This is a genomic window from Streptomyces sp. NPDC058662 (assembly GCF_042716255.1).
In the GTDB taxonomy this organism is placed as follows: domain Bacteria; phylum Actinomycetota; class Actinomycetes; order Streptomycetales; family Streptomycetaceae; genus Streptomyces.
Map to the genome: position 1 here is coordinate 54,884 of NZ_JBHXRU010000005.1, position 56,077 is coordinate 110,960.

Sequence of the window (56,077 nt, forward strand, 5' to 3'; positions counted from 1 at the left end):
CGCCGAACCCCGCCAACGACCAGACCCCGCTCGGCGCCGACTGCGCCATCGCCCTCAACGCGTCCGGCGCCGGGGCCCGGAAGGTGACGCTGCCGCGGCTGTACAGCGGACGCATCTACTTCTCCGTCGGCGCGAAGCTCACCTTCCTGATGAACCGCGGCGGCGGCCTGGCCCTGCCCTCGGTGAGCAACCCCGCCGACCCCAACGCGAACGTCCACCACGACTTCTGCGAATTCACCTTCAACGCCGACCAGCTGTACGCCAACATCACGTTCGTCGACATGGTCTCGCTGCCGATCGCCTTCCAGTTGGAGACCGGACAGGGCACCCAGACGGTGCGCGGACTGCCCGCCGACGGGCTGTCCCGGGTCGCCGCCGCGCTGCGGGCCCAGTCCGCCGCCGACGGCAGCGACTGGAGCAGGCTGATCGTCAACAGAGGCGGCGCCGACCTGCGCGTGGTCAGCCCCAACCTGGCCATCCGCGGGGACAACGCACTGTTCCGCGGCTACTTCGACAGCTACGTCGACGAGGTGTGGAACAAGTACCGCTCCACCGACCTGCGCATCGACACCCAGTTCACCTGGGGCACCGTCACCGGCCGGGTGAACGGCGACACGCTCACCTTCCCGGGAGTGGGCAGCTTCGCCAAGCCGTCGACCCTCTCCATCTTCTCCTGCAGCGACGCCCCCTTCACCACGGGCAACGACCTGATGGGCAACCTCAGCGCACGGCTCGCCGCCGCCTTCAACCGCACCACCCTGCTGGACAACCCCCACCAGCCGACCGACGAGAACCCGGCCTCCTTCTACACCCGTCCGCGGACCAACCACTACGCCCGCATCCTGCACAACACCACCCCGGACCACCTCGGGTACGCCTTCCCCTACGACGACGTCCACCCGGCCGGGGTGGACTTCGAGGGCAAGGTCCAGTCCGGCAGCCCCGGCCGCTGGACCATCACCGTCGGCGGAACCGCCGGCGGAGGCGCTACGCCGACACCGACTCCCACCGCCACAGCCGGCGGGGTCAGCGCCTTCGCCACCATCCAGGCCGAGGCGTTCAGCTCCCAGTCCGGAACCCAGGTCGAGGCCTGCTCCGACGCCGGCGGCGGTTCAGACGTCGGCCGGCTGTCCAACGGCGACTGGCTCACATACTCCTCCGTCGCCTTCGGCACCGCCGGCGCCACCCGCTTCAACGCCCGCGTCGCGTCCGGCGCCGCCGCGGGCGTCAGCGGCCTGGTCCAGGTCCGTCTCGGCAGCCCCACCGCGACCCCCATCGGCAGCTTCGCCGTCGGCAGTACCGGGGGCTGGCAGACCTGGCGCACCGTCCCCGCCGACATCAGCCGCACCACCGGCACCCATGACGTCTACCTGACGTTCACCAGCGGTCAGCCCGCCGACTTCGTCAACCTCAACTGGTTCACGTTCGCCTAGTGCCGTGCGGGACCCGCCCCGGGCCCTGTCGGCGAAGCGGCCGAGCCGGCCGGACTTCGACGACAGGGCCCCAGCGCTGGGACAGGGACCGCCGTGCCACGACCAGGACCTCGCGCAGGACGCAGACCTTCTCGGCGCTCAGGTCGGCGGTCCGCGGCGGCCCGCCCCTGAGGGCTGCCGGAACCGATCGGGAGGGGCGGTCACCCGTGTTTCTCGTCACGGCAGGCACGCGGCCGGATCCTTCGCGGGGAAGCACAGACCGCCGCGGGCCCGGCCGAGGCCGGGTGACGGTGGGCTTGGCGCGCGGGGCCGACGGGACCCGGTAACGTCTTTGTCATGTTCTTCCAGACGCCGATTCCCGAGTGAGAGCGTGACGGGCCCCTGCTGACGTGCTCTGACGTCGCCGGGCCCGTCCCCCGCCGATGAGTCCGCAGACCATTCCACATCACCACCGGGAGAACCCGTGACCGACAGCAAGAACATCAACAACCCCGTGGGCCAGGGCGGCGGCAAGCGCAAGAAGCTGTCCCGCGCCGAACGCCAGAACAACGGTCCGCACCGCAACCTCGACCGCAAGGGCGCCGCCGACCAGAAGGCGGAGCTGGTCCGCAAGATGCGCGAGAAGACGGACGCGTCCAAGACCGCCGAGAACCCGCCCACCGACACCCCCGAGAACTGACCGCCCGCCCCCGCGACGGGTTCCTGCGGCTGAGCACCCCGACGGCTTCTCCAGCTCGGGCACCCACTACGTGAACACCGTGCCGAAGGCCTGACCTCCGCCCCCGTGCTGCCCGGCGGGCATGTCAGCGGCGGCGCCATTCCTCGGCCAGGAGGCGGTAGGAGCGGACCCGGTCGGCGTGGTCGTGCGTGATCGTGGTGATCAGCAGCTCGTCGGCACGGGTGGCCTCCTGGAGCCGTTCGAGGTGGTCGGCGACGGTCCGCGGCGAGCCGACGAACTGGGTCTCCACCCGGTCGGCCACCAGCGTCCGGTCCGCGTCCGTCCAGGCGCCGGTCAGCGCCCGCGCCTGGGCCGGGGAGGGGAAGGGGATGGCGCCTTCGGCCGTGCGGATGCCGTGTACCCAGGGTGCGTATCCGGCGGCGAGTTCGCGGGCTGCGGCGTCGTCCTCGGCCACGACGACGTCGGCGGACACGGTGACGTACGGGCGGTCCAGTTCGGCGGAGGGTTTGAACGCGGTCCGGTAGCCCTCGGCCGCCTCCAGCACGCTCGCCGGGCTGATGTGGTAGCTCGCGGCGAACCGCAGGCCGTTGCGGCCGGCCGTCTCGGCGCTCTCGCCGCCGCTGCTGCCCAGGATCCACACCTGTACGTCGGCCCCCTCGCCGGGCACGGCGTGCGCCTCGGCGCCCTCCGCGGACCGGTACTCGCCGCGCAGCAGCGCGAGGACGTCGCCGACCTGCTCGCCGTAGTCCGGCGGCCGGGCACCGGGCAGGTTCAGCAGCTTCTGCTGGAGCGTGAACCGGGGATGGTCCGACAGGTGGGCGAAGGAGAAGCGCTCCGGGATGCGCAGCCCGTTCGGGGTGTATCCGACGAAGGGCTCCGCTCGCACGGCCGTCTGCTGAGGCCGGCCGGCCGAGCGGCCCAGGCCCAGGTCGAGGCGGCCCGGGTGCAGGGCGTCGATCAGGCCGAACTCCTCGACCGTCGACAGGGCCGTGCGGTGGCCGAGCTGTACGGCCCCGGAGCCGATCCGGATGGTGGAGGTGGCGGAGGCGGTCAGGGCCAGCACCACGGCCGGGGAGGTCCCGGCGACACCGGGGTTGAGGTGGTGCTCGGCGAACCAGTAACGGGAGTAGCCGAGGCGTTCCGTCTGCCGTGCCAGGTCGATGCTGTTGTGCAGGGCGTCGGCTGCGGTGGAGCCGGAAGGGATCGGGATGAGGTCGAGGACTCCGAGGGGGATGCCGGACATGGCCATGTCTCCTTGAGATCGGTGAAGGGGGTGACGGCAAGATCCGAAAGAGACGGCCTAGTGCCGTGGCCGGAAAGGTCTGCCGGCCGGCCGGGCAGTCGGGACGTCGAGTCCGAGGTGGTCGCGCAGGGTGGTGCCGGTGTACTCGTCGCGAAAGACGCCGCGTTCCTGGAGGAGGGGGACGACGGTGTCGGCGAAGCCCTCCAGTCCGTCCGGGGTGAGGTGCGGGACCAGGATGAAGCCGTCGGCGGCGTCCGCCTGCACCAGGCTGTTGACGGACTCGGCGATGGTGGCGGGAGAGCCGACGAAGGTCTGCCGGGCGGTGCTGGCGATCACCAGCTCGCGGATGGAGAGGTTCTCGGCCTCGGCGAGCTCGCGCCACTGGCGGGCGGTGGCCTGCGGGTCACGGAACTGCCGTACGCTCGCGCGGCCGAGCGCGATGGTGTTCTCGCCGGGGTCGGGGTCGACGTCCGGGAGCGGTCCGTCCGGGTCGTAAGCGGACAGGTCACGGTTCCAGACGTGTTCCAGGTACTTGATCGCGCCGGCCCCGCTGACCTGCAACCGGCGTACCTCGTGGGCGAGTTCGCGGGCCTCGGCGTCCGTGTCGGCCAGGACGAAAGTGGCGGCCGGCAGGATCAGCAGCTCCTCGGGGCGACGACCGTAACGGGGCAGGCGTCCCTTGACGTCGGCGTAGAACTGCCGGCCCTCATCCAGGGCCGCGTACCGGCTGAAGATGGCGTCGGCGCGGGCGGCCGCGAACTCGCGGCCCTCGTCGGAGTCCCCGGCCTGGAAGATGACCGGGCGGCCCTGGGGACTGCGGGGCACGTTGAAGCGGCCCTCGATGTCGAAGTGGCGGCCCTGGTGGGAATAGGCTCCGGCGCGCGCGTCGCGAAGGAAGGTTCCGGAGACGGGATCGGCGGCGACTTCGCTGCCGTCCCAGGAGTCGAACAGCTCCGTGGCGGTGGCCAGGAACTCCCGGGCGCGGGTGTAGCGCTCCTCGCGGGGCAGGAAGCCGCCGCGGCGGAAGTTCTCGCCGGTGAAGGCGTCCCAGGAGGTGACCACGTTCCAGGCGGCGCGTCCGGCGGAGAGGTGGTCGAGGGTGGCGAACTGGCGGGCCACTTCGTAGGGCTCGTTGAAGGTGGAGTTGATCGTGCCGGTCAGGCCGAGATGTTCGGTGACGGCGGCCAGCGCGGCGAGCACGGTGAAGGTGTCCGGCCTCCCGACCACGTCCAAGTCGTATATGTGTCCGCCTTGTTCGCGCAGGCGGAGTCCTTCGGCGAGGAAGAGGAAGTCGAACTTGGCACGTTCGGCCGTCTGAGCGAAGCGGACGAAGGAGTCGAACTCGATGTGGCTGCCGGCCGCGGGGTCGCTCCACACCGTGGTGTTGTTGACCCCGGGGAAGTGGGCGGCGAGATGGATCTGCTTGAGCGGCTTCGTGCTCATGGTGTCCTTTCGGGTCCGGCTCCGGGTCCGGGTCCGAGGTCAGGCGGGGAGGGCGGCGTAGCGGTTCGCGGGGCGTTCCAGGCCCAGCAGCCCGCGCAGCGAGGTGGCCTCGTACGTCCTTCGGAACACGCCGCGCCGCTGGAGCTCGGGCACCAGACGGCGGGTGATGGCGGGCAGGTCGTGGGCGATGACGCCCGGACGCAGCCGGAAGCCGGTCAGGCCCGCTTCCCACCACTCCTGGACCAGGTCCGCGAGTGCGGCGGGGGTCCCGCTGAACGCCGCGGCGTCGGTGGGGGCCGGGGCGCCGGCGAGCTCGTCCAGCCAGTCGCGGCGGGCGGCGGCCGCCGCGCCGTCCTCGTCCAGGAACACGGTGAGGTCTGCGAAGACGTGCCGCGGGCCGGATGGCGAGCGCGGCGCGGCGGTCGCGGCCCGCGCTTCGTCCAGGTCGCGCGGGGTGACGTACACGAGGTCGACGAGGCCGGCCCGGGGGGCCACCGTACCGGCCGAGGCGGTGACCAGGGGCTGGCCCTGGGGCGGACGCGGGGTGATCGACGGCCCCCGGACGTTGAAGTGCGGTCCCTTGAAGTCGATGTAGTGCAGCTTGTCCCGGTCGACGAAGCGGCCGGTGGCCGTGTCGCGGATCTCCGCGTCGTCCTCCCAGCTGTCCCAGAGCCGCCGCACCACCTCCACGTGGTCGGCGGCTTCCTCGGCCGGCTCGCCCACCGGCGCCGGGAACTCCCGCCGCCCGAAGTTCCGGGCCTCGTGGAGAAGTGCGGAGGTCTGCACGCGCAGGCCCGCCCGTCCGCGGCTGACGTAGTCGAGCGTCGCTATCGCCTTCGAGATGTGGAAGGGCTCGGTGTGGGTGGCCGTCACGCTCGGCACCAGGCCGATGTACCGGGTCAGCGGCGCGATTCGAGCGGCTGTCAGCACCGCGTCCAGCCGCCCGCGCACCTGGTCCGTGCGCACGTCGGGCTCCGCCGGCGCGGACGACTGGAGGGCGAGACCGTCCTCAAGCGTGACGAAGTCCAGCAGTCCGGCCTCCGCCTCGGCGACGGCATCGGCCCAGTACCGGGCCGTGAACAGTTCCGCGGGCCGGGCGCCCGGCTCCCGCCAGGCCGCCGGGTGCCAGCCGGCGCCGTCGAGCGCGACGGCGAGGTGCAGTTCGGACACGTCGAACAACGCCTTTCTGATCACCGTGGTGAAGGAGGGAAGGAGGGGGAGGGGGAGCCGCGGTAACAGGGGCCGGAGATCCTCCGGGACCGTCTCGGAGAAACGCTACGTCGCACGCAGCGGAGGAACAATGACGGCAGTATTAAAGGCATTTGGCAGTCTTGCGTCGGCGGCTCACGAGGTGGTCAGCGGCAGGCCGGGCGGATCGACCTCGGAGGTTTTCACGGCCTCCTCGGACAGGTTCCACGCCGCCAGCAGCTGCGCGTACTGCCCGTTCCGGATCAGGTGGTTGATGGCCGCCGCGACAGGATCGGCCAGCTCGCTGCCCTTCTTGGCGGTCGCCGCGATCAGCCCCTGCAGGGTCTCCCCGGCACCGGAGACCTGGCCCGCGTTCCGGGTCGGTGTACTGCTGCTGGCGGTCTGGGTGATGTGGTAGGCGCTGGACGGGTTCGGCACGAAGGTGATGTCGATCTTCTTGCCGCTGAGCGCCAGGTAGCTGCTGTTGCTGTCCGGGAAGTACTTGACGTCGATGTCCTTGCCCTCGGACCGCAGCCTCGCCTGCCACTCCAGGAGGATCTTCTCCTGGTTGGTGCCCCGGGCCACCGCGACCGCTCTCCCCGCGAGGTTGCGGTAGTCGCCGCCGAAGTTCCAGGGGCTGTCCTTCACCACCTCGAAGGCCAGGTTGTCCTGCCGGTACGAGGCGAACTCGTACTTCTTCTTCCGCTCCTCGGTGACGGTGACGTTGGTGAAGGCCACGTCGACCTTGCCGCTGTCGATGCCGACGAACAGGTTCTCCCAGGTGGAGTTCTTCACCACCGGCTTCAGCCCGAGCGTGGCGGCCACCAGCCGTCCGAGGTCCGGCTCCGCGCCGGTCAGGGTCTTCTGGTCGGTGCCGACGTACGCCAGCGGCGGGAACCCGGTGGGCAGTGCGCCCACCCCGATGACCAGTTCCCCCCGTTCGCGGACGGCTTCGGGCAGCCTCGCCCGGAGGGACTCCTCCACGGGGACGGTGAGCTCGGTCTGCTGCGCGGCGCCGTTGGACAGGGCGCCGACGGTGACCGTGGCGGGGCCCGCCGCACCGCCGGCTCCGGCGGCTTGGGCGGCTCCGCTCCCGCCGCCGCAGGCGGTGAGCGCGGCGACGAGAGTCGTGGCGGTGGCGGCGGTGGCGAGCGCTCTGCGGAATGAATTCATTCGGTGCATGGAATGGCGTTCCTTCGATCAGCGGGGGGGCACGGGGGTAGGGGGCGGGGGTACGGGGTGCGCCGGGGGTACGGGGTGCGCCGTCAGATCACTTTGCTCAGGTACTCCCGGGTCCGGGGGTGGATCGGGGCGTCCAGGACCTGCTCGGGCGGGCCCTGCTCGACGATCCGGCCGTCGTCCAGGAAGACGATCTCGTCGGCCACTTCGCGGGCGAAGCCGATCTCGTGCGTGACGATCAAAAGGGTGGTCCCGCCGCCGGCCAGGTCCTTGATGACGGCCAGCACCTCGCCGACCAGTTCCGGGTCGAGCGCGGAGGTCGGCTCGTCGAAGAGGATGACGCCGGGCCGCAGCGCGAGCGCGCGGGCGATGGCCACCCGCTGCTGCTGCCCGCCCGAGAGCTGCCGCGGGTACGCGTCGGCCCGGCTGCCGAGACCGACCCGTTCCAGCAGCTCGCTGGCGAGCGCCCGGGCCGCCGGCCGGGGCAGCCGTCCGGTCGCCACCGGCGCCGCGGCCACGTTGTCGAGCACGGTGAGGTGGGGGAAGAGGTTGAAGTTCTGGAAGACGAAGCCGATCCGGCGGCGCTGGGCGAGGATCGCGCGTTCACTCAGCTCCTTGAGCCGTGTGCCGTGCCTCCGTACGCCGATCAGGTCGCCGCCCACGCTGACCTGCCCGGCGTCGGGCTTCTCCAAGTGGTTGACGACCCGCAGCAGGGTCGACTTGCCGGAGCCGGAGCGGCCGATCACCACGGTGACCGTGCCCGGCCGGACCCTCAGGCTGACCCCGTCCAGGACGCGACGGTCGCCGTACCACTTGTGCACGTCGTGGACCTCGATGGCGGCGGGCGGACTCGTCGTAGTGATGGTGGTGGTCATCGCGCGGTCTCCTTCCGGAAGCGTGCCCGCAGCTCGCGCAGGCCCGACCGGGCCCGCTGCAGGGGGGTGGGCGGCATGCTCCGCAGGGCCCCGCGTGCGTAGTACCGCTCGACGTAGAACTGCACGACGGACACGCCGCTGGTCAGGACCACGTACCAGGCGGTGGCGACCAGCAGCAGCGGCACCACGTCCCCCGGATAGGTGGCGCCCAGGCTCTGCACCGAGCCGAACAGGTCGAGCAGTGACACGTAGAACACGAGCGAGGTGGCCTTGACGAGCCCGATGAGCTGGTTGACGTAGCTGGGCACGATGGAGCGCAGGGCCTGCGGGAACACGATCCGGGCGAACCGGTAGCGCTTGGGCAGTCCGAGCGCGGCAGCCGCCTCGTGCTGGCTCTGGTCCACGGAGAGCAGCCCTGCCCTGACCACCTCCGCGGTGTACGCCGCTTCGACCAGGCCCAGTCCCACGACCGCCACGACCATGTCCGGGGCATGCTCCGACTCGTCGAAGGTGAGGAGCGCCGGACCGAACGGCACGCCGAGGCTCAGCGAGGGGTACAGGGCGCTGAAGTTGTAGAGGAAGAGGAGGACGACGATGAGCGGGACGGAGCGCAGCAGCCAGATGTACGTCCAACTCAGCGATCGCAGCACCGGACTGGCCGACAGCCGGCCGAGGGCCAGCAGGATGCCGCCCAAGAGGCCCAGGACCGCGCTGCAGACGGCCACCTGGAGTGTGATGAGCAGCCCGTCCAGGATCGCCGGCCGGGTGGCCCAGTACGCGAACCGGTCCCATTGGTAGAAGGGGTTGGTCAGCAGCCCGTGCGCGGCCTGGGAGGCCAGCACCAGCACGACGACGGTGGCGACCCACCGCCCGGGCCGCCGCAGCGGCAGTGCCCGCTCTGCCGGAGCGGGCGGACCGGAGCGTCCGGAAGGGCCGGAGGGCGCGGTCAGGAGAACCGGTTCGGTCAAGGGCCCTCCCGTGGGCTCGGTCATGTTCGGAGTTCCTCACTGCCGCGGCGGTTGAGCGGCAGTCGGCCGAGGACCACGGTCTACGGGGTCCATGGCGCCGAGGCCGTGCCGGGGATGCTAGGCAGTACCGCGGCCGCCCGGACGGGAGGCGGCGGGACTGCCATGAGGTCGCCACGCAGCGGCAACAATGGCGGCTCCAGCGGTTGCGGCAAGCCGAGCACTCTGCCCAGCACTCAAGACAGACCTGTCCACGATGCGGCCGCGCCCTTGCTGAGGAGGTCGCCGTCCCCGAGTATTCCTATCAATCCGATAGGAAAGGTAGGGATGCATGCGGTGCGGCCAGTCCGTACGCGGACGCCACCAGGGTGCGCCCGTCTCGGCGCACCCCCTCTGATCGCGTCACCGCGTCACCATCGACCCGTCCCTTCCCGGCCACTGGCCGTGGGCGTCAACACCGCTCCGGAGCAGCCCAGATGATCTCCGTCCCCCCGCATGGCCCCGCCGACCACGCAGCCCAGGCCCCGGGCCACGGCGCCCCGGCCGGTGGATGACGCCCGTGCCGACACCATCCAGCCCCGCCGCCACTGAGTCCGCCGAAGAACAGCGCCACGCGGTCCTGCGTGCCGCTCACGACGTGGCGGACGACCTCGCCGCGGACGCCATCGCCCGCGACCAGGCGGGCCTGCCTCCGATGGACGAGAAGGCACGGCTGTGCGAGGCCGGCCTGCTTGCCGCTCTCACCCCGCCCGGTCCCGGCCGCGGGGTCGACTGGCTCACCGGATGCGCCGTCATCCGGGCTGTCGCGACAGCCGACAGCTCCGTCGGCGCCGTACTCGCCCGCCATTACGTCCACACCTGGAGCGGACGCTTCTACACGAGTCACCACCAGGCGGCCGCCCTTGAGGAGGAGTCACGGCGCAAGCAGTGGCTGTGGACGGGTGCGGTCCGCACTCCTGGACCAGACGAGGACACGCACGCAGCGGACCTCACCCTGTGGCCGCGCAACACCGGCTACCTCCTGAACGGCTGCCGGTCCGTGGACACCGCGGTGACCGTCGCCGACCAGATCGTGCTGGACGCCGTGTGCGCCGTGACCGGCGACATCCTGGTCGTACGAATCCCTCGCGGCGCGCGCGGCGTGACCGTGGAACCCGCCCACGGCCGGCTCGGCCAGCGTGTCGCCGGCGCGGGCAAGGTCGTCCTGGACGGTGTCACCGTCACACCCGGACAGCTGCTGGGACGCCGGCCGTACGACGAGGAGTCGGCCGCGCCCTTCACCGCGCTCGCCGAGACGGCGCTCCGGCTCGCCCTGTGCCATGTCGCCTCGGGCATCGTCGAAGGCGCCCTCAGCGAGGCGCGCGACCTCAGCAGAGGCGGCCATGCACACCGCCTGCCCCGCGCGGATCCGGACCTCCTGCTGACGTACGGGGAACTCGCCTCCGCCGCGCAGACGGCCACCGCCGTCGTCCACCGGGCAACGGCGGTGATGGCGCGGGCCCTCGACACGGGCTCCCAGCTCGATGCCGAGGAGCCCGCGAGCGTCGCCGCACTGGTCGCCACGGCCGAGAACGTGACGTCGAAGGCCGCCCTGGACATCACCGCGCGGGTGCTGGAACTGGCCGACGCCCCCGGCCTGGACCGCTTCTGGCGCAACGCACGCGAGCTGACCGCCCACCAGCCGGTCATGCGCCGTCTGCGCTCCATCGGCGAGCACTACCTCAACGGCTCCCACCGCGCCGTGGCGGCGGCCTTCCACTGACGCGAGGCGCCACACGGGACGGCTCCGGACCAATCGGCCGATCCGAGCCTCCGACCGCCGGCTCAAACACCTGCCCAGCCGCTGGTAGCCGGCCGCCGACAGCCGGTAGCAGGTAGCCGCCCGCGACGAACGCAGGCCGAAGCCGTACGGGATAATGGGCCCATGCGGATCTCAGCCAGGGCCGACTACGCGGTACGCGCCGCGCTGCAGCTCGCAGCGGCACAGGAGGGCGGGCCCCTGAAGGCCGAAGCCATTGCCGACGCCCAGGACATCCCGCACAAGTTCCTCGAAGGCATCCTGAACGACCTGCGCCGAGGCGGTATCGTCCTCAGCCAGCGCGGCGGCAACGGCGGCTACCGACTGGCCCGGCCCGCCCAGTCCATCAGTATCGCGGATGTCATCCGGGTCGTCGACGGACCGCTCGTCTCGGTACGCGGGGTCCGGCCCCCGGACCTCACCTACACCGGGCCCGCCCAGTCGCTCCTCCCCTTGTGGATCGCGCTCCGGTCCAACGTGCGGGAGATCCTGGAGGGCGTGACGCTCGCCGACGTCGCATCGTCCCACCTGCCCGCCGAGGTGTCCGCGCTGACCCGCGCTCCCGGCGCCTGGACCAATCCCTGATCCGCCAACCCGGCCCACCAGTGTTTTCGCACTGCCCAGGACAGGTCCGTCCGCGATGACCCGCATCGTGGCCACCTCGTCGTCCAGCATGTGGGCGCCACGGTGGCGGATCTCGCCGCCGCACGCATGAATTCGCAGGTCAGCGCGGCACAGAGAGAACTGTGGGTGGCGCAATACTGCGGCAACACCACCGGACCCACAGTGCCGGTACGTTCCCTTCCATGCCAGCCGAACCCGCCCCCGCCACCCGCCCGGTCGCCGCCGCGCGCCGCCGACGGCTGCGTGCGGACCAGGCCCGGCAGCTCGCCGACCTCCTGCGCCACCAGATCCTGGCGGGCGGCTTCCCCGACGGTGCGCTCCCTCTGGAGAACACCATCGCCGCCGAGTACCGGACCAGCCGCAACACCGTCCGGCAGGCACTGGACCTGCTGCGCGGCGAGCAGCTCATCGACCGGCAACCCGGGGTCGGCACCGTGGTGGTGTGCGAGAAGTACCCGCACGGCCTGGACCGCCTCCAGGGCCTGGCCGAAACGCTGCACGAGCACGGCCGGGTGACGAACGAGGTCCGCACCGTCGGACCTGTCACCGCCTCGGGCCCGGTTGCCCACCGGCTCGGCCTGCCCGAACACACCGAGGTGCTCTGTATCGAGCGGCTGCGCCGCCTCAACGGTCTGCCGCTGTCCCTGGACCTGTCCTACCTGCCCATGGACGTGGGCAGTGAACTTCTCGGCTGCGACCTGGAGAACACGGATGTGTTCCGGCTCCTGGAGTCACTGACCGGTGGCCCTCTGGGCCATGCCGAGATCACGGTCGAGGCCGTCAACGCCGACGCGCACTCCGCCGCGGTGCTTGAGGCCCCCCGCGGCGCCGCCGTACTGATGCTGGAGCGGTTGACCCGGCTGCCCGACGGCCGACCGGTGGACCTGGAGTTCATCCGGTTCCGCGGCGACCGCATCACGATGAGCGGCGTGCTGCACCGCTCCCTCTGAGCCCTGCCGGCACCTGAGCCCCCCGGGGGCCTTGAGCTCCGTCCGATCCCCCTCCTTGGAGACCGCCATGCCCCTTGTTCCGCAGCGCGCCGACGTGCCCGTGACCATCGACGAATCCAAGTGCATCGACGGGTGCACGCTCTGCGTCGACATGTGTCCGTTGGACTCGCTCGCGATTCGCGCCGACAACGGCAAGGCGTACATGCACGTCGACGAGTGCTGGTACTGCGGCCCGTGCGCGGCCCGCTGCCCCACCGGCGCGGTCACCGTCAACATGCCCTACCTGCTCCGGTGAAAGGCCGAACTCCCATGCACAGCAGAAGACTCCCGCCTCGCCCACTGCTCGCGCTCGCCCTGCTGCTCCCGCTGACCGCTGCCTGCGGCGTCTCGGCCGGCGCCGACAACGAGGGCACCGGCAAGACGGTCACGGTGACGGTCGGCTACCAGTCGAAGACGATCAACACCGTGACCGCCGGCACCCTGCTGCGCTCCCTCGGATACTTCGAGGAGGAGCTCAAGGCCCGCTCGAAGAAGGACGGTACGACCTACAAGGTCGAGTGGCAGGACTACGCGACGGGTGCCCCGATCACCGCCCAGATGACCGCCGGAAAGATCGACATCGGCTCGATGGGTGATTTTCCCCTGCTGATCAACGCGGCCCGCGGCAAGGAGCTCAAGCAGCCGACCCGGCTGGTCGCGGTCACCGGCTACAACCTGCGGGGCGGGCTGAACACCGTGGTCACCGCCCCCGGCTCGGCCGTCCGGTCGCTGGCCGACCTGCGCGGCAAGCGGGTGTCCACGAGCGTGGGCTCGGCCGCCGACGGCACCCTGGTACGGGCCCTCCAGCGAGCGGGCATCGACCCGGACAAGGACATCCAGAAGCTCAACCAGCAGCCCAGTGTCGGCGCTTCGGCCCTGGTCGCGGGCAGTGCGGACGCGCTCTCCCAGTTCGTCGCCTGGCCCGGCCAGCTGGCCTTCGAGGGGCGCGCCGCGGCCCTCTACGACGGGGCGGAACTGAATCTGCCCACCTTCCACGGGGTCACGGTCCGGGAGGAGTTCGCCAAGGAACGGGCCGGGGTCCTCGACGACTTCCTCAAGGCGCAGCGGCGGGCCACCGACCACCTGCGCGAGCAGCCGGTCGCGGCCGCCGAGTCGGTGGCCGAGGAGACCGGACTGCCCGCCGAGGTGGTCTACCTCTACAACGGTGCCAACGGCATCGCCACCTTCGACCCGCAGCTGCGTCCGGAGCTCATCACCGCGTTGAAGGAGGACGTTCCCGTACTCAAGTCGGCCGGACTGGTGGGCGACGTGGACGTGGACGCCTTCGTCGACCCGGCGCCTCTGGAGCGGGCCGTGCAGGCCCCGGCCTACCCGGAGGCGGGCGCGGCCAAGCCGGAGCTGTGGCTGAAGGGCCAGAGCACCACCCGCACCTTCGACAGCCCCAAGGAGCTGCTGCAGGCCGCCAGGGGAGCCGACGTCCGGGCCGCGTACGTGCCGGACGCGCTGACCGGCACCCTGTGGTTCGCCGACAAGGCGGTGTGGGTGGCGGACGGCACCGAACTGCGCGCCTTCGTCACCCCGGCCAGTGCCCAGCGGTACGTCGACGGTCATGCCGGGGCACGGATCATCCGCTACGCGGACGCCGTGGGTCTCGCGTCATGACCGCGGGCCGCCGACTGGTGCGCGCCGCCTCGCTGGGTGCGGCCCTCGGGCTGTGGCAGCTGCTCACCTCCCTGGACATCAATCTGTGGCTGCGGTTCGAGCAGTTCCCGACGGTGGGCGAGGTGGCCTCCGCCTTCGGCGACCGCCTCGGCACCGGTCCGTACTGGCAGGACCTCGGTCACAGCCTCCGGCGGATCGTGGTGGGGTTCCTGCTGGCCGCGGTGCTGGGGGTGGCGGCCGGCACGGCGGTCGCCCGGTCCCGGTGGGCCGCCGACCTGCTGGGTCCACTGCTGGAGGTGGTACGGCCGGTGCCGGCCATCGCCCTGGTCCCGGTCGCCATCCTGCTCCTGCCGACCAACGAGCAGGGCATCGTGTCCATCACCTTCGCCGCCGCCTTCTTCCCGGTGGTGGTGTCGACGCGGCACGCGGTCCGGGCGCTCACCCCGGTCTGGGAGGAGGCCGTACTGACCATGGGGGGCAGCCGTCCGCGGGTGCTGTTCTCGGTGGTGCTGCCGGGCGCGCTGCCGGGCATCTTCGGCGGCCTGTCGGTGGGCATCGGCGTCTCGTGGATCTGCGTGATCTCCGCGGAGATGATCTCCGGGGAGTACGGGGTGGGGTACCGCACCTGGCAGGACTACACGGTCGTCGACTACTCGGGCGTCTTCGTCGGCATGGCCACCATCGGGGTCCTGGGATGGCTCACCTCGACCGCGGTGGAACTCCTGGGCCGTCGCGCCACGGCCTGGCTCCCCCGCCCGGCCCGGCGGGGAGCCGCGGGGGCGAAACCTTCGGCGGTCTCGCGCGCCCGGGGTCGTACCTCCGCTCACAGGGGCACCGAACCCGCCGCCCCGCACTCCGAGCCCCGTACCGCCGTTCCCCGGAAGGAGCCGGTCCCATGAGCACCGCGACCCTGCCCACCGCGCCCCCGACGCCCGGGGCCGCGCTCGCCCTCCAGGACGTACGACTCGGCCACGCGCACGACGCCGCTCTGCCGGGCACCGTCACACTGGACATCGCACCGGGCGAACTGCTGGCCGTGGTCGGCCCGTCCGGTTGCGGGAAGTCCACCCTGCTCCGCACCCTCGCCGGGCTGCTCCCTCCACTGGCCGGGCAGGTCATCCAGGACGGCGAAAGGATCGCCCGGCCCGCCGCCGACCGGGCGCTGGTCTTCCAGGAGGACGCCCTCCTGCCCTGGCGCACCGTCCGCGCCAACGTGGAACTTCCCCTGGCGATCCGCCGGGTCTCCCGAGCCGAGCGGCGGCGGGCCGCGGCCGAGTGGCTGGACCGAGTCGGTCTGGCCGAGCACGCCCACAAGCTGCCGCACCGACTGTCCGGCGGCCAGCGCCAACGCGTCCAGCTGGCCCGGGCCCTGGCCGGACGGCCCCGCACGGTCCTGATGGACGAACCGTTCGGCGCGCTCGACGCGCACACCCGCGCCGAGATGCAGGACCTGCTGGTGGACATCCTGCACGGCACGGGCGCGACCGTCGTCTTCGTCACCCACGACGTGGACGAGGCCCTCCACCTCGGGGACCGGGTCGCCCTGCTCGGCCGCGGCGAAGTGCTGGACGTCCCGCACCCGCGCAAGCGCGAAGCGCAGCACGCCCCCGGCACCGCCGCACTGCGCCGCCACATCCTCGAAACCCTCTGAAAGGCACTTCCCGTGGAGACCCCCGTCGACAGCCCCCTGCCCGTTCCCGCCCTCGCCGACGCGACGGAGCTGTCCTGCGACGTCCTTGTCATCGGCGGCGGGACCGCCGGCACCATGGCCGCGCTGACCGCGGCCGAGCGCGGCGCACAGGTGCTGCTGCTGGAGAAGGCGCACGTACGGCACTCCGGCGCGCTCGCCATGGGCATGGACGGGGTCAACAACGCGATCATCCCGGGCCGGGCCGAGCCCGACGACTACGTCGCCGAGATCACCCGCGCCAACGACGGCATCGTCGACCAGTCCACCGTCCGGCAGACCGCCACCCGCGGCTTCGCCATGGTCCAGCGCCTCGAATCGTACGGAGTGAAGTTCGAGAAGGACGCCCACGGCGAGTACGCGGTACGCCAGGTGCACCGCTCCGGCTCGTACGTGCTGCCGATGCCGGAGGGCAAGGACGTCAAGAAGGTCCTCTACCGGCAGCTGCGGCGACGCGAGATGCGCGAGCGGATCCGCATCGAGAACCGCCTCATGCCGGTCCGGGTGCTCACCCACCCCGACGACGGCCGGGCGATCGGCGCGGCCGCCTTCAACACCCGCACCGGGCAGTTCGTCACCGTGCGGGCCGGCGCGGTGATCCTGGCCACCGGGGCGTGCGGCCGGCTCGGCCTGCCCGCCTCCGGCTACCTGTACGGGACGTATGAGAACCCGACGAACGCGGGCGACGGCTACGCCATGGCGTACCACGCGGGGGCCGCGCTCACTGGCATCGAGTGCTTCCAGATCAATCCGTTGATCAAGGACTACAACGGGCCGGCGTGCGCGTACGTCGCGAATCCGTTCGGCGGCTACCAGGTGAACCGGCACGGCGAGCGGTTCGTGGAGTCGGACTACTGGTCGGGGCAGATGATGGCCGAGTTCGCGGCCGAACTGGCCTCCGACCGGGGCCCGGTGTACCTCAAGCTCAGCCACCTGCCCGAGGAGACCGTCACCGCCGTCGAATCGATCCTGCACACGACGGAGCGGCCCACCCGCGGCACGTTCCACGAGGGGCGGGGCCACGACTACCGCACCCACGACATCGAGATGCACATCTCGGAGATCGGGCTGTGCGGCGGGCACTCCGCCTCCGGTGTGCGGGTGGACGCGCACGCCCGCACCACCGTGCCCCGGCTGTACGCGGCCGGCGACCTGGCCTGCGTACCGCACAACTACATGATCGGCGCCTTCGTCTTCGGCGACCTGGCCGGTGAGGACGCGGCGCAGTACCGGACCTACGGGGGTGAGCTGCCGCAGGACCAGGTGGCCGCCGCCCACGAGCTCGTCTACCGGCCGCTGCGCCATCCCGACGGGCCGCCGCAGCCGCAAGTGGAGTACAAACTGCGGCGGTTCGTCAACGACTACGTGGCACCGCCGAAGACGGGTGCGAAGCTGTCACTGGCGGTGGAGGCGTTCACCCGTATGTCGCGGGAGATCGCCGGGATGGGGGCACGGACGGCCCACGAGCTGATGCGGTGCGCGGAGGTCGGCTTCATCCGGGACTGCGCGGAGATGGCCGCCCGGGCCTCCCTGGCCCGCACCGAGTCCCGTTGGGGCCTGTACCACGAGCGGATGGACCACCCCGAGCGCGACGACTCGGGCTGGCTGCACCACCTCGATCTGCGCAAGTCCCCGTCCGGGGCGATGGAGTTCACCGCGCGGCCCGTCGAACCGTACGCGGTGCCGGTGCCGGAGTTCACGCCGGTACCGGGCCCGGAGCGCCGGCTGGGCGAGGTGGCGCTGGTGCCGGTGGCCACGGCCGGCCCTCGGGACACCGCACCCGCCGCCCGCCCCGACGCGCGTCCCGGCGCGCCGGGGGCCGCCCGCCCTGGCGCGCAGGCGGCCCCGCAGGCGGCTGCGCAGGCGGCCCCGCCGGAGGCGCTCGCACCGGCCGGCACTCCGGATGCCTCCGCGCCCGACCCCGCACTGCTCCGACTGCTCTCCCTTGCCGAGGAGTCCCCCGACCTGGACGCCCTCCGCCCCTACCTGTCGGACGCCGATCCCGCGGTGCGGGCCGCGGCCGTCGCCGCTCTCGCCGAGACGCTGCCGGCCGGCGCCGGCCCCGCGCTCGCCGCGCGCCTGCGGGACACCGCACCCCGGGTCCGGGCCGCCGCCGCGGCCGCGCTGCGCGAGCTCGTCGAGGTACTGCCCGCCGAACCGGAGCTGGGAGACGGGCTGCGGGGGGCCCTGGGAGTCGACGACCCGGCGGTGCGCGCCGCCGCGCTCGACGTGCTGCGGACGCTGCGGCTCGGTGACGTCGAGGTGTACGCCGCCGCGCTCGCCGACGGCGACATCGACGTCCGCACCACCGCGGTACGCGGCCTGGTCTCCGTGGACGCGGTGCCGGAACTGACAGCGGCGGGCGCCGACCCCGCCCGCGAGGTCCGGGTCGCCGTGGCGCGCGGCCTCGGTGCCGTGCACGCCCCGGCCCCGGCACCCCTCGACGCGCTGATCGGCGACCCCGATCCACTGGTCCGGGCCGCCGCCCTGGGCGCGCTGGCCACCACCGGATGCCCGCCCGCGTACGCCGCGAGGGCCGCGGCGGCGCTCGCCGACTCCACGTGGCAGGTCCGGGCCGGCGCCGCCACCGCCCTCCGCTCGGCACCGTCCGCCGAGGCGGTACCCGCCCTCGCCGAGGCCTTGGCCGATCCGAACGCGGATGTCCGCAAGGCCGCCGTCCTCTCCCTCCTCTCCCACCCCTCCCCCGCGGCCCGCACCGCCCTCGCCACCGCCACCACCGACCCCGACGCCGACATCCGCGCCTACGCCTCCCGCGCGACCGCCTGACCGCCACGGGGACAGCGCGTGTGCGCACCCCAACGAGCGATGTTGCGCTCGGAGTTCGGAGCACTCCCTCCTCGATGCGTTCGGCGACGGCGCCGGGGCATCACACGCGAGCGATCAGCGCATACCGGATGTCATCGACCGGGCGCCCCCACAGGTCCGGGATGTCGCTGAGGTCTTCCACCCGCACCGATGCCACCAGCGGCTCGACCGCGGAGGCAAGGTCGGCGGGAAGCACCCCGCCGTTCCACGGCAGCGCTTCGGCACCCGTGACATACGGCTCTCCTTGCCCGGCTTCCCCCCAGCGCCCTTCGACAAGGAGCAGTGTGCCTCCCGGCCGAAGCCGGGACACCCACGCTCCCAGGGCGCTTTCAGGCGCCGGAAGGGTCCACAGGAGATGCCGAGCGAGCACCAGGTCGAACTGCTCGCCGCCCGTGGGAGGCGCAGCGGCGTCCCCCACGAGAAAACGCCCTGAGAGGCCAGCGGTCGACAGCTTTGTCTGAGCTTGCTCAACCATTCTCGCGGACAGGTCGACCCCGGTCACCCGGTGGCCGGCCGCAGCGAGCAGCGCCGAGAGCGAGCCCGTACCGCAGCCGATATCCAGGACGTCAGCCGGGCCGGGCGGCGCCCACCGCCGCAGCAGCTCATCCCACGCACGGCGGGTGTGTCCCGCCCGCAGACCATGATCCGGCTCGTCGTCGAACGAGCGAGCTGCGGCGTCCCAATAATCCGCGATCTCAGAAGCGTTGATCATGCCCGCATTCATCCTCTCAGTACTTACTGACAGCACCGCTTGCCGGCCAGTCCCCTCGACCGACCACGACGAAACAACTGGTGCAGTTCCTGCGCCGGCAGATCCGCGGGCCGGCACGCCGCTGAGGTTGCCGCGGCTCGCGTGGCTCACCGCTCAGTCGGGTGCCTCACCCGAGTCGGCGGGCTGGGAGGTGTGGGTCGCCGCGGACCGCTCGATGTCGTCCTTGGTCGCGGCCCAGCTGGCCAGCAGGTTCAAGGCGTCCTGCGAGGGTGAGTGGGGCTCGGCGGTGTACGTGAGGAGGAACTGGCTGGGGCCGTCGGGGAGCGCGAAGGTTTCGAAGGGCAGGTCGAGGTCGCCGACGACCGGGTGGTGGAGGAGCTTCACGCCCGTGGTGTGCATCCGGACGCCGAGATCGGCGCCACCCCGGCACAGACCGCACTGGCATGGCTGCTGACCCGCGGCGACGACATCGCCCCCATCCCCGGAACCGCCGGCTCTCACGCGTCGAGGAGAACACCGCCGCCGACGCCGTCGAACTCAGCGCCGCTCAGCTCGACCGCCTGAACAACCTCACCCCGGCCGCGGGCGAACGCCACGACGAGGCGAACATGGCCACCATCGACCACTGACCGCACGCAGCACCCCACCACGGCGCTCGCCTTTGCCCGGCTGCATGAACCCGTGCCGCGGTGCGCGTGCCGTGCGCTCCCTTCCGCACGGGGACTCATGAGGCCATCCTCCTGATATGGCGACCCTCCCGAAGGCTCCATGCCCCTCTTGCTCCGTCCCCCACGCCCTGCTCAGTACGAGCCGGATCGGATACGGGTCGGTCAAGGACCACAATGGCGAACGACGTGGCTGACGGAGAGGCGGTGCCGAACAGCGGTGCTGGACCCGCGCTTTGGGTAGCCGGTGCGGTGGTGGTCCTTGAGGGGCGAGTCCTGCTCGTCAAGCGACTGGTCGCGGAGGGCCAACTCTCCTGGCAGTTCCCGGCGGGCAAGGTCGAGCCGGGCGAGACTTTCGAGGAGGCCGCCGTCCGCGAGACGAAGGAAGAGGCCGGCCTGGACGTGGTCGCCCTCAGCCGCCTGGGCGAGCGGGTCCATCCGATTACCGGCCGGCCCGTGTCCTACACAGCCTGCGAGGTAGTCAGCGGGACCGCGCACGCCGCGGACCTCGATGAGATCGCCGAGATCGCATGGGTGACCCTGTCGGAGATCCCCCGGTACATCCCGTACGGGCTCTTCGATCCCGTACAGCGATACCTGGACGTCGCCCTTCGGGCCATGTGAATCGGCCGCGTCGAGCTCAGTGAGCCCAGTGTCAGTGGTCGATGGCCTGGTAGAGCGTGGTCCAGAAATCGTGGATGAGGCGGGCGGAGTCCGGGGTGGACATCCCGACCTGGGTGAGCAGGATTCCGGTGAGCTGGTTGTCCGGGTCGGCGTAGGCCGTGGTGCCCGTACCGCCGTCCCAGCCGAACTGGCCTATGGGCGTGTGGTCGCCACGCTGCGTGCGCACCGCCATCCCGAAGCCCCAGCCTCCCTGCTGTGCTTGACCGACCGTGAGGTGGGCGATGCCTCTGTACATGCCGGCCCGGGCAGCCTGCTGCTCGGGCGTGAGGCGGTTGGTGGTCATCAGCTCGACGGCGGGCCGGGACAGGATCCGTTCGCTGCCGTGCACGCCCTGGTTCAGCAGCATCTGGAAGTAGGCGTGGTAGTCGTCGACGGTGGAGACCAGCCCGCCGCCGGCGCCCTGGAACGCCGGAGGCCGGCTGCTCCTTCCGGTTTCTGCCTCGTCCCACACCAGGAAGTCCCCGGTCTGCGGATCGGGCCCGTACAGGGGCGGCAGCCGGTCGATCTTGCAGGCGGGCACATGGAAGGCGGTGTCCTTCATCCCCAGCGGATCGAGGATGCGGTCGCGCAGGAAGGTCTCCAACGGCTGCCCCGTGACCCTGGCTACGAGCACGCCGAGCACTTCGCTGCCGAGGTCGTACTGCCACCGCTCGCCGGGCTGGTGGGACAGCGGCAGCTCGCCGAGGCAGCGCATCCACTCGTCCGGGTCGGGCGCCGGCCCGGATGTCACGCTGTAGTCGAGACGCTCGAAGGTCGCGGCCCTGATCGAGGAGGCCGGCAGATCGAAATCCATTCCGAGCCCGAACGTGGAGGTCAGCAGGTCCCGGACGGTGATCGGCCGCCGGGCCGGCACGGTCTCCTCCAGCGGGCCGTCGGGCCGCTTCAGCACCCGGCGGTCGGCGAGTTCGGGCAGCCACGGGTCCACCGGCTCGTCGAGGCGCAGCTTGCACTCGTCGAGCAGGACCATCGCCGCAGCCGTCGTGACCGGCTTGGACGTGAACGCCATCCGGAAGATCGTGTCCCGGCGCATCGGCGCGCCACCCTCATGACGCATCGTCCCGATCGCTTCGACGTGCGTCTGGCCGCTGCGGCTGACCAGGGCGACCACCCGGGGAATCCTCTCGGACTCGACATGCCCTGCCAGCACCTCGCGCAGCCTGCGCAGCCCTGCTTCGGAGAAACCGCTGTTGCCTCCACTCATGATGAATCTCTCCTTGTCTACCGGCCTCCTTCGAGGTGGCCATGCGATGAGCGTGCACCCTGCCCCAAGGTCAAGGTCAACCTCCATCGCGGCCACGGGCTGACCGGCACCGTTGCCGCCCCGGGATGACGAGCGGTAACAGCTGCGCGCTAGCCTCGCCCCCGTGATCTCCCGCACCCCCTACCTCGAAGTGAGCACGAAGGTGAACTGCGGCCGCCGCTCGATCCCGCCCGAGGAGTTCCGTTCCGCCGCCGACGCGGTGCGCGAGACCGCAGCCGCCCACTGTGCCCACTACCTGACGGTGCGTTGAGCCGATGGCACAGGGGCTCACGATCGGTCAGGCGGCAGCGTTCGTCGGTGTCACGATCAAAACCGTGCGGCACTACCACCGGCTCGGCCTGATCGCCGAGCCGGAACGCGATGGTTCCGGCTACCGGCGTTACGGGTCGGCCGACCTCCTCCGGCTGGTCCAGGTCCGGACCCTGGCTGCGGCCGGCGTGCCGCTGGCTGAGATCGGCGACCTGCTCGACGCCGATCCTGAGCTGTTCGCCGCCGCACTGGACGACGTCCATCGTCGGCTCACCGAGCAGGTCGAGGACCTGATCGCGCGACGGGACACCCTGCACCGGCTCGCGCAGCGCGTCCTTGGACGGGGTGTCTCAGCGCACCGGGATGATGTCGGGGGCGCCGAGCCGCACGGCGTCGGCGGTCCGGTCGTCCGGCTGCTGTTGGGCCTCGCGTTCAGCGGCTACCCGCTTCAGGTAGTGGTCGACCTCGCGGCCCTGGTGCGCCTGGTCCCATCCCAGATGGGGCGCCATCAGTTCCGCGACGGTCCGCGCCGCGTCCACCCCGCGGTCCCAGGACTCGATGGAGATTCGGGTACGCCGGGCGAGCACGTCCTCCAGGTGGCGGGCTCCCTCATGGGTCACCGCGTAGACGGCCTCGACCCGGAGGTAATCGTCGGAGCTCGGCAGCGGCGCGCCGAGCGAGGGGTCGGCCGCGATCAGGCTGAGTGGTTCGTGCACCAGGGAGCCGTAGCGGTTCAGGAGGTGCTCGATGCGGGCGACGTGCAGCCCGGAGCGCTCGGCGAGTTGGTGCCGGGAGTTCCACAGCGCCGGGTAGCCGTCGGCGCCGAGCAGCGGAACGCGCTGCGTGACACAGTCGGGCACCTTCTCGTCCAGGCCTCGGACCGCCTCGTCGACGGCGTCCTTGGCCATGACCCGGTACGTCGTGTACTTGCCGCCGGCCACCACGACGAGCCCGGGGACCGGGTGTGCGACCAGGTGCTCTCGTGACAGTTTGCTGGTCTCCGCGGCCTCACCGGACAGGAGGGGGCGCAGACCGGCGTAGACGCCCTCGACGTCCTCGGGAACCAGGGGTGTGGCCAGAACGCTGTTGACGTGTTCCAGCAGGTAGGTGACGTCCTTGGAGCTGAGGGCGGGATGGGCCTTGTCGAGTGTCCAGTCGGTGTCGGTGGTCCCGATGATCCAGTGTCGCCCCCAGGGGATGACGAACAGCACGCTCTTCTCGGTGCGGAGGATCAGCCCGGTGCGGGAGTTGATCCGGTCACGCGGGACGAGCAGGTGTACGCCCTTGGAGGCGCGGACGTGGAACTGGCCGCGCGTGTCGGCCATGGTTTGGGTGTCGTCGGTCCACACGCCGGTCGCGTTGATGACCTGCTTCGCCCGCACCTCCGTTTCGTCGCCGGTCTCCAGATCGGTGACGACGGCCCCCACCACGCGCTCGCCCTGCCGCAGGAAGCGGCTGACGCGGGTGCGGTTGGCGGCCAGCGCTCCATAGGCGACCGCCGTGCGGGTGAGGAACATGGTGTGCCGGGCGTCGTCCACCTGGGCGTCCCAGTACTGGATGGCGCCGACCAGGGCGTCGGAGCGCAGCGCGGGCGCCTCGTGCAGGGCTCGGCGCTTGAGCAGGTGACGGTGGTGGGGCAGGCCGCTGGAGGTGCTGGAAGCCGCGGCCATGGTGTCGTACAGCAGCACGCCGGCGCCGACGTAGGGCCGCTCCCAGACCCGGTGTTGCAGGGGGTAGAGGAACGGCACCGGACGTACCAGATGGGGCGCCAGGTGCTGTAGCAGGAGTCCGCGTTCCCTCAGGGCTTCGGCGACGAGCCGGAAGTCCAGCATCTCCAGGTAGCGCAGGCCTCCGTGGATGAGCTTGCTGGAGCGGCTGGACGTCCCCGAGGCCCAGTCGCGGGCTTCGACGAGGCCGACGCTGAGGCCCCGGGTGGCGGCGTCGAGGGCCGCCCCGGAGCCGACGACGCCGCCACCGACGACGAGGACGTCGAGTTCGCCCTCTCCCAGCCGGACGAGGGCCTCCGCGCGTGCCTCTGGCGAGAGGGCCACCGGATTCGCCATGGTCTCCTCCTCGTGCTGCCGGTGCGGGTACGGGCCGCGCACGCGACGGGTGGCGGCCCGTTCGGTCACCCTCGGACCTCGGCCGGAAGCTATTCGACCTTGGCCCAGTCGAGCGTGCGCTCCACCGCCTTCTTCCAGCCCGCGTACCCTTCCGCGCGCCGGTCCTCGGACCATTGGGGCTCCCAGCGCTTGGACTCCTGCCAGTGGGTGCGCAGCTCGTCCGTGTCCCGCCAGAAGCCGGTGGCGAGGCCGGCTGCGTAGGCGGCGCCGAGCGCGGTCGTCTCGGCGACGACGGGCCGGCTGACCGGTACACCGAGGACATCGGCTTGGATCTGCATGCACAGGTCGTTGGCCGTCACGCCGCCGTCGACCTTGAGCACGTCGAGGTGGACGCCGGAGTCCTGCTCCATGGCCTCCACCACGTCGCGGCTCTGGTAACAGATGGCTTCCAGAGTGGCGCGCGCCAGGTGGCCGTTGTCGTTGTACCGGGCGAGGCCGACGATCGCGCCGCGGGCGTCGGAGCGCCAGTACGGGGCGAACAGGCCGGAGAAGGCGGGGACGAAGTAGATGCCGCCGTTGTCCTCGACGGTACGGGCCAGGCGTTCGCTCTCGCCGGCGTCACTGATGATCTTCAGCTGGTCACGCAGCCATTGCACCGCGGAGCCGGTGACGGCGATGGAGCCCTCCAGTGCGTAGATCGCCGGGCTGTCGCCGAACTGGTACGCCACGGTGGTGAGGAGGCCGTGCTGGGACCGGACCAGTTCGGTGCCGGTGTTGAGCACCAGGAAGTTGCCGGTGCCGTAGGTGTTCTTGGCTTCGCCCGGCGCGTAGCAGACCTGCCCGACGGTGGCTGCCTGCTGGTCACCGAGCACACCGGTGATGGGGATGGCGGCCCGCAGCGGCCGGGACATGCGGGTCCGTCCGAACGCCTCCGCGTGGGAGGACGGGCTGATGGTGGGCAGCATCGCCCGGGGAACGCCGAAGAAGCCCAGCAACTCGTCGTCCCAGTCGAGGGTCTCCAGGTCCATCAGCATGGTGCGGCTGGCATTGGTCACGTCGGTGGCGTGGATGCCGCCGTCGGGGCCGCCGGTGAGGTTCCACAGCACCCAGCAGTCGGTGTTGCCGAAGAGGGCGTGGCCCTGCTCGGCCGCCTCGCGGACTCCGTCGACGTTCTCCAGGATCCACTGGATCTTGCCGCCGGAGAAGTATGTGGCCGGCGGCAGCCCTGCCTTGCGGCGGATGACGTCGCCCTGGCCCGAGCGTTCCAGCGCTGCCGCGATGGAGTCGGTACGGGTGTCCTGCCAGACGATGGCGTTGTAGTACGGACGGCCGTTGCGCGGGTCCCAGACGACGGTCGTCTCCCGCTGGTTGGTGATGCCGACAGCCGCCAGGTCCTCCGGCGAGAGATTTCCGTGCCGGAGCGCGTTCTGGATCACCGAGTTGGTGCGCTCCCAGATCTCCACCGGGTCGTGTTCGACCCACCCCGAGCGGGGGAGGATCTGCGCGTGCTCAAGCTGGTGCCTTGCCACCTCGTTGCCTGCATGGTCGAAGATCATGAAACGGGTGCTGGTGGTCCCCTGGTCCACCGCGCCGACGAAGTCCGCCATGGGGTGCCGCCTCTCCTTGGACTGTCCCGGGGTCGCCGCCGGATCACGGCCACCCCGGGAGAGCCGGTCAGCTCTGGTCCGGGGCCGGGACCCGCCCGGGGGGCTCCGGCTCAGCGGTCGGCAGGAACCGGCCGATGAAGAACTTGTACAGGCCCGCTCCCAGCAGACCCCCGATCAGGGGACCGACGATCGGCACCCAGAAGTAGAAGTGCCCGTACTGATCTCGCCACGCTCCGCCGTACCCGGTGAGGAAACTGGCCAGCCGCGGACCGAAGTCGCGTGCCGGATTGATCGCGTAACCCGCGTTGGTGCCCCACGCCATACCGATTGCCACGACGATCAGGCCGACGATGAACGGCGCCAGGTTGGCGCCGGGAGGCGTGTTGAGCAAGTCCGTGACCGCAAGGATCAGCAGCAGCAGGATGGCGGTGCCGATGATCTGGTCGCGGAGTGCGCCCCATTCGGTGACCGGCAGGTTCGTGTTGCCGTTGGCGGGCAGCGTGGAGAAGACGCCCTGCGTCTTGATCGTGTGGGTGGGGTCTGCCTTCGCCAGCGCCTCGGTGTAGTTCCACCGGACGATGAGGGCCGCCACGAAGGCCCCGGCCGTCTGGGCCAGCGCGTAGGGAGCCACTCTGCTCCAGGGGAACCCCTTGAACACCGCCAGCGCGACGGTCACCGCGGGATTGAGGTGAGCACCGCTCAGCCTCGCCGCGACGTAGACGCCGAGAGTGACGCCGAGGCCCCAGGCCCAGGCGATGCTGTCGTGGTTTCCCAGGCCGCCCGCCGGGTCCGTGAGGGCCCCGCCGGCGACTACCTGAGCCACCACACCGCACCCGAAGAGGATGAGGATCATGGTGCCGGCGAATTCTGCTGAAAGCTCGCCGACCAGCCCCGATTTCTTGAGCCGCTCAGCCATGGGTGCCCGCTTCCCGCCGGCCCAGGGACCGGCCGTCGACTGCCCCGAGTCCTCCAAAAATCATAGTAAGACCGACCGGTCCAACGTGCGCGAGGCGGTTCGGGTGCCGGTGTGGTCGCGACGGCCGCGCACGGGTTCCGCCGTCGCGTGAGCACCCGTCGCGGATGTACGCGGCGTGACGGCACACTGTTCACATGGCGTGCGATCACGGACGCGCCCGCCCGTCACCGGCGCTGCCTCAGCTCCGTGAGGACACTGGTCGAGGCTCACCCGCCGGTTCCACCCGGGAGGTAGGCATGAGGATGCTGATCAACAGTCCGCAGACCGTGGTCGCCGACGCCCTGCGGGGCCTGGCGGCCGCCCATCCCGAGCTCGACGTCGACGTGGAGCGGCGGGTCGTCGTACGGCGGGACGCGCGCGACGGAGGGCGGGTCGGACTGGTGTCCGGCGGCGGCTCCGGGCACGAACCGCTGCACGCGGGCTTCGTCGGCCACGGGATGCTCTCTGCGGCCTGTCCCGGGGAGGTGTTCACCTCGCCGGTGCCCGACCAGATCCTGCGGGCGGCCGGGGCAGTGAACTCCGGGCAGGGCGTGCTGTTCGTCGTCAAGAACTACACCGGTGACGTCCTGAACTTCGAGATGGCCGCCGAACTCGCCCAGGAGGACAACATCCGGATCGAGAGCGTGCTGGTGAACGACGACGTCGCGGTCACCGACAGCCTCTACACGGCCGGACGGCGCGGCACCGGGGCCACCCTCTTCGTCGAGAAGATCGCCGGGGCCGCCGCCGAGGAAGGAGCGCCGCTGGAGCAGGTCGCGGCGACCGCCCACCGCGTCAACGCGTCCTCGCGGAGCTTCGGCGTGGCGCTGAGCGCCTGCACCACGCCCGCCAAGGGCAGCCCCACCTTCGACCTGCCCGACGGGGACCTGGAACTGGGGATCGGGATCCACGGCGAACCCGGCCGGGAGCGGCGCGCCATGATGTCCGCCCGGGAGATCGCGGACATCGCGGTGGACGCCGTACTGGAGGACCTGGCCGAGGCGGGGCCGGCCGACGGGCCGGTGCTGGCCCTGGTCAACGGGATGGGCGCCACACCACTGCTGGAGCTCTACGGATTCCACGCCGAGGTCGCACGGGTACTGGAGGCACGCGGCGTGTCGGTCGCCCGAACGCTCGTGGGGAACTACGTCACCTCACTCGACATGGCCGGCTGCTCGGTGACCCTGTGCCGGGCCGACGAAGAACTCCTGCGGCTGTGGGACGCACCCGTTCAGACCGCCGCGCTGCGCTGGGGCCGCTGACCGGAAATGCCCGGCGGCCGGGCGTCAGCAGCCGCCGGATGCGGCCGGGGCGCCAACGCACGAGGCTGGTTCGGGCCGACAACCCGGCCCCGCTCCGCAAACTGCAGCCCGCTGCGCCCGGCGCGAAGCCGATCGCCCCGAGCCCGTCTCCCACACCGACTCCGAGCGCTCCGACCGCCCAGCCGTCGTCTCCGGCTTCGTCAGCGGCGGCCGCGTCCCCGGACGCACAGAAGGCGAATGCGGCGGATTCGGAGGGCAGCACCGGCGCCATCGTGGCCGTGGTCGCAGCCGTCGCCGTCGTCGTACTCGGCGGCGCGGGTGCCTTCTTGTGGGCGCGCCGCGGCCGGCAGTCCTGAACCGAGCGGTCGGGCGGCCGGTGGACTACTCCGCCGGTCGCCTCGGCAACGGCGTGATGTGGACGCTCCCGCGCACGGTGACCTGGTCGATCTCGCTCGTACGCACCGTGATGTTCAAGGTCCACTCGCCGGGCATGGGCAGCTGCAGGTCGTAGACGGCCCAGAACCCCTTCTGATTCAGGAGTTTGGCGTCGATCGGCCCGATGCCCAGAGCCTCCTGGGTGAGGGTCAAGCGGAGTTCGGGAACGCTGGCGAGCCCGCCGTCCGCGCTGAACACCACCACCTCGACCGTGTTCTCCCCGACGCGTCCCGGTGCCAGGGTGACCTGCACATTGCCCTGGTGACCGGCCTTCCCCATGTCGAACGGCACTGTGGCCACCTTGGCCTGCGGCTCCTGCGCCGCCGCTGCCACCGCCGCCGCGGTCTCACCCTCGGCACGGCTGGGCTGGGTCCCGGTGAGCAAAGTCGTGATGACCAGGACCACGACGCCGAGCGCCGCCTCGACGGCGACCGTCCGGCGCAGTCGGCGCCGATGTACGTCGACTTCGGCTAACGGCAGCCGGGCGTCACCGGGCACCTCGCCCGCATTGCCCGCATCGGGCGCGCACGCCAGGTCGGTCGCCGCCGGGGCTGCCGGTGCGCCAACGATCGCCTTCTCCCGCTCGGGCTCAGGCACCGTGTGCCTCTCAACGGCCGGAGCTGCCTCGTCCAGGAGACGGGCGGTCCAGCGGCGCGAGAGTGACGCCACCCATAGGACGAGCACCACCACGGCGACCTTCACGACGAGGGTCCTTCCGTACGACGTGGTGGTCAGCGCACCCCAGGAGCCGACCTGCCGCCAGGACTGGTAGACCCCCGTGCCGACGAGCACGGCAACGGCGGCGAAGGCCATCGTGGAGAAGCGGCCGACGACGGACGCCGGCACCATACCGCCGCCGGACCCCGAATTCCGAAGGACGGTCACCAGGGTGATCAGCCCGCCCAGCCAGACCCCCATGGCCAGCAGGTGCAGCACGGTGACGGGTATGGCGAGCGGCACCTGGATGCCGGCGGAGGCGTGCTCGGCGGCAGCCCAGGTGACCGCCAAAGCCACGGTGAGCACCACCCCGGTCCAGCGGACACGCATTCCAAGGCCTCGCCGCTCGTCTCCGGCGCCCTGATTCCCGATCCGTACAGCACACCACTTGAGCAGCACAGCGGCTGCCGCCAAGAGCACCAGCCGGACGATCAGCGCAAGCCCGGGCCGCCCGACGGCGGTTCGGCCCAGCTGCGACAGGTCGAAGACGGCCGTCAGGCGCCCGGCCGTCTCGTACGGGCCGCGCAGCAGCAAGAGCACGACGGTGGACGCCGCCAGCACGATCCACCCCACGGCCAGCAGCCTGCGCATCCGACGCAGCGCACCAGCAGCGGGCCAGCACACGGCGACGAACGCGGCAGCGCCGACGAGGAGCGCGAGCCCGCTGTAGGCGACGTAGCGCAAGAATTTATACAGGCGGCCGACTGTCGAGTCGTCCAACGACCCGTCCGGCACCACGGCAGCAGTATCGGAAGGCTTGCCGATGGAGAAGACGAACGCACCCGAGATGGGATGGCCGTCAGCGGAGACGACCCGCCAGGCCACCGTGTAGGTGCCCTCGGTGAGTCCGTCGGACAACTGCACCCGCGCCGTGCCACCCTTGCCGTCCGCGTGCTGCGCCGGAGCGGGATTGACCCGCTGATTCTCCGGCGACAGCACGCGCACCGCATCCTCGGACAAGGTCACGGACTCAGTGAAGGTGAGCGTGACCTGGCGCGGTGCCTCCTCCAGGACGCTGTTGTCGGCGGGATCCGAGCCGGCGAGGCTCGCGTGCGCGAAAGCCGAGCCCGCCCCTCCGATGAGCAGGGCGAATACGGCGGCGAGCAGCGCCAGTACGGTCAGCGAAGTCCGGGAGGGGGACGGTACTGGGCGCATGGGCAGGCAGCCTCCGAAGTCGCTTCAGCCGCACCGCCCGACGACTGGGCGATCCTGGGGCAGCGGCAGCGCGGTGGAGTGCTGCTGCGGCGGCAGGCGGTGCGCGCACGGAGATCTGGACGATAGTGGCGCCGACTCACGCTGGGCTCTTGTTGAGCAATTTCCGCTAAAGAGAGCTGGGGAAGGCCCCGACGCGGGCAAACTCGCCACCCCGGTCAGCATCTGTCCGACCAAAGTTGATTACAGGCCGCGACACATGAGACTCCACCACCCGCACCGGTAGCTGCTGTACCGCGTCCGTCACCCTCGTCTCCGAGGCCAAGAGGACGGAAGCGACAGGTCAACGCACCCGTCCCCTGGGCTTCAGGCGAGTGGGGGGCAGTTCCGGGGCCGGAATCGGGGGGCCGTCGTAGCCCTTTACCTCGCCGTAGCGGGTGCCGTTGGTCCAGTCCTCGCGGAACTGGACGATCTCCTCGTTGGTGCGGCCGATCCAGTTCCAGAACATGACGATCTCCTCCTCGAACGGTTCGCCGCCCAGGAGCATCAGGGCCGCGTCCGATGTCGCGCGCAGGGGGAGTTCGGTGCGGCCGCAGCCGAGGTAGAGCATGGAGCCCGGGAGGACCGGGACGCCGTCCACGTGGGCTTCGCCCGACATCGAGAGGACCGCGTACTCGAAGTCCGGGTCGAGCGGGAGCCTCGTCTCGGTGCCGGCGGCGAGGGCCAGGTCCGCGCCGACGATCGGGCTGTACGCCGTACCGGGCGAGGTCGCCGTGTCCAGGGAGCCGAGGATGACGGTCGCGGTCAGGCCCGGGGCGGTCACCTGGGGGAGCTCGGCGTGGTGCTGGAAGTGCGGGGCCACGTCGCGGTGGGCGTCCGGCAGCGCCACCCACAGCTGGGCGCCGTGCAGGAAGCGGGTGTGCGGGCGCGGGCTCTCCTCCGAGTGGCTGATGCCACGGCCGGAGGTCATCAGGCCCAGCTCGCGCGGGCGGATGGTGGCGAGGCTGCCCTCGCTGTCGCGGTGCAGGACCTCCCCTTCGTGGAGCCAGCTCACGGTCTGCAGGCCCGAGTGGGGGTGCGGGGCGACCTGCATGCCGGGCTCGGCGGCGATGTCGTCAGGGCCGTAGTGGTCCACGAAGCACCAGGCACCCACCATGCGGCGCCCCAGGTTCGGCAGGAGACGGCGGACCTCGGTGGATTCACCGAGCTTGACCGTGCGCGGGCTGAGGAGCTCGCGCACGGGCTCAGCCACGACGAAGCCGCGGCCGCCGCAGGCGGAGAGAGCGGGCTGGCGATCGAGATTGCTCATACCGACAACCTAGCCGGGGGGCGGGGGTCCTGTGGAGTGGAATGTCCTGGGGCAGGAGTGTGTTGGAGGGGGCGGAAACACCAGGTGAACCGTGGACGGTGGACGGCGGAAGGAGCGCGATGGACGCGCCGGAGACGTACTACGAGCAGGGGACGGCAGCCGAGCGCTGGGCGCGGGCCCAGCTCTTCTTCGAGGCGAAGGAGTACGCGACGGCCGCCCGCATCCTCGGCGCGCTGGCGGGCGAGGCCCCGGAGCAGTTGGCGCCGCGGCTGCTGCTGGCCCGCGCCTACTACCACTCGGCCCAGCTCACGCGCGCCGAGCAGGAGCTCCGCGCGATTCTGGAGCGCTGGCCGGTGGAGGACTACGCCCGGCTGATGCTGGGCCGCACCCTGGAGCGGCTGGGGCGGGCCGCCGAAGCGCGCCCGCACCTGCGGATGGCCGCGGCGATGGCGGGGGACTTCCCGGAGTAGGGGTCCGGCCGGCCGCGATCAGGACCCCGGGCGGCCAGAACGCGGACCGGCCGCCCGGCCGCCCGCCCGCCCGCCCACCACCGTTCCCTTACCCGCCCACGTGCCGACTGCCGCCGCCCCGTCCGCCCCGCCCGCCCCGCTGCCGCGTGCCTGTTCAGGGCCGCCGTGCGCCCCCGGGGCGCCGGGTACGCCCGGCCCCGCGGGCCCGCGGCGGCGGCGCGTACGGGGGCGCGCGGGAGGCGGTACGCCCCGGTCCGGCCCCGCCCATGCGGGATCGGGGCGTCGCCTCGGTTAGCCTGGGGCCACAATGAACCGTTTGACCACGCCTTTCGGCTCCTACGAGCTCACCCGCTTCCCCGAGGACCCGCGCGACCGGCTCCGCGCCTGGGACGCCGCCGACGAGTACCTGCTGCGCCACCTCGACTCCGGTACCGGGGAGCGGGGGCCGGTGGACCTCGCCTCCGCCGGCCGGATCACGGTGCTCGGGGACCGCTGGGGGGCGCTGACGACGGCACTCGCCGCCTACCACCCGACGCAGATCACCGACTCCTCCCTCACCCGCTCGGCCACCGCGGCCAACCTGGACCGGGCCGGGATCGGCACGTCCAAGTCGACGGTGACGCTGCTGACCACGCAGGACCCGCCGCCCGAGCGGATCGACGTCCTCCTGGTGCGCGTACCCAAGAGCCTGGCGCTGCTGGAGGACCAGCTGCACCGGATCGCCCCGCACGTGCACGCGGGAACCGTCGTCGTCGGCACGGGCATGGTCAAGGAGATCCACACCTCCACGCTGCGCCTCTTCGAGAAGGTCCTCGGCCCGACGAAGACCTCCCTCGCCGAGAAGAAGGCCCGGCTGATCTTCTGTACGCCCGGCACTCCCGGGGCGACCCGGCCCACGGCTCCCGGGCCGTGGCCGCTGACGTACACGGTGGACGAGGACGGGGGCTCGGGAGCCGGGCTGACCGTCGTCAACCACGCGGGGATCTTCTGCGCGGACCGGCTCGACGTCGGCACCCGCTTCTTCCTCCAGAACATCCCCACGAACACGGCCGGGGCCCGGGTCGTGGACCTGGGCTGCGGCAACGGCGTCGTCGGGACGGCGGTCGCGGTCGCCGACCCGGACGCCGAGGTCGTCTTCACGGACGAGTCGTACCAGGCCGTCGCCTCGGCGCGGGCCACGTACGAGGCGAACGTCCGCGCCGCCCGCACACCGGCGGAGTTCCACGTCGGGGACGGCGTCGCCATGCTGGCGCCCGGCTCGGTGGACCTGGTGCTGTGCAACCCGCCCTTCCACTCGCACCAGGCGACGACGGACGCGACGGCGCTGCGCATGTTCGCGCAGTCGCGCAAGGCGCTCCGCCCGGGCGGGGAGCTGTGGGTGGTGGCGAACCGCCACATGGGCTACCACACGCATCTGCGCCGCCTCTTCGGCAACAGTGAAGTCGCCGCGAGCGAGCCGAAGTTCGTGGTCCTGCGGGCCGTCAAGCGCCATGAGCGTACACAGCCCATGTGACCAGCCAGTACGTCCTACACTCTGCCGCGTGAGCAGCCAGGTGGAGCAGCGGGACGACAGTGTTGAGGCACGGCGCTACCGTCGGGAGGACGTGGCTCGGGCGGCCGGCGTCAAGGTGCGCAACCTGCGCTACTACCAGGAGCGCGGGCTGCTGCCGCCGCCGCGCCGGGAGGGCCGGATCGCCTGGTACTCCGAGGACCACCTCACCCGGCTGCGGCTGATCAGCGATCTACTGGGGCGCGGTTACACGGTCAACGGCATCGCCGAGCTGCTGAACGCGTGGGAGGACGGCGGCGGACTGTCCCGACTCCTGGGCCTGGAACGGGAGATGACCCGGGACTGGGTCCGGGAGGAAGCGGTCACGATGACCCGGGCCGAGCTGCGGGAGCTGTTCGGCCCGACGGCGACCGCCGCGGACACCCAACGGGCCGCGGAGCTGGGCTATGTGACCGTCGACGGCGATCTGGTGACGCACCCGAGCCGGCGGCTGCTGGACGCGACGCTGACACTGGTGCGCCAGGGGGTGCCGCTCGCGGAGATCCTGGACGCGGGGGACTTCGTGCAGAAGCAGGCGGCGGCGCTGGCCGACCGGTTCGTCGGACTGTTCCGGCGGCATGTGATCGGTGCGGAGGGGCTGGATCGTCTTTCGGCCACGCAGATTCAGCACATCACAGAGGCGGTGTCGGCCCTGCGGCCGGTGGCCGGTGAGGTCATGGCCACGGAGTTCGCCCGGGCGATGGCCCGGAGGATGGACGCGGAGGTCGCCGAACTGCTGCGTACGGAGCAGTAGGAGTCGGCCGGAAAGGTGCAGTCGCACAACCTTGCCAACCGCCATTGGCACTCTTACATTCAACTCGTCGGTAACAACGGTGCACAACCGAATAAGGGATGATCTCATGGCAGATTCCCCGAAGTTATCCGAGTCTTCCGAGTTGTCCGGGACATCCGGGTCATCCGGCCCGGCGGGGCCGGGGTCGTCCGGAGCCGCGGGCCGCGTGCGCTGGCGCCGGTTCGCGGTCCTGACCCTCCCCGCCGTCGCCGTCACCGCCGGTCTCGGCGTAGCCCTCGCGCAGGGCGTGCTCGCCGCCTCCTTCGCCGTGTCGGGGCAGCAGTTCAAGGTGTCGGCGAAGAGCCTTGAGGGCGAGGGCTTCGCCCAGTACGGCAGCGTCGACGTCAACGCCCGTCAGGAGCTCATACCGGTCGCGGTCACCGCCATCCGGGAGGCCAAGCTCAACAGCCTCTGCCAGTCGGTGGTCACCACACTCCCGATGATCGGCGACATCTCGCTCAATCTGACCGCCGGCCAGAAGACCCCGGTCGAGGCCAGCAACCTCTTTGTCGACGCTACCCAGCTCTCGGGTGACGCCGTCTTCACCAATATCGAGATCGGCCGCGACGCCTCCACCCTCGACAAGGGGCCCGCCGAGGCGCAGGGCATGCAGGACCTCTTCGCCCAGCAGGCGGACACCGTCAGCATCAGCAATCTCCAGCAGACGGCCTGGGCGACCAACGCCGGCACCTTCAAACTCTCCGGGCTCAGCATGAACGTCAGCAAGGGCAAGAAGGAATGCTTCTGAAACGCGCCGCCGCCCCGCGAACGGACCGTCCGGGCGCCGCCGCTCCCGGCTCCACCGCCGGGGACGGGTCCGGGTCCAGGTCAGCTCGCGGGTCCACCACCGGGTTACGCGCACGCTTCCGCCGCTGGCGGCGGAGCAGGCCGTTCTGGGGCGGGCTCTTCGCCGTCCTCGCCGGAGCCGAGATCTGCGTGCTGCCACTGGCCCCGATGAAGGTCATGCTCCAGCAGGGAGTGGCGGGCATCCCGTCCGTCCTGATGGGGATCGTCATGATCGTGCTGGGCCTCACGGCCTGGTTCTCGCCGGCCCAGCGCGGTCTGGCCGGCGTCCTGACCACCCTGATCGCGACCTCCGCCCTGGTCCTGTCGAACCTCGGCGGCTTCCTGATCGGCACCCTGCTCGGCATCCTCGGCGGCGGCCTCATGTTCGCCTGGCAGCCGTTCGCCGCCCAGCGGGCCGCAGGCCCGCAGCCGGACGGCGGCGCTACGGGCGGAGGCACCGCGGCCCCCGCCAGGGACGCGGAGCCCGCCGGGAAGGCGTCCACTCCCCCCGACCCCACGCGCACCTCCACGCACACCCCCACTCCCACCCCGCACCACGATCCCCAAGGAGCACAGTCATGAGCCGTACACGCAGCGCGCTCGCCCTGGCAATGGCCGCCGCCGGCGCCCTGACGCTGGCCTCGGTCACCGCGACCGCCGCGCCCTTACCCGCGGCCGGGTCGACGACGGTCACCCCGGCCGGGCACGCGTTCAAGGCCACCCTCAGCGGGCGGGCGACCCTCAAGGCCGGCGCGGTGACGGTGACCTGCTCGGTCTCCGTCGCCACCGGCACGGTGCCGGCCGCCCCCGGCAACACCAACCCGGCCGGTCCGGTCTCGTCGCCGATCTCGCCGCCCACGTACAGCTCCTGCACCGCCAGCCTGCCGGGTGTCACGCCCACGGTCACCACCAGCGGCGCCTGGCAGGTGTCGATGCAGAACGGCTCCCCGATCACCGCCACGATGAAGGTGCCGGTCGGCGGGCTCGTCGTACAGACCACGGGTCTGGCCAACTGCACGGTGACGGCCGCGCCGACCGCCCCGGCGAACGTCGGCGGCACCTGGGTGAACGGGGCCCCGCCGAGCCTGACCTTCACCAACGCGTCGGTTCCGGTCACCGTCACCGGCGGCTTCGGCTGCCCGACGAGTGCGACCGCGTCCATCTTCAACGCCGTGTACAAGGTCACCGACACCACCAACCCGGCGCAGCAGATCACCGTCGGCCCCTGACCCGGGCCGGGGCCGGGGTCAGGGCTCGGGACCGGGGCCGGGGCCCGAGTCACGGCTCGGGGGCGGGGGTGAGGGCTGGGATGGGGGCTGGGGGCCGGGGCCGCGCGTAATTGCGTTGCCCGGCGACGCGGGGTGCGACAGGCTCGCCCGCATGCCACACAGCACCGATCACCTTCCGCACCCCGCTCCGACCCCCGCGCGCCGCCGGGATGTCTCCGACCTCTTCTCCGGCGGCCGGCTCACCGCGATCCCGCGCAGAGCCGCCCGGCGCGAGCAGTTGCTCGTCCACCTCACCGAGACCTTCTTCGCGGTGGACCGGGAGTACACGGAGCCCGAGGTGAACGACGCGCTGCGCACCGTGCACGAGGACTGCTCGGCGCTGCGGCGCTACCTGATCACCGCGGGTCTGCTGACGCGGACCCGCGACGGCCGCAGCTACCGGCGGTCCACGACCACCCGGTAGTGGGTCGTCAACCGCCCGTCGTCGCCGAGCACATGGAAGGCGACGGCGGGCGGTTCGTCGAGGTGGACGTGCTCGTCGGGGCCCGAGCGGGCCTCCCACGGGAGCCGCAGCGTGGAGACCACGCCGGGCGCCACCAGCAGCGGCCGGCCCGCGAAGGTGGTCACGGCCGCCGTGTGGGCGTGCCCGCACAGGAACGCGGTGAGGTGCGGATGCCGTTCGGCGAGGACCGCCAGCCGCTCCTCGCCCGTCATCCGGATCTCGTCGACGTACGGCGTGTGCAGTGGTTGCGGCGGGTGGTGGAAGGCCAGCAGGACCGGGGTGTCCGCCGGTGTTCCGGCCAGTACCCCGTCCAGCCAGGCCAGGGTGGACTCCTCCAGGAAGCCGTGGTCCATGCCGGGGACGGACGAGTCGCACACCGCGAGCACGAACCCCTCCCCGCGCAACACCTGATCGACCGGACCTGCGGAGGCGGTCTCCTCCGCGAGGAGGCCCCCCCGGAAGGCGAGGCGCTCGTCGTGGTTGCCGGGGCAGACGACCAGCGGGTGGCGCGAGCGCAGCAGCTCGCGGGCCTCCTCGTACTCCGCGGGGGTCCCGTGGTCGGCTATGTCTCCGCTCACGAGTACGGCGTCGAGGTCGTACGGCAGTGAGTCCAGGTACGCCATGACGGAGCGGGTGCGGTCGGCGGCCCGGGCGCCTCCGTCGAGGTGGACATCGCTGAGGTGGGCGACAACGATCACGGTGGTGACTCCTTCGTCCGGTCTCCGGTCTCCGGCCGTCTCCGAGTGCGCCGGTCGGGCGGCAACGGTCGGACGACGCGTGCGACCCATTCAACAGCGTCCCCTCCTCTTCCCTCCGTTCACTCCGCTCCCCCGCCACTACGCGACGGTGACGGGGAGTTCCGCGCCTCAGACCCGACCGCGCGTGCGGCGGACCAGCGCCCAGCCGCCCCCGGTGAGGACGAACGCCGCTGCGGCGACGGCTGGGCGCCTGGACCGCGCCCAGGCCGGGGTTTCGGCTGCCCGGGGCCTAACCCCGGTAGGTCTCCAGCAGTCGCAGCCAGATCTCGCTGATGGTGGGGAACGCGGGGACCGCGTGCCAGAGCCGGTCGATCGGCACCTCGCCGACGATCGCGATCGTGGCCGCGTGGAGCAGCTCCGCCGCGCCCGGGCCGACGAAGGTGGCGCCGAGTACGACCTCGCGGTCCAGGTCGACGACCAGTCGGGCGCGGCCCCGGTAGCCGTCGGCGTACAGGCCGGCGCCCGATACCCCGCCCAGGTCGTAATCGACCGCGCGCACCCGGTGGCCCGCCCGTTCGGCCTCCGCCAGGGTGGGGCCCACGGCCGCCGCCTCCGGGTCGGTGAAGACGGCCTGGGTCAGCGCCCGGGTATCGGCGGTCGCCGCGTGGGCGCCCCACGCGCCGGTGTCCGGCTCGGACGCGCCGGCGGCCCGGGCGGCGATGGCGGCTCCGGCGATCCGGGCCTGGTACTTGCCCTGATGGGTGAGGAGCGCGCGGTGGTTGACGTCGCCGACGGCGTAGAGCCACTCGTGCCCGGGCACCCGGCAGCTGTCGTCGACCTCGATCCAGGTGCCCGGCGTCAGTCCGACGGTGTCCAGCCCGATGTCCTCGGTGCGCGGTGCGCGGCCCGTCGCCATCAGGAGTTCGTCGCCCTCCAGGGTCTCGCCGCCCTCCAGCACCACCGTGACCGGGCCCGTCGAACCGTCCCGGACGACCGCCTCGACGGCCACCCCGGTGCGGACCACCGCGCCGGCCTCGCGCAGCGCCTCCGCGACCAGCTCCCCGGCGAACGGCTCCATGCGCGGCAGCAGCCGCCCGCCCCGTACGAGCACGGTGACCTGTGACCCGAGGCCCTGCCAGGCGGTGGCCATCTCGGCGGCCACCACCGAGCCGCCCACGATGAGCAGCCGCCCGGGAGCCTGCTGCGCGGACGTCGCCTCCCGGCTCGTCCAGGGGCGGGCGCCCGCGATGCCCGGCAGGTCGGGGACCACCGCGCGGGTGCCGGTGGCGACGACCACGGCGTGCCGGGCGGTCAGCACGTGATGCTCGCCCTCGGGGCTGGTGACGGAGACCTTCCGGACCCCGTAGATCCGCCCGTGCCCGCGGTACACGTCGGCGCCGATCGAGTCGAGCCAGTCGACCTGGCCGCCGTCCTTCCAGTCGCCCGTCCAGTAGTCGCGGTGAGCGAGCACCGCGGCCGTGTCGAGCGGGCCCTGGGCGGCCGCCGCCAGCCCAGGCACGCGTCGCGCGTCGGCCCGGGCCAGGACGGGGCGCAGCAGGGCCTTGCTCGGTACGCAGGCCCAGTACGAGCACTCCCCACCGATGAGCTCGCTCTCCACCAGGGCGGTGCGCAGCCCGGCGGCGCGGGTCCGGTCGGCGATGTTCTCACCGGCCGGGCCCCCGCCGAGCACCACCACGTCGTATTCCACGGCTTCAGTCATACGGATCAGTGTCACCGCCGGCCGGGGAACTCGTCGGGTACGCCGGTGACCCGGCGTGCCGGGCCGCCGCCCGCGTCGGCGCCAGGGCCGGGCGGGGGGCGGCCGGCCCTGGCGGGCGGGGAGCCGGGCTACTGCTGCTCGCCCTGCTCCCGCTCGCCCTGCTGCTCGGCGGCGATCTTCGCCCGGACCTCGTCCATGTCCAGCGCCCGGGCCTGCTCGATCAGGTCCGTCAGCGCGGCCTCGGGCAGCGCGCCCGGCTGGGAGAAGATGGCGACCTGGTCCCGGACGATCATCAGGGTCGGGATGGAGGAGATCTGGAACGCGCTCGCCAGCTCCTGCTGCATCTCGGTGTCCACCTTGGCGAAGACCAGGTCCGGGTTGACCTCGGAGACCTTCTCGTAGACCGGGGAGAACTGGTGGCACGGCCGGCACCAGCCCGCCCAGAAGTCGATCAGCACGAACGCGTTCTCGCTGACCGTCCGGTCGAAGTTGTCCTTGGTGAGTTCGACTGTAGCCACGGGTCCGGACCTCCTGTTTGAGTCGTCTGTCTCCTGAACGAACGGCCTGTCCCGGACATTCCGCCCCGGCGGGTCGGCACTAGAACGGGTGAGCCGCGGGCGTGGCGCGGGTCGTGGTCCAGCGCAGTTCCGTGAAGGCGTCGAGGTTCGCCTCGCCGCCGAAGCGGGCACCCGTACCGGAGGCGCCCGTGCCGCCGAACGGGGCCACGGCCTCGTCGTTCACGGTCTGGTCGTTGATGTGCGCGATCCCGGTCGGGATGCGGTCGGCCAGGTCGAGTCCGCGCGCCGCGTCGCGCGTCACGATGCCGAGCGAGAGGCCGTACGGTCCCGCCGAGGCCAGTTCCACGGCCTCCTCCTCCGTCGCGAAGGACCGTACGGGGGCGACCGGGCCGAAGACCTCTTCCCCGTAGGCGGGGGTGTCGTCGGCGGCGCCCGCCAGGACGGTCGGCCGGTAGAACAGCTCCTCGTACGTACCGCCCGCGACGAGTTTGGCGCCCTGCCCGGTACTGGCCTCCACCAGGGCGTGGACGCGGTCCCGCTGGGCGGCGTCGATCAGCGGGCCGAGGTGGACCTGCGCGCGGTACGGGTCCCCCACCGCCAGGGCCTCGGCGCGCGCCGCGAGCCGCTCGACGTACTCGTCGTACAGGGAGGTGTGCACGAGGTGCCGGCCGGCGGTCATGCAGATCTGGCCCTGGTGGAAGAACGATCCCCAGGAGGCCTGGGCGACGGCCGCCTCGACGTCGGCGTCCCGGAGCACGACGAGCGCCGAGTTGCCGCCCAGTTCCAGGTGCGCGCGCGTCAGGTGACGTCCCGCCAGTTCGGCCACCCGGCGGCCGGCGGCGGTGGATCCCGTGAAGGACACCACCCGTACGCGGGGGTCGGCCACCACCGCCGCGCCCGTCCCGGCGCCGCCCGGCAGTACGTGGAGCAGCCCGCCTGGCAACCCGGCGGCGGCGAGGACGGCGGCGAGGGCGAGTCCGCCGCTGACCGCGGTCCGCGGGTCGGGCTTGAGCAGCACGGCGTTGCCGAGGGCCAGCGCCGGCGCGACCGAGCGGATCGCGAGGATCAGCGGGGCGTTGAAGGGGGCGACCACCCCGACCACCCCGGCCGGCACCCGTCGAGTGAAGGACAGCCGGGGGGCCTCGCTCGGCAGTACCTGCCCGGTGGGACGGGAGGCCAGGGCGGCGGCCTCGTAGCACTCCTGGGCGGCCACGTGCAGCTCGAAGGCCGCCTTGCCGGGTATGGAGCCCGACTCCCGGACCAGCCAGTCGCGGAGTTCGTCGGCGTGGGCGGTGAAGAGGTCGCCGGCGCGGCGCAGCACGGCCGCCCGCTCCAGGTAGGTGGCACGCGCCCAGTCCGGCTGCGCCGCCCTGGCCCGTACGGCGGCGTCCGCGACGTCGCCTGGGGCGGCCAGGTCGAGGGTGGCGAGGGTGCGGCCGGTGGCGGGTTCGACGACGGGGGCGGCGCCGCCCGTGAGCGTGGGTCCGTCCTGCCAGAGCGTCGGATCGAGGAGCGGCATGGCGCGGGGCCTCCGGGTGGGGATGTACGGGGCGGGGGGCGGCAGCACGCGCCATCGTGCCAGACCGCAGGCGCCAGTTCTGTTCAGTTACAGGGCAGTTGCCCTGCCCCGGTGACCGGAAATGATCGCCGCCGGGGTCGGCCGGTGGGGGCTCTCGCGGTCGCGGCGGGGTCAGCGTTCCAGGACGAGGGCGATGCCCTGGCCGACGCCGATGCACAGGGCCGCCATGCCGGTGCCCGAGCCGGCCGCCGCCAGCTGGTGCGCGACCGAGCCGGCCAGCCGCGCCCCCGAGGCGCCGAGCGGATGTCCGATCGCGATGGCACCGCCGCGCGGGTTGACCACGGCCGGATCGAGCTCCGGCCACGCCGCCAGGCAGCCCAACGCCTGCGCCGCGAACGCCTCGTTGAGCTCGAAGGCGGCGAGGTCGCCGAACCGGCGGCCCGCCTTGGCGAGCGCCCGCTCGACGGCCTCCACCGGGCCCAGGCCGAAGAGCTGCGGCTCGATGCCGGTGACGGCGGACGCGCTGATCCGCGCGAGCGGTTCCCGGCCGGTGGCCGCGAGCCCGGCCTCGTCGGTCAGCAGCAGGGCTGCCGCGCCGTCGTTCAGCGGGGAGGCGTTGCCGGCCGTCACCGTGCCGCTGCCGTCCGTGCGGAACGCGGGCTTCAACCGCGCCAGGGCCTCCGGGGTGGAACCCTCCCGGATGCTCTCGTCCCGGACCAGGTCCACGCCCAGGTACGGGACGACCTCGGCGTCGTACTGCCCGGCGGCCCAGGCCGCGGCCGCCTTGCGGTGGCTCTCCAGCGCGAAGGCGTCCTGCGCCTCGCGGGTGATGCCGTGCTTGTCGGCGACGAGCTCGGCGCCCTCGCCGAGCGAACCGGTCCACTCCGCGGGCATCCGCGGATTGGTCATCCGCCATCCCAGCGTGGTGGACCACATCTGCTGGTGGCCGGCCGGGAAGGCACGCTCGGGCTTCTGCAGCACCCAGGGGGCGCGGGACATCGACTCCACGCCGCCGGCGATGGCGACCGAGGCGTCGCCGAGGGCGATGGCCCGGGCGGCCTGGACGACGGCTTCGAGACCGGATCCGCAGAGCCGGTTCACGGTGACTCCGGGGACGCTCACGGGCAGCCCCGCCAGCAGCACCGCCATCCGGGCCACGTCCCGGTTGTCCTCCCCCGCGCCGTTGGCGTCGCCGAAGACCACGTCGTCGATCAGGGCGGGGTCCAGGTCGGGCGTACGGTCCACCAGCGCGCGCACCACGTGCGCGGCCAGGTCGTCCGGCCGGGTCCCGGCGAGGGCGCCGCCGAACTTGCCGATCGGGGTGCGGACGGCGTCGACGACGTACACGTCGCGGACGGTGCGGATGCTCATGGGGGCTCTCCTGGGCGGATCCGTACGGGCGGGGGACGCGCCGGCGCCGGTGTCGGCACCGGGACGGACCACCGGGCACGCCCGGTGGGGCGCGCCCGCAGTCTCCGTCCGCGCGTCACCGCCTGTCAACGGCCCCCTGGCGCGACCGCCGCACGGCCGCCGCCGGGCGCGGCTGCCCCGGGGGCGCGGCCGGGGACCGCCCGGGGGCGCGGTCCGGAGCCTCAGGTCGAGTCGCGGGGGACGACCGCTGCCGCCATCAGGTCGTACCGCTGCGTGGGCGCCGCCGGGTCCCGTACCGCGCGGTCCACGAGGTCCGCCAGGTGATCGCCGGTCGGCAACGCGATCCGTACCGTGCTCAGCCGGGGTCGCAGCAGCCGGCCGAGGAGGAGGTCGTCCGCGCCGATGACGGCCACGTCCCGCGGGACGCGCAGTCCCTCGTCCTGGAGGGCGCGCATCAGCAGCATCGCGTACTCGTCGTTGTACGCGAAGGCGGCGTCCAGGCCGAGCCCCCGCCAGCGCGCGGCGAGCGCCGAGGCCGACTCCTCGGAGTAGGACATCGGCAGGGCCCGTACGTCCGCGCCCGCCACGGCGGCCGCGGCGGACCGCGCCCCGGCCAGCCGGGGCGCGGAGAACAGGCCCAGCCCGCTCTCCTCCGGAACGATGACGCCGATGCGCCGCCGGCCCCGCTCGACCAGGTGGGCCGCGGCCCGTGCCCCGACCTCCTCCTGGTCCATGACCAGCGCGTGCGCCCCCGGCACGCTGTCCGGCCCGGTCGTGATCACCGCTCGGGCCCCGGCCCGCTTGAGTGTGGCGACGTTGTGCGGGGAGAGCGCGACCTCGCCCGAGGAGATCACCGCCACCGGCCGCAGTTCGGCCCACGCGCGCGCGGCCTCGTCCCCGGTGAGGCCAAGGCTCCCGTACTGGACCACTGTGTAGTCGAGGCGGCGCAGCGCCCACTGGAGCTCGGCGAGGAAGGCGCTGTACAGGGGTCCGACCGGCACGTGGGAGGTGGGGAGCAGCACGATCCTGGTGTGGCCGGCGCGCAGGCTGCGGGCGGCGGCGTGCGGGACGTAGCCCAGTTCCTCGGCGGCCTCGCGCACCTTGCGCCGGGTCGGCTCGCTGATGCGTACCGCTTCCGCGTTGTTCAGGACGTACGAGACCGTCGCGCGCGAGACTCCGGCGCGGCGGGCCACATCGGCGCTGGTCGGCACGGGGGGCGGCGGCGCGGGGGACCCGTGGGCCGGCCCGGGAGGCGGCTTCGGCGGCTTGGGCGGCTTCGGTGACTGTGACATCGCCGTGGCATCTTTACAGACCGGTCGGACCCGGGGGGCCGGTGCATGGCCTGAAATCGGGTGCCGGCGCCGGGCCGCGGGTCGGGCCGCCCCGTCGCACCGTGTTCGCCCGGTTGCCCTCGTTCGCCGTGTTCGCCTTGTTCGCCCTCGTCGCCCGGCCCGGGGGCCTATCCGAAGTACGCGTCCGCCTTCGCCAGGATGTGCTTGACGAACATGCGGCCGTGCATCGGCTTCCCCCGGTAGAGGGACGCCTCGCCGGAGCGCGTGTCGACGACCACGGGACGCGCCGCCACGGACAGTTCGAGGAGACGCGCGTCCGCTCGCGCCCAGGCCTTGCCGTCGGGGTGCACCGTGGCGGCGGCCAGGACCCGGAACACCGAGATCACGCTCCCGTAGCCCACGGGCAGCCCGCCCTTGTTCCGCTTGGCGTAGGACATCGCCCAGCCGGTGAAGTCGGCCAGCTCCCGGGCGCCGGCCTCGGGCAGTTCCGCGGCGACCGTGAAGAGGTGCACGCGGGTCCCGAACCACATCGCCCTCATGTCGGAGCGCCGACCGACCAGGACCGGCGTCCCCTCCCACTCCGTCCACGCCGTGGAGCACCCGTCCGCGGCCAGCCGGTCTGAGAGCGCGGACAGATAGGCACCGGGCGGATCCTGTCGCTGTGTCATGCCTCAAATAACCACAGGTGCAGGCGAGTTGGGCAGGAGTTGGCGCAAGTTCGTCCACAGCGGACGGACATGGTCGATGATCCGGCCCGGAGTCTCTGGCCAGCCGTGCCCCACTCCCCGTACGGTCTACCTACCGACCGGTAAGGAGATGTGGTCACGATGCCGGACTCCTCGCTCCCTCCCGTCTCGACCTCCTGCTCGCCCGCCGGGCTGGTGGACATGGTCGCGGCGCTGGCAGACGGCACGGTCACCGCGCGCCGGCTGACCGAAGAGGCCCTGGACCGGATCGCGGCCGCGCAGCCGCGGCTCAACGCGTTCAGGACCGTACGGGTCGAGGCCGCGCTCGCCGAGGCGGAGGCGGCCGACCGGCGGCTGGCCTCCGGTGAGCGGCTTCCGCTGCTCGGCGTGCCGCTCGCCGTCAAGGACGACATGGACGTGGCCGGGGAGGCCACCGCCTTCGGCTGCGCCGGGGAGTTCCCCCGCAGGACCGCCGACAGTGAGGCCGTGCGCAGGCTCCGCGCGGCCGGTGCCGTCGTCGTCGGCAAGACGCACACTCCGGAGCTCGGCCAGTGGCCCTTCACCGAGGGGCGGGCCTTCGGCGCCACCCGCAATCCGTGGAACACGGACTACTCGCCCGGTGGTTCCTCGGGCGGCTCGGCCGCCGCCGTGGCGGCGGGGCTGATTCCGGCGGCGCTCGGATCCGACGGTGCGGGCTCGGTACGCATCCCCGCCGCCTGGACGCATCTGGTCGGCGTGAAGCCGCAGCGCGGACGGATATCGACCTGGCCGGAGCCCGAGGCCTTCCACGGCCTGACGGTCAACGGCGTCCTGGCCCGGACGGTGGCCGACGCCGCGCTCCTGCTGGACGCCGCGAGCGGGCCCCACCCCGAGGACCGGCACCGCCCGGCCCGTATCTCGGCGGTCGGGGCGGTGGGCCGGGAGCCCCGACGGTTGCGGATCGCGCTGTCCTTCGCGATGCCGTTCACGGCTACGCCCAAGTCGCTGCACGGCGAGGTGCGTTCCGCCGTGGAGCGGCTCGCCGGCCGGTTGGAGGCGCTCGGCCACGAGGTGGTGCCGGAGGATCCCCGGTACGGGCCGATCGGCCTGACCTTCGTCCCCCGCGCGACCGCGGGCGTACGGGACCTGGTGGCGCGGCTGCCGGACACCTCGCTGCTGGACCCCCGCACGCACGAGGCCGTGCGCACGGGCCGACTGCTCGGCGGACTGCCGCTACGGGTGTCCCGCCGGGCGGAGGCGCTGCTGGGACGGCGGGTCGGCGAGGTCTTCGGCCGGTTCGACGTGGTGCTGACGCCCACGACGGCCACGCCCCCGCTGCGGATCGGGGCGCTGGCCGGGCTGGGCGCGATGGCCACCGACCGGGCGATGATCGCCGCTTGCCCGTACGCCTGGACCTGGAACGTACTGGGCTGGCCGGGGGTGAACGTCCCCGCCGGCTTCACGGCCTCCGGTCTGCCGCTCGGCGCCCAACTGCTGGGACCGGCCGACTCCGAGCCCCTGCTGCTGAGCCTGGCCGCGCAGCTTGAGGCGGCGGAGGCCTGGCCGGCCCACCGCCCGACGTGACCGGGGCCCCGGGCCCGGGGGGCCGTGGCGGGGGGCGGTGGGTTGCCCGGGAGGCCGCGTCGTAGCCGTGCTCGCCCGGAGCGCGCGCGGGCGGCGTCCGTCCCCCGGTGCGGGAACCCGCTGGTCCGGGCGTGCGACAGGGGCTGCCCGGAACCAGTAATCTCCGCGGGATGACGGCACTTTCGCAGCACAGGAACGGCCCCGCCCAGCAGCCCGGTCGGGACGGCGCCACCGCCACCACCGAGGCGGACCCGCGCGCCATCGGACCGGTGCGGACCGAGTACGCGCCCGACCCGGACGGCGATCCGGACCCGGGGGAGATCGTCTGGACCTGGGTCCCGTACGAGGAGAACGACGGACGCGGAAAGGACCGGCCGGTCCTGGTCGTGGCCCGGGAGGCCGGCGGGCGCACCCTGCTCGCCGTACAGCTGTCCAGCAAGCGGCACGACCACGACCGGGAGTGGGTGGCGATCGGCACGGGCCCGTGGGACGGCTCGGGCCGGGAGTCCTGGGTGGACGTGGACCGGGTGCTGCGGGTGCACGAGTCGGGAATGCGGCGTGAGGCCTGCGCGCTGGACCGCGTCCGCTTCGGTCGCGTCGTGGAGCGGTTGCGCGAGCGCTACGGCTGGCAGTAGCGGCCCCGCGGAGTGCCGGGCCCCACGAGGCCCCGGAGCCCCGCGCCCGGCCCCGTCGCCGATGGCGACTTCCTCAGCTCAAGAAGGCTCGGGCGAAGGCCTCCCTCGGGGCCGGATCGCGGTCCAGGACGGCGAACACGACATGGTCGAACGTGCCTGCGAAGCGGCCCGCCAGCAGCTCCCGGAAGGCCTCCGCCACCTGCGCGGGCTCGTTGCGGAACACCCCGCACCCCCACGCCCCCAGTACCAGGTGCCGGTAGCCGTGGAGCGCGGCGACCTCCAGTACCCGTTCGGCCCGGCGGGCTAGCGCGGCGGGGATCTCGGCGACGCGTTCCGGTTCCTGGCGGCGGATCGTGCCCGCGTTCGGAGCCGGCGAGGTGAGGAAGCCGGCGAGGAACGGGGTCTCCAGCAGCTCCCCCCGGTCGTCGCGGAAGACGGGCACGCCGGGCGAGTGAATCACCCGGTCGGTGTAGAAGGTGCTGAGCTCCGCGCGGTGCACCTCGTAGTACTCCGGCGCCTCCAGCAGCGTCTCGTACAGGGCCGAGGCGCGGCACAGCGCTTCCTCCTGGGCCTTGGCGCCCCGGAGGTATCCGCCGCCGGGATTGCGTGCCGAGGCGAAGTTCAACACCGCCACCCGGGCCCCCGCCGCCCCATCGGCCGAACTGCCCGGTCCCGCCGCCCCGGCGGCCGAACCGCCCGGTCCACCGGGCACCCGCTCCGCGAGGCGGCGGGCCGCCACCGTGCTGCTCTCGCCCGTCACCTCGAAAGCCGTACCCCCTCCGCCAGGGGCCCCCAGGCTCCCGGGGCCCCCCGCGGCGTCCGCCTCTCCCCCGACGCACCCCTCACCTGGAATGATCCGATTCGGTCCATATATCCTGGTTCCTGCCTTGGCCTCCGCCAGGGCGGCGGCGAGCGAGACCTGCCGTCCCGACCGCGTCCGGTAGCCCCCGGCCGCCAGGATCCGCGCGTTGTCCCGCGCGATCTCGCGCAATCTGCTGCTCACACCTTCATTTTCGGCACCCCCACCCCGTGGCTGCAAAGGAATTTGTACTCGCAGGACGGGTAGGCACGGGTGATGTCACGGCCGACGACAGGAGATGAGGACCCGGTCATGCCACAGGACTCGCCCGCTCACTCACCCGCCCCACAGGCCACACCCCCGCCCTCCCCGCCCTCTCCGACCCCCTCGCCGTCCTCCGCCATCACGGAGGTCCAGGCCGAGGACCTGCTCCGGGGAATCTGCTTCAAGACGGGCCCGCCCCGCCTCCTCGGTGCCGAACTCGAATGGCTCGTCCTCGACGCCGAACGGCCGGCGCACCCCCTGCCGCCCGAGCGGCTGCGCGCCGCGCACGCCGCCGCCCGGGCCCTGACCCTCGACTCCCAGGTGACCGTCGAACCCGGCGGCCAGCTGGAACTCAGCTCGGCCCCCGCCGCCTCCCTCACCGGCTGCGTGGACAGCCTCCAGGCCGACCTGGCCGCCGTACGGACCGCCCTCCTCACCGAGGGCATGGTGCTGCGCGGCCTCGGGCAGGATCCGCGCCGCCCGCACCGGCGGCTCCTGACCAGCCCCCGCTACGACGCGATGGAGGCCTACTTCGACCGGTCCGGCCCCTCCGGGCGCGCCATGATGCGCGCCTCCGCCTCCGTACAGGTCTGCGTCGACGCCGGGTACGAGGAGCCCGGCGCGCTGGGCCACGGCCGGCGCTGGCGACTGGCGCACCTGCTGGGCGCCGTCCTGGTGGCCGCCTTCGCCAACTCCCCCGGCTGGCAGGCCCCGTACGACGGCTGGCGCTGCGCACGCCAGGGCAACTGGGCCGACATCGACAGGCGGCGCTCGCTCGCCCCGCCGCTGGACGCCGAGCCGCGGACCGGCTGGGTCCGGCAGGCTCTGGACACCGAGGTGATGTGCGTGCGGTCGTCCGGGGCCGAGCCCTGGCCCGTCCCCGACGCGATGACCTTCCGGGACTGGCTGCGCGCGGGCGGGCGGAGCGGCCGGTCCGGCGGGAGCGGCCCGACCCGGCTGCGGCCGCCCACCGCGGACGACCTGGACTACCACCTCACCACCTTGTTCCCCCCCGTCCGGCCGCGCGGCCACCTGGAGCTGCGGATGATCGACGCCCAGCCCGGCGACGACGGCTGGCTGGTCCCGGTGGCCGTCGTGCACGCGCTGTTCGACGATCCGGAGGCGACCGAGACCGCGTACCGGGTGACGAAGGCCCTCGCCGACGGCTACGGATCCGAACCCGCTCCCCGCAACCCCCTGTGGCGGTCCGCCGCCCAGCACGGCCTGGCCGATCCGGAGCTCCGCTCCGCCGCCGCGGCCTGCTTCCGCGCGGCGACCGCGGCCCTGCCCCGGCTGGGCGCGAGTACGCACGTCCAGGACACGGTCGGCGCCTTCGCCGAGCGCTACGCCCTGCGCGGGCGCTGTCCCGCCGATGACCCGCCCGACCGGCGCCTGACCGGGAAGGGAGGCCCCGCGTGACCACCGGATCCCGACCCGGCGCGCGGGAGCGGGCGGCGGCCGCCCTCATCGCGGCCCGCGCCCGCACGGCGGCACTCACGGACGCCGTGACCGACCCCGACCTGACCGCGCAGCACTCCCCGCTGATGTCCCCGCTGGTCTGGGACCTGGCGCACATCGGAAACATGGAAGAGCTCTGGCTGCTGCGGCAGGTGGGCGGCCGCGAGGCCATGCGTCCGGAGCTCGACCCGATCTACGACGCGTTCGAGCACCCCCGCGCCGAGCGCCCGAAGCTCCCCCTGCTCGGGCCCGACGAAGCCCGCCGGTACGCCGCCGAGGTGCGCGGCCGGGTCCTCGACCTGCTGGACCGCACCCCGCTGGAGGGCACCGCGCTCCTCGACGCCGGGTACGTCTTCGGGATGATCGCCCAGCACGAGCAGCAGCACGACGAGACCATGCTGATCACCCATCAGCTGCGGTCGGGCGCTCCCGTGCTCACCGCCCCGGAACCGGACGCGCCGTACGACCCGCCGACCGAGCCCGAAGTACTCGTACCCGGCGGCCCGTTCACCATGGGAACGTCCACCGAGCCGTGGTCGCTCGACAACGAACGGCCCGCGCACGTCCGGGAGGTCGCGCCGTTCTGGATCGACACCTTGCCGGTGACCAATGCCGCGTACGAGGAGTTCATCGCCGACGGCGGCTACCGCGAACCCCGCTGGTGGGCCCCGGACGGCTGGGCGCAGATCCGTGAACACGGTATCGGCGCGCCGATGTTCTGGCGCCAGGAGGGCGGGCAGTGGATGCGCCGGCGCTTCGGGGTGACGGAGCAGGTGCCGGGCGGTGAGCCGGTGCTGCACGTCAGCTGGTACGAGGCGGACGCGTACGCGAGGTGGGCGGGGCGCCGGCTGCCCACCGAGGCCGAGTGGGAGAAGGCCGCCCGGCACGATCCGGTGACCGGTCGCTCGACCCGTTTCCCCTGGGGCGACGCGGACCCCACTCCCGCGCACGCCAACCTGGGGCAGCGGCACCTGCGCCCGGCCCCGGCGGGCAGCTGCCCGGCCGGTGCGTCCGCGCTCGGCGTCCGCCAGTTGATCGGGGACGTGTGGGAGTGGACCTCGTCCGACTTCCTGCCGTACCCGGGGTTCCGGGCCTTTCCCTACCGCGAGTACTCGGAGGTGTTCTTCGGCCCGGCGCACAAGGTACTGCGCGGCGGTTCCTTCGCGGTGGACGCGGTGGCCTGCAGGGGCACCTTCCGCAACTGGGACCTTCCGGTGCGGCGGCAGATCTTCTCCGGCTTCCGCACGGCGAGGGACGTCTGATGTGCCGTCATCTGGCCTATGTGGGACCACCGGTGACCCTGGGGAGGCTCCTCAGCGAGCCGGAGCACTCGCTCGTCCACCAGGCGTGGCAGCCGCGCCGCCAGCGCAGCGGCACGATCAACGCCGACGGCTTCGGCGTCGGCTGGTACGCGGAGGGCGATCCGGTGCCCGCGCGCTACCGGCGGGCCGGCCCCGTCTGGGGCGACCTGACCTTCGCGGACCTCGCCCGCGTGGTGCGCAGCGGTGCCGTGCTGGCCGCTGTACGGGACGCCACGCGGGCCGGGGCCGACGGGGAGGCGGCCGCCGCGCCCTTCGCGGACGGGCCGTGGCTGTTCAGCCACAACGGCGTGGTGCGCGACTGGCCGGACGCGGCAGGCCCGCTCGCGGCCGGGCTGCCGCCCGAGGCCCTGCTCCGACTGGCCGCGCGTACGGACTCGGCCTTCGTCTGGGCCCTCGTCCTGGCCCGGCTGCGGGCCGGGGACGACCTCGGCACGGCGCTGGCCGAGCCGGTGCGGGAGCTGTCGACGGCCGCCCCTGGCTCCCGGCTGAACCTGCTGCTGACCGACGGGGTCACCATCGCCGCGACGGCGTGGGGCGATTCCCTCTGGTACCTGACCGACGCCACCGCCACCGCCGCAGGCACCGACGCCACCGGCACCGGAACCGGCACCGGGCGCACCGTGGTGGCGTCCGAGCCGTACGACGACGATCCGCGCTGGTGCGAAGTGCCGGACCGGACCTTGCTGACCGCCACCCGTAGCCGGATCCGACTGACTCCGCTCAAGGAGAACCCTCCGAGCGGGAAGGAGTGCCCGTGAGTGACTTCCAGCTGACCCGGACCCTCGACGAGCACGCGGCGGAGACCGCGCTGCGCGCGGACGTGCTCCACGGGCTGACGCAGACCCCCAAGGTGCTGCCGCCCAAGTGGTTCTACGACGCGCGGGGCAGCGAGCTGTTCGAGGAGATCACCCGGCTGCCCGAGTACTACCCGACGCGCGCCGAGCGGGAGATCCTGCTGGAGCGGGCACAGGAGATCGCCTCCGTGAGCGGTGCCCGCACCCTGGTCGAGCTGGGCTCCGGATCCTCGGAGAAGACCCGGCACCTGATCGAGGCGATGCCCGCACTGGACACCTATGTGCCCGTCGACGTGAGCGAGAGCGCCCTGACCGGGGCGGCCCAGGTGCTGCTGGCGGAGCACCCGGGGCTGCGGGTGCACGCGCTGCTCGCCGACTTCACCCGCGCGCTGCACCTGCCGGACTCCCCCGGGCCCCGGCTGGTGGTCTTCCTGGGCGGCACGATCGGGAACCTGCTGCCGCCGGAGCGGGCGGTGTTCCTGGCCTCCGTACGGGCGATGCTGGCTCCGGGGGACGCCCTGCTGATGGGCACCGACCTGGTGAAGGACGAGGCCGTGCTGGTGGCGGCGTACGACGACGAGCGGGGGGTGACGGCGGAGTTCGACAAGAACGTGCTGGCCGTGATCAACCGGGAGTTGGGCGCGGACTTCCGCACCGCCGACTTCGACCACCTGGCGGTGTGGAACCGGGAGCAGGAGTGGATCGAGATGCGCCTGCGGGCCCGCTCCGCGGTCCTGGTGAAGATCAGGGCGCTCGACCTGGTGGTGCCGTTCGCCGCGGGTGAGGAGATCCTGACGGAGATCTCAGCGAAGTTCCGTCAGGAAGGCGTCCGCCAGGAACTGGCTGCGGCGGGCCTTGAGTTGACCCAGTGGTGGACGGACGCGGCGGGCCGGTTCGCGCTGTCCCTGTCGGTGGCCGGCGGCGCGGCCGGGGAGGACTGAGCGGGCACACCGGCCAGCGGGGCGGACACCGGCGCGGTCATCGCCGCGATCGCGGCCGCCCCGTTGCCCGCCGCGCCGCCGACGGTGGCACGGTCCACGCGCGCGCCGCCCACGGCGGCCTGCGCCGCTGCCGCGAGGTCCCGTCGGTCCGCGTGCCGGCCCGGCGGGATCCGCGGCTCCAGCCGGACCTCGGCGTGGATCCCGCGGGCCCGGGCGATCCGCCACAGCGAGGCGGTCAGCGGGTCGTCCCCGACGAAGGCGGGCGCCCCGGCGGGCTCCCCGTCGTGCCCCGCGTACGTGATCCGCACGGGCTGTACGGGGACCCGCGCGTCCAGCGCGGCCTGGAAGGCGGCCCGCCGGAAGGTCCCCCGCGCGCGCCCGCACCAGGTGGAGCCCTCGGGGAAGACGGTGACCCGGTCCCCGGCCAGAAGTGCGCGGGTGACGGTGTCGACGGTGCCGGGCAGGGCCCGGAGCCGGTCGCGTTCGATGAACAGGGTCCCGGACCGCCCGACGACGCGGCCGAGGACGGGCCAGGCCCGGATATCGCTCTTGGCCAGCATCCGGCAGGGCAGCGCGGCGGCGATGAGCGGGACGTCCAGCCAGGAGATGTGGTTGGCGACGACGAGGCGGCCTCCCGCCGGGCCGGGGCTGCCGTGCATGGAGACGCGTACGCCGAAGGCCCGTACGAGGGCGACCGACCAGGCCCGTACCAGGGTGTGCCGGGGGCCGGCCGCGAGCAGCCGCAGCGCCGGGGCGGTCAGGATCCCGGCCAGGAGCAGGATGGCGGCGGCGGTGAGCCGGAGTACGGCGACGGCCGTGCTCGCCCTGCGCTCCGGGTGGCCCGCGCAGGCCTCGGGGGTGCACGGCGAGGTGGGGAACCAGCCGTTCATGCGCCCGGGGCGAGCGCGAGGAAGTGCTTGAGGTAGCGGGGGTTCGTGCGGCGCAGGGAGAGCAGGACGTACAGGTCGGCGCAGCCGAACGCGGCGTCGAGCGCGGGCTCGCCGCAGACCCAGGCGCCCAGCCGGAGGTAGCCGCGCAGGAGCGGGGGCAGCTCCGCGCGCTCGGGGAAGGCGATGCCCTCGGGGTTCCAGGGGAGGTGGGGGGTGACCCGGTACTCCTCGGGTGCGAGGTTGCGGGTCAGGACGGTCGTGCGGGTCGCGGCGGCCAGCACTCCGCCGTCGCCGAGGGGTATCGAGCAGCAGCCGGCCAGCCAGTTGTGGCCGGAGCGGTCCATGTAGCGGGCGAGGCCGGCCCATATGAGGGCGATGACGGCGCCGTTGCGGTGGTCGGGGTGGACGCAGGAGCGACCGACCTCGACGAGGTCGGAGCGGATGGGGGCGAGGGCGGACAGGTCGAACTCGCCCTCGGAGTAGAGGCGTCCGGCGACGGCGGCCCGGTCCGGGGGCAGCAGCCGGTAGGTGCCCACGACCTGTCCGGTCTCCTCCTCGACGACGAGGAGGTGGTCGCAGTACGCGTCGAAGGCGTCGCTGTCGAGGCCCGGCTCGGGGCCGTCGAGGCGGGCGCCCAGCTCGCCGGCGAAGACCTGGTGGCGCAGGCGCTGCGCGGCCCGTACCTCGTCCTCGTCGCGGGCGAGGCGGACGGCGTAGCGGGGGACGGCGGGCGCGGGGAGGGGAGCGGGGGCGGGGGGAGCGGCGGACGGGGACAGGGGTGCGATGGTCATGGCGGCTCCTGATCCGGGCACGGGCGGCCGGGTCGCGGTGGTGCGACCCGGCTCCCCCTACTTCTTCCGTGACCGGCTGGATTCGACATGACCGCGCAGCGGCCCCCGGATGTGGGCACGCTGAACTCGCCGGGGGCCCGGCGGCGGCCGCCGGTCAGCGGTCAGTCGCCAGCCGTCAGCGGTCGGAGCTGAGCACCGTGCTGATCGTGTCGGAGGCCGTCTTGGCCGCGAGCTTGGGGTCCTGTCCGGTGAGCACGGCCGTCATGAAGGGTTTGATCGGGTTCTTGGCCTCGATCTCCGCCCAGCGGGCCGAGTTCGGGGTGGCCCGGCCCTGCGCGGCACCCGGGGCCATGTTCTCGGCGCCCTCGTTGCCCTTGACGACGTGGGCGAGGTTGGTGCGGTTGGGCACGTAGCTCATCGTGCGGGCGAGCTCGGTCTGCCACTTCTCGCTCACCAGGGCCGTGATCACGTTCACGGCGCTCTTCCGGTGCCCGGTGCGCTCGGGGATGATCAGGTCGGATCCGCCGGTGAACACGGCTCCGGGCTTGTCGGCCGTCTTGCCGGGTATCGGGAAGAATCCGATTCTGCCCTTCAGCGCGGGGTTCGCCGCCTCGATCTCGGCCGCCTGACTCGGCGTCGCGATGATCTGCGCCACCCGGCCGCGGGCGAAGACCTGTGCCTGCGGGGGCGTCTCCTCGTCGGCGTCCTTCGGGCCGTCACCGAGGGCCTGGAGCTGCTTGTAGAACTCCATGCCGGCCAGGGCCCGGTCCTCGTCGAGCGCCCCGACCCACTGGCCGCTGGTCTCGACGGCCAGTTCGCCGCCCTCGTCCCAGATGAAGCCGGCGAGGACGTACCAGTTCTGGCCCGCCAGGTAGATGCCCTGCTGGTCGCCCTTGTCGAGTTTCTGCGTGGCCTGGATCCACTCCTGGCGGGTCTTGGGCGGGGCCTTGATCCCGGCGCTCTCGAACAGGTCCTTGTGGTAGATCACGACGCGGTTCGCGGCGTACCACGGGACCCCGTACTGGGCTCCGTTGACGCTTCCCGGCTCGGAAAGGCCCTTGAGCCAGTCCTTGCTCTCCCACGCGCGCAGGCCCTCCAGGGTGAGCTCGGAGAGCCCGCCGGTCTCGACGTACTGGGCGACCTGGGTGTTGCCGACCTCGATGACGTCGGCGCTCTCCTTGCTCGTGCCGTCGAGGACGGCGTTGACCTTGTCGCCGATGCCCACCCACTCCTGGATCTTGACCTCCAGGTCGACACCCGGGTGCTCGCGTTCGAACGAGGCGGTGAAGGTGCTGATGAAATCGTCCGAGGCGCTGCCCTTCATGAGCCAGAGCGTCACCTTGTGCGCGCCCGGATCCGCCCCTCCCGACTGGCTGCAGCCGGTGAGCGCGGTCGCGGCCGCGAGGACGGTGCACAGGGCGAGGAGGCGCTTCTTCACGAGTTCACCTTCGGATGGACAGATCGCAGATGGCTTGAAATTGGCATAGACCAATAGGCGGGTCAAGGCCCTTTCGCTCGAAATTCTCAGCACAGAGTTCGCGAAGGCGGACTTACTGGGGCACCGTAGAACGAGGCAACAGCCACCCAGTGTCGGGAGACCCCCATGTCCAACCACACGTACCGGGTGACCGAGATCGTCGGCACCTCCCACGAGGGCATCGATCAGGCCATCCGCAACGGAATCGCCCGCGCGGGCCAGACCGTACGGAATCTGGACTGGTTCGAGGTGACACAGGTACGCGGACACATCGAGAACGGGGAGATCGCCCACTACCAGGTGGGCCTCAAGGTCGGCTTCCGCCTCGACGGCGAGGAGTAGCGCCCGCGGGCGGCGCTCAGCCCGGGCGGTCGGGCGCGGGCGGTC

General features: G+C 72.5%; 51 protein-coding genes and 3 pseudogenes (1 of these 54 only partly in view). 29 read left to right on the forward strand and 25 right to left on the reverse strand.

What is annotated here, in order from left to right:
• Together ACFWUQ_RS03855 and ACFWUQ_RS03860 are read left to right on the forward strand one after the other, a co-directional pair.
• Positions 1-1,433: the 3' portion of a beta-1,3-glucanase family protein gene (locus ACFWUQ_RS03855; RefSeq protein ID WP_384532300.1), read on the forward strand. The gene continues 229 nt to the left of window position 1, outside the view; 1,433 of the gene's 1,662 nt are visible here — the last part of the coding sequence; the start codon falls outside the window, past its left edge; the stop codon is at positions 1,431-1,433.
• A 463-nt stretch (positions 1,434-1,896) separates the two neighbouring features.
• On the forward strand, positions 1,897-2,112 hold the full coding sequence (locus tag ACFWUQ_RS03860) for a DUF6243 family protein (RefSeq protein WP_384532303.1): 216 nt from the start codon (positions 1,897-1,899) through the stop codon (positions 2,110-2,112).
• Positions 2,113-2,236: 124 nt separating this feature from the next.
• Here ACFWUQ_RS03860 and ACFWUQ_RS03865 read toward each other — a convergent pair whose 3' ends face one another.
• The 6 genes from ACFWUQ_RS03865 to ACFWUQ_RS03890 form a co-directional block, all read right to left on the reverse strand.
• Positions 2,237-3,355 (reverse strand): LLM class flavin-dependent oxidoreductase, encoded by a 1,119-nt coding sequence (locus ACFWUQ_RS03865; protein WP_384532306.1) that lies wholly within the window; start codon positions 3,353-3,355, stop codon positions 2,237-2,239.
• Positions 3,356-3,412: 57 nt separating this feature from the next.
• On the reverse strand, positions 3,413-4,798 hold the full coding sequence (locus ACFWUQ_RS03870; RefSeq protein ID WP_384532309.1) for an NtaA/DmoA family FMN-dependent monooxygenase: 1,386 nt from the start codon (positions 4,796-4,798) through the stop codon (positions 3,413-3,415).
• Positions 4,799-4,837: 39 nt separating this feature from the next.
• Complete coding sequence (locus tag ACFWUQ_RS03875; protein ID WP_384532495.1) at positions 4,838-5,977, reverse strand: LLM class flavin-dependent oxidoreductase; 1,140 nt, start codon at positions 5,975-5,977, stop codon at positions 4,838-4,840.
• Positions 5,978-6,142: 165 nt separating this feature from the next.
• On the reverse strand, positions 6,143-7,168 hold the full coding sequence (locus tag ACFWUQ_RS03880; RefSeq protein ID WP_384532312.1) for an ABC transporter substrate-binding protein: 1,026 nt from the start codon (positions 7,166-7,168) through the stop codon (positions 6,143-6,145).
• An 83-nt stretch (positions 7,169-7,251) separates the two neighbouring features.
• Entirely contained in the window at positions 7,252-8,040 is a 789-nt protein-coding gene (locus ACFWUQ_RS03885) for an amino acid ABC transporter ATP-binding protein (RefSeq protein ID WP_384532314.1), read from the reverse strand.
• Positions 8,037-9,032, reverse strand: coding sequence for an amino acid ABC transporter permease (locus ACFWUQ_RS03890; RefSeq protein ID WP_384532317.1), 996 nt, complete (start codon positions 9,030-9,032; stop codon positions 8,037-8,039). The genes ACFWUQ_RS03885 and ACFWUQ_RS03890 overlap by 4 nt, the downstream gene beginning before the upstream one ends.
• A gap of 532 nt (positions 9,033-9,564) precedes the next feature.
• Between ACFWUQ_RS03890 and ACFWUQ_RS03895 the strand changes: the two genes are divergently transcribed.
• From ACFWUQ_RS03895 to ACFWUQ_RS03930, 8 genes are all read left to right on the forward strand, one after another.
• Positions 9,565-10,767, forward strand: a complete 1,203-nt coding sequence (locus ACFWUQ_RS03895) for an acyl-CoA dehydrogenase (RefSeq protein WP_384532320.1) — start codon at positions 9,565-9,567, stop codon at positions 10,765-10,767.
• A gap of 162 nt (positions 10,768-10,929) precedes the next feature.
• Positions 10,930-11,388 (forward strand): RrF2 family transcriptional regulator, encoded by a 459-nt coding sequence (locus ACFWUQ_RS03900; protein ID WP_384532323.1) that lies wholly within the window; start codon positions 10,930-10,932, stop codon positions 11,386-11,388.
• A 221-nt stretch (positions 11,389-11,609) separates the two neighbouring features.
• Complete coding sequence (locus tag ACFWUQ_RS03905; protein ID WP_384532325.1) at positions 11,610-12,377, forward strand: GntR family transcriptional regulator; 768 nt, start codon at positions 11,610-11,612, stop codon at positions 12,375-12,377.
• A 67-nt stretch (positions 12,378-12,444) separates the two neighbouring features.
• A complete protein-coding gene (locus ACFWUQ_RS03910) occupies positions 12,445-12,672 on the forward strand; it encodes a ferredoxin family protein (protein ID WP_384532328.1) in 228 nt (75 codons plus the stop codon).
• Positions 12,673-12,686: 14 nt separating this feature from the next.
• Positions 12,687-14,039 carry an ABC transporter substrate-binding protein gene (locus tag ACFWUQ_RS03915; protein ID WP_384532331.1) on the forward strand — a complete coding sequence of 451 codons (1,353 nt, stop codon included), beginning with the start codon at positions 12,687-12,689 and terminating at the stop codon, positions 14,037-14,039.
• Positions 14,036-14,938 (forward strand): ABC transporter permease, encoded by a 903-nt coding sequence (locus ACFWUQ_RS03920; RefSeq protein WP_384532334.1) that lies wholly within the window; start codon positions 14,036-14,038, stop codon positions 14,936-14,938. Before ACFWUQ_RS03915 ends, ACFWUQ_RS03920 begins: the two co-directional genes overlap by 4 nt.
• Positions 14,935-15,690, forward strand: a complete 756-nt coding sequence (locus tag ACFWUQ_RS03925; RefSeq protein ID WP_384532337.1) for an ABC transporter ATP-binding protein — start codon at positions 14,935-14,937, stop codon at positions 15,688-15,690. The genes ACFWUQ_RS03920 and ACFWUQ_RS03925 overlap by 4 nt, the downstream gene beginning before the upstream one ends.
• Positions 15,691-15,702: 12 nt before the next feature.
• A complete protein-coding gene (locus tag ACFWUQ_RS03930) occupies positions 15,703-18,513 on the forward strand; it encodes a fumarate reductase/succinate dehydrogenase flavoprotein subunit (RefSeq protein ID WP_384532340.1) in 2,811 nt (936 codons plus the stop codon).
• Positions 18,514-18,613: 100 nt separating this feature from the next.
• On the opposite strand, the gene ACFWUQ_RS03935 is transcribed toward ACFWUQ_RS03930, so the two are convergent.
• Both ACFWUQ_RS03935 and ACFWUQ_RS03940 read right to left on the reverse strand, forming a co-directional pair.
• Complete coding sequence (locus tag ACFWUQ_RS03935) at positions 18,614-19,264, reverse strand: class I SAM-dependent methyltransferase (RefSeq protein WP_384532343.1); 651 nt, start codon at positions 19,262-19,264, stop codon at positions 18,614-18,616.
• 153 nt (positions 19,265-19,417) lie between these two features.
• Positions 19,418-19,663: a hypothetical protein gene (locus ACFWUQ_RS03940; protein ID WP_384532346.1), complete on the reverse strand. Its 246-nt coding sequence runs from the start codon at positions 19,661-19,663 to the stop codon at positions 19,418-19,420.
• Here ACFWUQ_RS03940 and ACFWUQ_RS03945 point away from each other — a divergent pair.
• A pseudogene (locus tag ACFWUQ_RS03945) lies at positions 19,628-19,893 on the forward strand (aldo/keto reductase); the annotation flags it as partial. The gene ACFWUQ_RS03940 and the pseudogene ACFWUQ_RS03945 sit on opposite strands and share 36 nt — an antisense overlap.
• A gap of 225 nt (positions 19,894-20,118) precedes the next feature.
• Positions 20,119-20,553: an NUDIX hydrolase gene (locus tag ACFWUQ_RS03950; protein WP_384532349.1), complete on the forward strand. Its 435-nt coding sequence runs from the start codon at positions 20,119-20,121 to the stop codon at positions 20,551-20,553.
• A 31-nt stretch (positions 20,554-20,584) separates the two neighbouring features.
• On the opposite strand, the gene ACFWUQ_RS03955 is transcribed toward ACFWUQ_RS03950, so the two are convergent.
• Positions 20,585-21,814 carry a serine hydrolase domain-containing protein gene (locus tag ACFWUQ_RS03955; RefSeq protein ID WP_384532352.1) on the reverse strand — a complete coding sequence of 410 codons (1,230 nt, stop codon included), beginning with the start codon at positions 21,812-21,814 and terminating at the stop codon, positions 20,585-20,587.
• 163 nt (positions 21,815-21,977) lie between these two features.
• Between ACFWUQ_RS03955 and ACFWUQ_RS03960 the strand changes: the two genes are divergently transcribed.
• Together ACFWUQ_RS03960 and ACFWUQ_RS03965 are read left to right on the forward strand one after the other, a co-directional pair.
• A complete protein-coding gene (locus ACFWUQ_RS03960; protein WP_384532355.1) occupies positions 21,978-22,124 on the forward strand; it encodes a hypothetical protein in 147 nt (48 codons plus the stop codon).
• Between the two features lie 4 nt (positions 22,125-22,128).
• Positions 22,129-22,335, forward strand: a pseudogene (locus tag ACFWUQ_RS03965) (MerR family transcriptional regulator); the annotation flags it as partial.
• 138 nt (positions 22,336-22,473) lie between these two features.
• Here the strand turns inward: ACFWUQ_RS03965 and ACFWUQ_RS03970 are convergent.
• From ACFWUQ_RS03970 to ACFWUQ_RS03980, 3 genes are all read right to left on the reverse strand, one after another.
• Positions 22,474-24,186 carry a glycerol-3-phosphate dehydrogenase/oxidase gene (locus ACFWUQ_RS03970; protein ID WP_384532498.1) on the reverse strand — a complete coding sequence of 571 codons (1,713 nt, stop codon included), beginning with the start codon at positions 24,184-24,186 and terminating at the stop codon, positions 22,474-22,476.
• Between the two features lie 89 nt (positions 24,187-24,275).
• Complete coding sequence (gene glpK, locus ACFWUQ_RS03975) at positions 24,276-25,793, reverse strand: glycerol kinase GlpK (RefSeq protein ID WP_384532357.1); 1,518 nt, start codon at positions 25,791-25,793, stop codon at positions 24,276-24,278.
• A gap of 67 nt (positions 25,794-25,860) precedes the next feature.
• Positions 25,861-26,709 (reverse strand): MIP/aquaporin family protein, encoded by an 849-nt coding sequence (locus ACFWUQ_RS03980; RefSeq protein WP_384532360.1) that lies wholly within the window; start codon positions 26,707-26,709, stop codon positions 25,861-25,863.
• Between the two features lie 296 nt (positions 26,710-27,005).
• On the opposite strand from ACFWUQ_RS03980, the gene dhaK reads away from it, so the two are divergent.
• The gene (gene dhaK / locus ACFWUQ_RS03985) at positions 27,006-28,010 is read left to right on the forward strand and encodes a dihydroxyacetone kinase subunit DhaK (protein ID WP_384532363.1); all 1,005 of its coding nucleotides are present in this window, start codon (positions 27,006-27,008) and stop codon (positions 28,008-28,010) included.
• 381 nt (positions 28,011-28,391) lie between these two features.
• Here dhaK and ACFWUQ_RS03990 read toward each other — a convergent pair whose 3' ends face one another.
• Together ACFWUQ_RS03990 and ACFWUQ_RS03995 are read right to left on the reverse strand one after the other, a co-directional pair.
• A complete protein-coding gene (locus ACFWUQ_RS03990) occupies positions 28,392-30,317 on the reverse strand; it encodes a copper resistance CopC/CopD family protein (protein WP_384532366.1) in 1,926 nt (641 codons plus the stop codon).
• A gap of 340 nt (positions 30,318-30,657) precedes the next feature.
• Positions 30,658-31,623, reverse strand: coding sequence for a pirin family protein (locus ACFWUQ_RS03995; RefSeq protein ID WP_384532369.1), 966 nt, complete (start codon positions 31,621-31,623; stop codon positions 30,658-30,660).
• 119 nt (positions 31,624-31,742) lie between these two features.
• Here ACFWUQ_RS03995 and ACFWUQ_RS04000 point away from each other — a divergent pair, with 119 nt between their 5' ends.
• The 7 genes from ACFWUQ_RS04000 (at position 31,743) to ACFWUQ_RS04030 (ending at position 36,913) form a co-directional block, all read left to right on the forward strand.
• A complete protein-coding gene (locus ACFWUQ_RS04000) occupies positions 31,743-32,093 on the forward strand; it encodes a tetratricopeptide repeat protein (protein WP_384532371.1) in 351 nt (116 codons plus the stop codon).
• A 316-nt stretch (positions 32,094-32,409) separates the two neighbouring features.
• Entirely contained in the window at positions 32,410-33,606 is a 1,197-nt protein-coding gene (locus tag ACFWUQ_RS04005; RefSeq protein ID WP_384532373.1) for a methyltransferase, read from the forward strand.
• A gap of 28 nt (positions 33,607-33,634) precedes the next feature.
• On the forward strand, positions 33,635-34,396 hold the full coding sequence (locus tag ACFWUQ_RS04010) for a MerR family transcriptional regulator (RefSeq protein WP_384532376.1): 762 nt from the start codon (positions 33,635-33,637) through the stop codon (positions 34,394-34,396).
• 205 nt (positions 34,397-34,601) lie between these two features.
• Positions 34,602-35,183: a DUF6230 family protein gene (locus ACFWUQ_RS04015; RefSeq protein WP_384532379.1), complete on the forward strand. Its 582-nt coding sequence runs from the start codon at positions 34,602-34,604 to the stop codon at positions 35,181-35,183.
• The gene (locus ACFWUQ_RS04020) at positions 35,174-35,803 is read left to right on the forward strand and encodes a DUF6114 domain-containing protein (RefSeq protein ID WP_384532382.1); all 630 of its coding nucleotides are present in this window, start codon (positions 35,174-35,176) and stop codon (positions 35,801-35,803) included. Before ACFWUQ_RS04015 ends, ACFWUQ_RS04020 begins: the two co-directional genes overlap by 10 nt.
• Entirely contained in the window at positions 35,800-36,450 is a 651-nt protein-coding gene (locus ACFWUQ_RS04025; RefSeq protein ID WP_384532385.1) for a hypothetical protein, read from the forward strand. Before ACFWUQ_RS04020 ends, ACFWUQ_RS04025 begins: the two co-directional genes overlap by 4 nt.
• Before the next feature lie 151 nt (positions 36,451-36,601).
• The gene (locus ACFWUQ_RS04030; protein WP_384532387.1) at positions 36,602-36,913 is read left to right on the forward strand and encodes a DUF2087 domain-containing protein; all 312 of its coding nucleotides are present in this window, start codon (positions 36,602-36,604) and stop codon (positions 36,911-36,913) included.
• Here the strand turns inward: ACFWUQ_RS04030 and ACFWUQ_RS04035 are convergent.
• From ACFWUQ_RS04035 to ACFWUQ_RS04065, 7 genes are all read right to left on the reverse strand, one after another.
• The gene (locus ACFWUQ_RS04035; RefSeq protein WP_384532389.1) at positions 36,886-37,650 is read right to left on the reverse strand and encodes a metallophosphoesterase; all 765 of its coding nucleotides are present in this window, start codon (positions 37,648-37,650) and stop codon (positions 36,886-36,888) included. The two genes, ACFWUQ_RS04030 and ACFWUQ_RS04035, sit on opposite strands and share 28 nt — an antisense overlap.
• A gap of 289 nt (positions 37,651-37,939) precedes the next feature.
• Positions 37,940-39,370: a dihydrolipoyl dehydrogenase family protein gene (locus ACFWUQ_RS04040; protein ID WP_384532392.1), complete on the reverse strand. Its 1,431-nt coding sequence runs from the start codon at positions 39,368-39,370 to the stop codon at positions 37,940-37,942.
• Positions 39,371-39,498: 128 nt separating this feature from the next.
• The gene (locus tag ACFWUQ_RS04045) at positions 39,499-39,888 is read right to left on the reverse strand and encodes a thioredoxin family protein (protein ID WP_384532395.1); all 390 of its coding nucleotides are present in this window, start codon (positions 39,886-39,888) and stop codon (positions 39,499-39,501) included.
• Between the two features lie 79 nt (positions 39,889-39,967).
• Positions 39,968-41,407: an aldehyde dehydrogenase family protein gene (locus tag ACFWUQ_RS04050; RefSeq protein ID WP_384532398.1), complete on the reverse strand. Its 1,440-nt coding sequence runs from the start codon at positions 41,405-41,407 to the stop codon at positions 39,968-39,970.
• A gap of 171 nt (positions 41,408-41,578) precedes the next feature.
• Complete coding sequence (locus tag ACFWUQ_RS04055) at positions 41,579-42,778, reverse strand: thiolase family protein (protein WP_384532401.1); 1,200 nt, start codon at positions 42,776-42,778, stop codon at positions 41,579-41,581.
• A 221-nt stretch (positions 42,779-42,999) separates the two neighbouring features.
• Positions 43,000-44,070 carry a LacI family DNA-binding transcriptional regulator gene (locus ACFWUQ_RS04060; RefSeq protein ID WP_384532404.1) on the reverse strand — a complete coding sequence of 357 codons (1,071 nt, stop codon included), beginning with the start codon at positions 44,068-44,070 and terminating at the stop codon, positions 43,000-43,002.
• 167 nt (positions 44,071-44,237) lie between these two features.
• Entirely contained in the window at positions 44,238-44,738 is a 501-nt protein-coding gene (locus tag ACFWUQ_RS04065) for a levansucrase (protein WP_384532407.1), read from the reverse strand.
• A 159-nt stretch (positions 44,739-44,897) separates the two neighbouring features.
• On the opposite strand from ACFWUQ_RS04065, the gene ACFWUQ_RS04070 reads away from it, so the two are divergent.
• Both ACFWUQ_RS04070 and ACFWUQ_RS04075 read left to right on the forward strand, forming a co-directional pair.
• Positions 44,898-46,319, forward strand: coding sequence for an amidase (locus tag ACFWUQ_RS04070; protein ID WP_384532410.1), 1,422 nt, complete (start codon positions 44,898-44,900; stop codon positions 46,317-46,319).
• Between the two features lie 170 nt (positions 46,320-46,489).
• Positions 46,490-46,954 (forward strand): type II toxin-antitoxin system PemK/MazF family toxin, encoded by a 465-nt coding sequence (locus ACFWUQ_RS04075; RefSeq protein WP_384532413.1) that lies wholly within the window; start codon positions 46,490-46,492, stop codon positions 46,952-46,954.
• 73 nt (positions 46,955-47,027) lie between these two features.
• On the opposite strand, the gene ACFWUQ_RS04080 is transcribed toward ACFWUQ_RS04075, so the two are convergent.
• A complete protein-coding gene (locus tag ACFWUQ_RS04080) occupies positions 47,028-47,957 on the reverse strand; it encodes a TIGR02452 family protein (RefSeq protein WP_384532416.1) in 930 nt (309 codons plus the stop codon).
• Positions 47,958-48,065: 108 nt separating this feature from the next.
• On the opposite strand from ACFWUQ_RS04080, the gene egtA reads away from it, so the two are divergent.
• The 4 genes from egtA to egtD are packed head-to-tail and all read left to right on the forward strand — an operon-like array spanning position 48,066 to position 52,532.
• A complete protein-coding gene (gene egtA, locus ACFWUQ_RS04085; RefSeq protein WP_384532419.1) occupies positions 48,066-49,436 on the forward strand; it encodes an ergothioneine biosynthesis glutamate--cysteine ligase EgtA in 1,371 nt (456 codons plus the stop codon).
• Positions 49,433-50,737: an ergothioneine biosynthesis protein EgtB gene (gene egtB / locus ACFWUQ_RS04090; RefSeq protein ID WP_384532422.1), complete on the forward strand. Its 1,305-nt coding sequence runs from the start codon at positions 49,433-49,435 to the stop codon at positions 50,735-50,737. The genes egtA and egtB overlap by 4 nt, the downstream gene beginning before the upstream one ends.
• On the forward strand, positions 50,737-51,555 hold the full coding sequence (gene egtC, locus ACFWUQ_RS04095; RefSeq protein WP_384532425.1) for an ergothioneine biosynthesis protein EgtC: 819 nt from the start codon (positions 50,737-50,739) through the stop codon (positions 51,553-51,555). The genes egtB and egtC overlap by 1 nt, the downstream gene beginning before the upstream one ends.
• On the forward strand, positions 51,552-52,532 hold the full coding sequence (egtD, locus tag ACFWUQ_RS04100) for an L-histidine N(alpha)-methyltransferase (protein ID WP_384532428.1): 981 nt from the start codon (positions 51,552-51,554) through the stop codon (positions 52,530-52,532). Before egtC ends, egtD begins: the two co-directional genes overlap by 4 nt.
• Before the next feature lie 359 nt (positions 52,533-52,891).
• Here the strand turns inward: egtD and ACFWUQ_RS04105 are convergent.
• From ACFWUQ_RS04105 to ACFWUQ_RS04115, 3 genes and pseudogenes are all read right to left on the reverse strand, one after another.
• Positions 52,892-53,422: pseudogene (locus ACFWUQ_RS04105) on the reverse strand (lysophospholipid acyltransferase family protein); the annotation flags it as partial.
• Complete coding sequence (locus ACFWUQ_RS04110; protein ID WP_384532431.1) at positions 53,419-54,213, reverse strand: GNAT family N-acetyltransferase; 795 nt, start codon at positions 54,211-54,213, stop codon at positions 53,419-53,421. The gene ACFWUQ_RS04110 and the pseudogene ACFWUQ_RS04105, both read right to left, overlap by 4 nt.
• Positions 54,214-54,388: 175 nt before the next feature.
• Complete coding sequence (locus tag ACFWUQ_RS04115) at positions 54,389-55,651, reverse strand: extracellular solute-binding protein (RefSeq protein ID WP_384532433.1); 1,263 nt, start codon at positions 55,649-55,651, stop codon at positions 54,389-54,391.
• Positions 55,652-55,816: 165 nt separating this feature from the next.
• On the opposite strand from ACFWUQ_RS04115, the gene ACFWUQ_RS04120 reads away from it, so the two are divergent.
• Complete coding sequence (locus ACFWUQ_RS04120; RefSeq protein WP_384532436.1) at positions 55,817-56,032, forward strand: dodecin; 216 nt, start codon at positions 55,817-55,819, stop codon at positions 56,030-56,032.
• Positions 56,033-56,077: the final 45 nt, after the last annotated feature.

Bases quoted from the DNA above. Each gene is read 5' to 3' on its own strand.
- ACFWUQ_RS03865 (WP_384532306.1), bottom strand. From the start codon at position 3,355: ATGTCCGGCATCCCCCTCGGAGTCCTCGACCTCATCCCGATCCCTTCC.
- ACFWUQ_RS03870 (WP_384532309.1), bottom strand. From the start codon at position 4,798: ATGAGCACGAAGCCGCTCAAGCAGATCCATCTCGCCGCCCACTTCCCC.
- ACFWUQ_RS03880 (WP_384532312.1), bottom strand. From the start codon at position 7,168: ATGCACCGAATGAATTCATTCCGCAGAGCGCTCGCCACCGCCGCCACC.
- ACFWUQ_RS03885 (WP_384532314.1), bottom strand. From the start codon at position 8,040: ATGACCACCACCATCACTACGACGAGTCCGCCCGCCGCCATCGAGGTC.
- ACFWUQ_RS03890 (WP_384532317.1), bottom strand. From the start codon at position 9,032: ATGACCGAGCCCACGGGAGGGCCCTTGACCGAACCGGTTCTCCTGACC.
- ACFWUQ_RS03900 (WP_384532323.1), top strand. From the start codon at position 10,930: ATGCGGATCTCAGCCAGGGCCGACTACGCGGTACGCGCCGCGCTGCAG.
- ACFWUQ_RS03905 (WP_384532325.1), top strand. From the start codon at position 11,610: ATGCCAGCCGAACCCGCCCCCGCCACCCGCCCGGTCGCCGCCGCGCGC.
- ACFWUQ_RS03910 (WP_384532328.1), top strand. From the start codon at position 12,445: ATGCCCCTTGTTCCGCAGCGCGCCGACGTGCCCGTGACCATCGACGAA.
- ACFWUQ_RS03915 (WP_384532331.1), top strand. From the start codon at position 12,687: ATGCACAGCAGAAGACTCCCGCCTCGCCCACTGCTCGCGCTCGCCCTG.
- ACFWUQ_RS03920 (WP_384532334.1), top strand. From the start codon at position 14,036: ATGACCGCGGGCCGCCGACTGGTGCGCGCCGCCTCGCTGGGTGCGGCC.
- ACFWUQ_RS03925 (WP_384532337.1), top strand. From the start codon at position 14,935: ATGAGCACCGCGACCCTGCCCACCGCGCCCCCGACGCCCGGGGCCGCG.
- ACFWUQ_RS03935 (WP_384532343.1), bottom strand. From the start codon at position 19,264: ATGATCAACGCTTCTGAGATCGCGGATTATTGGGACGCCGCAGCTCGC.
- ACFWUQ_RS03940 (WP_384532346.1), bottom strand. From the start codon at position 19,663: ATGCACACCACGGGCGTGAAGCTCCTCCACCACCCGGTCGTCGGCGAC.
- ACFWUQ_RS03955 (WP_384532352.1), bottom strand. From the start codon at position 21,814: ATGAGTGGAGGCAACAGCGGTTTCTCCGAAGCAGGGCTGCGCAGGCTG.
- ACFWUQ_RS03970 (WP_384532498.1), bottom strand. From the start codon at position 24,186: ATGGCGAATCCGGTGGCCCTCTCGCCAGAGGCACGCGCGGAGGCCCTC.
- glpK (WP_384532357.1), bottom strand. From the start codon at position 25,793: ATGGCGGACTTCGTCGGCGCGGTGGACCAGGGGACCACCAGCACCCGT.
- ACFWUQ_RS03980 (WP_384532360.1), bottom strand. From the start codon at position 26,709: ATGGCTGAGCGGCTCAAGAAATCGGGGCTGGTCGGCGAGCTTTCAGCA.
- dhaK (WP_384532363.1), top strand. From the start codon at position 27,006: ATGAGGATGCTGATCAACAGTCCGCAGACCGTGGTCGCCGACGCCCTG.
- ACFWUQ_RS03990 (WP_384532366.1), bottom strand. From the start codon at position 30,317: ATGCGCCCAGTACCGTCCCCCTCCCGGACTTCGCTGACCGTACTGGCG.
- ACFWUQ_RS03995 (WP_384532369.1), bottom strand. From the start codon at position 31,623: ATGAGCAATCTCGATCGCCAGCCCGCTCTCTCCGCCTGCGGCGGCCGC.
- ACFWUQ_RS04000 (WP_384532371.1), top strand. From the start codon at position 31,743: ATGGACGCGCCGGAGACGTACTACGAGCAGGGGACGGCAGCCGAGCGC.
- ACFWUQ_RS04020 (WP_384532382.1), top strand. From the start codon at position 35,174: ATGCTTCTGAAACGCGCCGCCGCCCCGCGAACGGACCGTCCGGGCGCC.
- ACFWUQ_RS04025 (WP_384532385.1), top strand. From the start codon at position 35,800: ATGAGCCGTACACGCAGCGCGCTCGCCCTGGCAATGGCCGCCGCCGGC.
- ACFWUQ_RS04030 (WP_384532387.1), top strand. From the start codon at position 36,602: ATGCCACACAGCACCGATCACCTTCCGCACCCCGCTCCGACCCCCGCG.
- ACFWUQ_RS04040 (WP_384532392.1), bottom strand. From the start codon at position 39,370: ATGACTGAAGCCGTGGAATACGACGTGGTGGTGCTCGGCGGGGGCCCG.
- ACFWUQ_RS04050 (WP_384532398.1), bottom strand. From the start codon at position 41,407: ATGCCGCTCCTCGATCCGACGCTCTGGCAGGACGGACCCACGCTCACG.
- ACFWUQ_RS04055 (WP_384532401.1), bottom strand. From the start codon at position 42,778: ATGAGCATCCGCACCGTCCGCGACGTGTACGTCGTCGACGCCGTCCGC.
- ACFWUQ_RS04060 (WP_384532404.1), bottom strand. From the start codon at position 44,070: ATGTCACAGTCACCGAAGCCGCCCAAGCCGCCGAAGCCGCCTCCCGGG.
- ACFWUQ_RS04065 (WP_384532407.1), bottom strand. From the start codon at position 44,738: ATGACACAGCGACAGGATCCGCCCGGTGCCTATCTGTCCGCGCTCTCA.
- ACFWUQ_RS04070 (WP_384532410.1), top strand. From the start codon at position 44,898: ATGCCGGACTCCTCGCTCCCTCCCGTCTCGACCTCCTGCTCGCCCGCC.
- ACFWUQ_RS04075 (WP_384532413.1), top strand. From the start codon at position 46,490: ATGACGGCACTTTCGCAGCACAGGAACGGCCCCGCCCAGCAGCCCGGT.
- egtA (WP_384532419.1), top strand. From the start codon at position 48,066: ATGCCACAGGACTCGCCCGCTCACTCACCCGCCCCACAGGCCACACCC.
- egtC (WP_384532425.1), top strand. From the start codon at position 50,737: ATGTGCCGTCATCTGGCCTATGTGGGACCACCGGTGACCCTGGGGAGG.
- ACFWUQ_RS04110 (WP_384532431.1), bottom strand. From the start codon at position 54,213: ATGACCATCGCACCCCTGTCCCCGTCCGCCGCTCCCCCCGCCCCCGCT.
- ACFWUQ_RS04120 (WP_384532436.1), top strand. From the start codon at position 55,817: ATGTCCAACCACACGTACCGGGTGACCGAGATCGTCGGCACCTCCCAC.